We start from the raw sequence: 57,671 nt of genomic DNA, 5'->3' as shown, positions 1-57,671 counted from the left end.
CAAGCAGGTGGTACGTCCCCTGCCGGTGGTGGGCACGACCAACTCGTACTGGGACACGGTCTTGCTTTCCGGCATCACGCCCACGCTGAATGGCCCCACCGTGTGGTCGACCGAAATCACCTCGGTGGATGCGCAAACCGGCACCTACACGCGCAAGCGCGTGGAAGACAGCCGCCTGGACAGCTGGAAAGTGAACAGCCCGGCCATCGGGCTACGCTACCGCGCCGCCACCAGCGGCGCGGCCGAGATGATCTCGCTGGTGCCGGGCAATACCGGCCTGGGCCTGGGTATCGCTGCCAACGGATCGTTCTACGATATCTCGGTCAACCGCCCGCAACCGTAACAGAGGCGCCAAGTCAGGCGCCTTGCATGCGGTTCATACCAAGCCGGCCACCGCCCTGCGGTGCCGGCTTTTTTCATTCACGCCAGCCCGCAACAGCTTGCCAGCAAAAAAAATACCCACAGCCGGGTGGTAGTGGGTAGCAAAAGTGGTGCGGGCACGTCGCGGAACTGCCCACGACTCGCATCTTTGCATCGGCTTTCCCGTGCGCCAATAATCTTTCCGGACTAGTGCCCCCCACAGCGGTTGCATGGACAAGCGTGCGCGAATCTTGTTCAATGGATCGGCCCTCGCGCCCCTCCTTACAATGCCCCACGCCTGCCTGCTGCTGATCGACGACCATACCTTGTTCCGCACCGGGCTGCGCCTGGTGCTGGCCGACAGCCCGAGCGTGGTGCATATCATCGAGGCCGGTTCGGTCATGCAGGCGGTTCAGGACCACGGCGGCGCGGCGGTCGACATCGTCTTGCTCGATATCCAGATGCCTGGACTGAACGGCATCGAGGGCGTCAAGGTATTGCGGCGGCATTTCCCCGCGGCGCGCATCCTGATCGTGTCGGGCACCTCGGGGCTGGACACCATCCCTGCCGAAGTGCGGCGCGAGATTTCGGGCTTCTTGCCCAAATCCGCCGACGCAAACGAAATCGAGGAAGCGATCGCGTGCTGCCTCGCTGGCGGCACGCATTTCTCGGGCGAGCCCGACGCCGCGGCAACGCCCCAGACGTCCTACGCTGCGAGCAACCTCACACCGCGCCAGCTGGAGGTGCTGCATCAACTGACGCTGGGCCGCTCGAACAAGGTCATCGCCTACCATATGGGCCTGTCCGAGAACACCGTGCGCGTCCATGTCGCGGCCATCCTGGATCATCTCGGCGTGGTCAGCCGCGTCGAAGCCATCCTCGAAGCCCAGCGGCGCGGTCTGGTCCAGGCGGCGCGATGACGGCGCAGACCACAGCCCCGGCCGCTCCCGCGCACGGGCCGCTGCGCTGGCTGCCCCGCTACGACGCGCCACGCATTCTTGCGGCGCAGATGAGCCTGATCGACCAGAGCTTCGGCTGCGCGATGGCAGGCTGTTCGCTGGCGGCGATCATCCTGGCGGCTGGCCTGACCCTGAACTGGGACCACCCCGGCGCCCTGCCCTGGGCTGGCGCGATGGTGCTGGCTTGCGCCGTGGCGCACTTCGGGCGCCTGCGGCTGCCCGGGCGGCTGACTGAGGCCGGCGCGGCGCGCTATGCACGCGGCATGACCGCCATGCTGATCCTGATCGGGTCGCTGTGGGGACTGGTGGCGTGGCTATACCTGGACGTGCGCTTGCCGGCGGTGGTGATCTGCATCCTGTCGCTGATCGCCGGCATGAGCGCGGCGGCTCTTGCGGTATTCTCGGCTTGCCTGCCGGTGGCGATCGGCTTCTTCGTGCCGGCGATCGTGCCGGTCTGGATCGCGTTCCTGTCCACCGGCGATATCGAATACCTGCCGATGTTCCTCGGCACGCCGCTGTACCTCTGCGTGCTGCTGGTGTTCGCGCGCAACTATGCGCGCGTGGCGCGGCAATCGATAGCGCTGCGCTTCGAGAACGTCGAACTGATCTCGCAACTGCGCGAACAGACCGTGCGCGCCGAGGCCGCACAGCACGCGGCCGAAGACGCCAGCCGCGCCAAATCGGTATTCCTGGCCTCCGCCAGCCATGACCTGCGCCAGCCTCTGCACGCGATGGGGCTGTTCCTGGTATCGCTGGGCCGCACCTGCCTGGATGAACGCCAGCGCCAGTTGCTGGCGCATATCGAAGCCTCTTCCGGCGCCGCGCGCGAGATGCTGAACTCGCTGCTGGACTTCTCCAAGCTCGAGGCCGGCGTGATCACGCCGCGCGCGCGTGCGTTCCGCCTGCAGCCCCTGCTGTACAAGCTGGAGAACGAATTCGCGCCACAGGCAGAGGCGCGCGGGCTGGTGTACCGCACCCGCGATACCACTGTCACGCTGCATGGCGATCCTACGCTGGTCGAACTGGTGCTGCGCAACCTGATTGCCAATGCCATCCGCTATACGCAGCAAGGCGGCGTGCTGGTGGCTTGCCGCCAGCGTGGCGTGCGGGCCACCATCGAAGTCTGGGACACCGGCATCGGCATCCCCGCCGCACAGCACCGCGACATCTTTCGGGAATTCCATCAGCTGGGCAATCCCGAGCGTGACCAGCGCAAAGGGCTCGGGCTAGGGCTGGCCATCGTCGAGGGGCTGGCGCGGACGATGCGGACGCGCGTGACGCTGGCCTCCCGCCCCGGACGGGGATCCGTGTTCCGCTTTAGCATGCCGCAGACGTGGCACGCGCCGGAAGCACGCGCGCGCCCTGTCGCAGCGCGCCCGCTCGATGGACTGCATGTGCTGGTGATCGATGATGACGAGGCCATCCGCAGCGCGATGTCCGAATTGCTGTCGGCATGGCGCTGCGCATGCCGCACGGTCGAATCCGAGGAACAGGCACTGGCGGCGCTGGCATCGTTCACGCCAGGGCTGGTGCTGGCCGACTACCGCCTGCGCGGGCACCGTACCGGCCAGCAGGCACTGGACGCGATCCGGCAGCGGCTGGGGCGCCACGTGCCCGCCATCATCATCACCGGGGATACCGCGGCCGACCGCCTGCGTACCGCGCATGCAAGCGGCACCGCGTTGCTGCACAAACCCGTGGTGCCGCAGGAATTGCAGGCGGCCATCGACACCCTGCTGCGGGAATTCCCGGCACGGAGCCAAGAGGCGGCGGACCGCCAGACGGCGGTCACGAAGTGAACGACGGCCCGGTCAAGCCGGGGTCAGAGCCAATCAACCGCCCGCATGCAGCGGCGACAGCGAATAGGCCAGCACCAGTCCCGCCACGATCGCCGGCGAGCCGAGCCGGATCGCCGTGCTGCGGGACAGTACGCCCAGATACGCATACAAACACACCAGCACCATCGCAGTCACATACAGCAGGCTGTCATAGACTTGCATGGACGTCTCCCTTGCCATCGTTCTTATTGCTTTACTTCGGTGGGCTGCCAACGGGGCGGGTGCGTGGGGTATTGCGGAACTGCGTGGGGGGCGCTCCGTCGACAGCATGCTATGGCTGTCTGTTGCAAGGATAGTCCGCACTTCGGCGGCGCGTGGCAATTATGGAAATCCCTCTGCGGCGCTGCACCAGCAGCGGTGCAGGTTGATTCAATCGGCCGGCAGCATCTCGGGGTTCCAGGCGATTTCCCACAGATGCCCGTCCGGATCGTGGAAGTAGCCGGCGTATCCGCCCCAGAAGGTGTCCTGTGCCGGCTTGACCACACTGGCGCCGGCGCCCAGTGCCTGCGCCATCACCGCATCGACTTCGGCCTTGTCGGCAACGTTATGGGCCAGCGAGACATCGGTCAGCGCACGCGGCGTTACTTGCAATCCGGCATCATGCGCCAGGCTGGCACGTGGCCATAGCGCCAGCTTGAGGCCAGCCTGCAAGTCAAAAAACGCCACCGCGCCATGCTCGAACTGCTCGCCGACAATGCCCGCGGTAGGCAGGCCAAGTCCGTCGCGATAAAAGCGCACCGCACGCTGCAAGTCATCGACGCCAAGCGTGATCAGCGTAATCCTGGCTTTCATGGGGGTCCTCCACTATCATCGATCGCCTAGCGCTGTCCAAACGCCGCGCCTGCGAACAGGTCTTTCAGTTCGCGCGGCTGCGAGCGCCAATATTGCTTCGGCGCCTGCACGCTCGCACCCAGCCGCGCGGCGGCATGCCAGGGCCAGCGGGGGTCATACAGCATGGCACGCGCCAGCGATACCGCGTCGGCTTCCTGATTGACGATGATCGCTTCGGCCTGCTCTGGCTCGGTGATGAGGCCCACTGCAATCGTCGGCAGGCCCACTTCCGCCTTCACCCGCTGGGCGTAGGGCACCTGGTAGCCGGGCCCGAGTTTGATCGCCTGCTGCGGTGAAACTCCGCCCGTGGTCACGTGGATCGCCGCGCAACCGCGCGCCTTCAGCGCCTTCGACAACGCCACCGTGCCCTCGATATCCCATCCTCCCGGCACCCAGTCGGTCGCCGAGATGCGCATCCATACCGGCCGCTGCGCCGGAAACGCCTCGCGCACCGCGTCGAACACTTCAATTGGGAAGCGCATGCGGTTCTCCAGGCTGCCGCCGTATTCGTCCTCACGGTGGTTGGCCAGCGGCGACAGGAACTGATGCAGCAGATAGCCATGCGCGGCGTGGATCTCGATGCCATCCAGCCCCAGCCGCGCCGCACGCCTTGCCGCGGCGACAAAGTCATCGCGCACCTTGTCCATCCCCGCGCGGTCCAGCGCCACCGGCGCGACCTCCTCGGCGCCGTGCGGCACGGCAGAAGGTGCCACCGTGTGCCAGCCACCGGGCGCATCGGGGGCAATCTGCTGGCCGCCATCCCACGGCGCCTGGCTCGATGCCTTGCGGCCGGCGTGTCCCAGCTGGATCGCGATCGCAATCGGCGAATACGCGCGCATCGCGTGGATAACACGGCCCAGCGCCGCTTCGTTGTCGTCCGAATACAAGCCCAGATCATGCGGCGTGATGCGCCCTTCCGCCGAGACCGCCGTGGCCTCGACGATCAGCATGCCCGCGCCCGACAGCGCAAGTGAACCCAGGTGGATCATGTGCCAGTCGCCCGCATTGCCGGCGTGCGCGGAATACTGGCACATCGGCGCGATGGTGATGCGGTTGGCAAGGGTGAGGCCGCCGATGGCGAGCGGCTCGAACAGTTGGCTCATGCGTAGTGCTCCTTGCGGGAATCCTGATGTGGTCGCGGACAGGAATCCCGATTCTAGGCCTATGCCGGCGTTGCTGCAGACGGCTAATCATCGTCCTGCACCCTGCTCTCGCCGCCCCGCCTCCCACCGGCCCCAAATAAGCGCCACGCAATGAACCATGCGGGGGCCACCGGCGTCAGTGCATGGGGCTGGAAAAAATCGATGCGGTTCACCCATACACGGAACAGGCCGCGTGCATGGCGTTTACGGAAGGAAAGTCAGGAAAAGGCTGGCAGAGGTCAACCGTTGCTGGCGCCTAGCGGCGGCAGCCCCAGCAAGCCCAGCGTCGGCCGCGCCCTCCCCTCAAGCAGCGCGCGCTCCGGTGGGCGCGTACCAACATACGCATGCCGAGCAGGATGGGCAGCAATTGTGCAGAAAGCGTCCAGGGCGGCCGGGAGGGGAACCTGTTCGTCGAATATGGGGGGCTGGCATCGGCGTGTCTTGTATCGATCGGTATGAAATCTGCTTATAGAGCGGGGGGTACAAAACGCAAGCCTAGATCGAGAAGGCCCCTTTCTCTCGCGGTTATTGCGATGGCAAGGGGCGCATACCAGCCGCAATAGTCTTGCCCAGGTCAAGCACACCTTCACGGCTAACCGGCGCGACCCCTTTAGCACGGGCGTAGGCCGCGTCGCGAATCACATACATCATCAGATCTGGCCGGTCGTCCTTAGCGTTAGGCTCGCCACGTAAGGACAGTAGGTAACCATAGTCTTCGGTGCCGTCCTTGCGCTTCAACGCGACGAACGATTCGACCCCTCGGCCTGCTGGCACTGTTACGTCTTTGTACAACTCTCGCCAAAGGCTCCTGACGCTTTGGTAATTTCCGGCATAGTCTTGCATCCAGAAGAAGTCCGCCCGAGCTGCTGCAGAATAGGCCGACGGATTCTCATTCTTGTCCGCCACACGGGCATTTCGATCCTCCATCCATACCGTGATATCGGGGTGCTCGCGCAAGCGATACGCTACGCTGATAGAACGCGGATTCGTTCCATCGTCGCCAATGAACATATGGGGCAAGCAAACGCCTGGCGCAGTAGGAATAGTAAATAGTGGTCGGGGCTGCACGCCATTTATTAAGGTACGGTAGTACTTTTCCAACACCGCCATCTCTTCTGGGCGGCCTGATACGCCCCACCAAAGCGCGTTCCGCCCGACTTCGATATACGCAGAATAGTGAGATCCCATGCGCCACGCGACGCCAGCGTGTCGAGCCGTTGCAAGCGTCTCAAGATTTGCTCTCTGCCCACGCGGCGTTATGCCGTGATTGGCCTTCAATCTCCTCAAATCGGTTGCTTTTCTTCCCTCCGCGGCTTGCCTGAACTCCCGGAGGCGGGGTTCCCCCTCCGGCTGCGAAACCATCATCAATCCCATGAATGACTGCATCGGGCCAAATGCATACTGCCCGTCCGGAAATTTGCTTCTGGGATAGGCATCGCCGTTGCCAGCCGCGTACTCGCGAAAATCCGCCGCCGATAACGCCGCCACTTCTACTTCACCAGGCAATTGAAGCAGTGTGCGCCCAACACATTCAGTTCTCCAACTAGGCGGAACCTCTCCTGCTGAGGCGCCGAATCCTAACCCGGCACTACAAACGGCAAACAGAAAACGGCGGACTAGTTTGGCCTGAGCGTTCAATATGGTCATGCGTGTTCCTTGCGGGCGGTATCGTCTGTGGAGAACACGGTCAGTCCTTCGTCGTCGCCCGACTGCGTTTGCATCGCGTAGCGTTCTCCGCTGTCATGCGGCTCGTCGTTATGGGCCACCAACGCGGTCGGGTAAGGGAAACGGTTATTCTCGCCTCGTGTCCAATGGATCGGCAGCGAAGTTATAAATCCGGTAACTGATTCAAGCAGCTTTACGCCCGCCGGTTCATGGCGGGGCTTTTGCCAGAATGCGTCCTCGGCGGGTTGAGGATATGCTGGTGCACCGCTGGCACCTGCGCCTGCGGACTTCTGCGCGAGAGGATCCCAATTGGGCAAGATCGAGGCAGGCCGGTTCGGTTCAAAAGGCGACCAGTTTCTCGGCACATGCTTGAAGGCAGCCTCATAAGCCTTTGCATTTGCTTCCGCCCGCTTCTGTATCATGCGCCAACTATCTGGCTTGCCCGGTTGCAACACCGCATCTCTTAGCTCGTTAGCCGCCTTGCTGCCACCAGCCGTCAACCCGAACAATTTTCCCCAGATTTTCTTTCGTAGTTCATGCGCGAAAACCCGGACTGGCTGCTGGCTCCCCTTTCCATTGATATCCTCGCGGCGATGATCGTCGTCCATGACCAAGACCGCGATCTCTGAATCCCGCTCCCCTAACAGGCTTCGGTCATTGATATTCGCACTACCGAGCAAAGCGTACAGGTCATCGACGACCATCAACTTGCTATGCACATAAATCTGCTCAGTCACATAGCGCTCACCGAGCTTCTTCCAATTACGCAAATTAAGCAACGTTACGTAGTCGAAGCAGGCTGCAACCGGAATACTCTCGTATTCACGATTTCTATCATCCTCGATAACCCGCATGTAGCGAGGATCTTTCTTCTCGCGTAGCTCTCTCGCCTTCAAGGCCCGGCGAATGCCGTTGAGCAAACTCTTGCTTCCGAAAGCGATCGTCTGCATTGTCCAATAGACCTGCACCGCAATGCTGGCGTTTAGCAAACTTCCCTCAGGGTGCACTGGCAATGTAATATAAACATGAAAAGGCGGCCTGTCTTTATCGAGAATAGCTCGAGTAATTCTGGTAACGAGAGCGGAGCATACACGGTTGGTTGGTGGATTGAGGAGTTTGCTATCGTCCACCTTCAACCGGGGCTTGAAACCATCCAACGTTATTCCAACTGGCGCATCGTCATCGAGAACGCCGAGCCGCTTAGCCGTCTTGCTGGCGTCTTTACCTCCGAGATCATTGATGTACTTCGCTGCAGGAGACAAGGAACCGGTGACAAAATCGGCCTCTTCGCCGAAATCTGATACAAAAAACTGGCTCTCAATATAAATGAAACGCCTACTCTTGGCGATCAATTGCAACATCGCCCGGTGAATATCATCCTCTGTGCCGGTTGGTGCTGTGTCCGGCTTCTTCTGCATCGCGTCGTACTCGGCTTTCCGCATACCGGCTGGCGCGCTTCGCAAAACTTGTATATGAGCATTCCCGCGCTTTTCGTATGTGCTCGGTGGCTTAGGCATAGGCAGCTTCATTTTGCTTACCACGTTCCACCGAACAACGAAATTGCGAAGCAGATCCGAAACCGCTGGCCCCTCGATACGGCTGTGTACGTCTTGCCATGGCATTCGTGGTTGAACGGCTGCATTCAACGTCACGTATTGGACACGGTTTCGTTCTGCGCGACGGCCTAGCCCAATAGCATTGGCTCCGACGGCATCCATCGTCGGTTCACTATATGGTACTTGAACTCCACCGGAAGAGATTTGCTTAAGCACTCCGTCGGCCGTGCTGTTGGTCAGACCAGGTAACTTGAAACTATCTGCTGCGCCGGTAAGCAGATCAGGATCGACGATATCCCTAGCCCTCTTATCAAGTGAACCTAGCCAAGCAATGCAAGGATTGTAACGATTAAGGGCCTTGCGACCATCACCATCTGCACGCAAATCATAGCTAGCATCATCATAACGACCATACGCTAAATCAATGCCACCGACAAATGCAATCGCTCGGTCTATGACTACAAGTTTTTGATGATGACTGAAATATGTTGTGTTTCTAGTAGCATTGGATTTCGCGACCGCCACGTGCACACACTTTTCCTTGCTGGAGTAGCCAAGGTGAGTATTGATTGCTTCCAGTGCATTACATGTTTGATCATCATAAGTTTGCACCGGGCTGGTATCGTCCCAAGGCAACACATAAATCTTGACCTTGCGCTGGGCCGCTTCACACAACACATCCCAGAGGCGCTTACCAGGGGCCAGCATCGCGTCCCAGTTCACTTGCCATCCTATGATGCAGATCTCCTGCGAGGCCTTTTCACAGGCGGCGATAAAGTCGGCGAAATACTCTCGCCCGGTAGTGAAGGATACAACCTTGTTTCCCGCTGTCTCTTTGGAGAACACTGCGCCGTGCCCTACCCAGAGATTGCTGGTTGCTGCGCCTTGCGCGGCCCTTCCTTCCTTACCAATAATTTGCGTAAGGACGCGAGACGATTTTTCTTGCCCAGCCATGCTCACTTGACCTTAATATGGTTTAGCAGCGCTTCGCCTGTCGTATGTTTGATATCGCGAGCTGCAACGTCAGCGTAGTATTCTTCTACTGGATGTCCTTCTGCGACTCCGAAACTATCGGCGTATCCCATTGCGTTGAGCGCATGCGCCATTTTTTGCCGGTCATCCCATTCTTCAGATTCACGCAAAAGCGAAACCCGGTGCACCTGACTATCACAGACAAGCCAGATCTGATTGATGTGCTTATTACAAGCACCTTGCAATACATTTTGTTCAGCCGTTGACAAGGCCAGCTTTCCAGCGTCGTCACTCTTGCCCCGCAGAATCTCGTTATTGCTATATAGGGCTTCGAGTTCGCTCTCGGCCTTGACAATGCGCCAATCCGTCAGGGGGAACGCCGCCCCCAGCGGACCTGGTACATCCTGTAATGCAATATTGAACTGCACTGGAATGTCCTCTATGGCCGCATCCGGGAATGACGGCAGGACGTAAGCCGTATCCACCGCCCCCTCAAACTTCCTCTGCGCCGCCTTATAAGTAATCGCCCCCGGACACTCAACCGTAATATTCCCGCCCTCGATCAATATCGAAGCCCCACCCGCCGTGGCAATCCGAATCCGTTTCGCCGCCGCGAAATCCACGTTCATGTTGGCCGACACCACGGTCAAGTCATCCCGTGCCGCCAGCTTTAACAAATCGTGCTGCGCCTGGATATCGATATCATTCTGCCCCGCCGTCAGCTGCAGGCCGATGTTGTTGTCCCCCGCGCTTGAAAGTCCCGCCGCCACGCCGATCGCCTGCCCGGCATGGACGCGGGCCTGGCCGGCTACCGCGATGTTGCTGTCCTGGCCACTGGTCAATGCCACGCTTTCGCCATTGGCGACCTGCAAGTCCTGGCCCGCAACCACGCTTAGCCCGGCCCGGCCATTCAGGTGCACCATGGCCGCGGCCTGGTGCGGAACCTTGCCGGGAGTCGTTGTGTTGCCGCTGGACGCATCGTCCTTGGCCGCTTCTAGCGCTTGACCATCGACCATGCCGGAAGCAGCCTGGGTCTGCTTCTGCAAGGGGGCTTCGTCATCCTTGCCGGTCGACAGCGCCTGCGTCTGGTGCGTGGTCGCGCCCTGGCTCAGGGTCTTGACGAGGTCGCCCGTCTGGCGCAGCAACGCGATGCCGGCGGCGTTGTCGCCGGTGGGCAGCGCGCGGCCGGTGGCGGCGTCGCGGTAGGTGGTCAGCAACAGGCCGGCCTGGCCGCGCACGGCGGCATGGCCGTCGGTGCGCAGCTCGAATCCCTGGCCGCGGAAGCTGCCGCGGCGGTTGTCCTGCTGATGGATCACGTGGCCAAGATTGAGCTGGGTCGACTGCAGCGTGGTGGCCAGTTGCGTGCGCAGCTGGCTGTCGCTGTCGTCCAGCACCAACTGGTTGTAGCCCTTGCCGCCGTGTTCCTGGCTCTTGAAACCCGTGAGCGCCGCGGCATTGCGGTGGCCATCGGGCTGTGAACCCAGGCCGTGCCAGGCAGGGCTGTTACCAGCGGCGAGGTTGCCTTGCGCGCTGGGGGCGCTGTCCGTGCCCTGTGCGTACAGGGATTGGCTGTCGCTGCTCGCCGCGGCACTCTTGCCGCCTGGCGTTGGTGCGTGGCCGGCTTCGCCCTGGCCGTTGTACAGCGCGCCGATGACGAAAGGCTGGTCGATGTCGTCGTCGGCGAACTTGACCAGCACTTCCTGCCCGATGCGCGGCAGCCATTGCCAGCCCATCCCGGCGCCGGCCTGGCGCTGGGCGACGCGGATCCAGCGGCTGCTGCGGTCGTCGGGGCGGTCGCCGCGCTGCCAGTGGAAGCGCACGCGGATCTCGCCAGCGGGGCTGGCGTGGTGTTCGGCGTTGCCATCCGGCTGGGACTGGCCGTCAGGACCGACGACGATCGCGCTATGCACCCCCAGCGGACTGGACCGGCTGTAAAGACGCGGACAATCGACGTCGAGTACGCAGGCGCGCCAGGGACGTCGGGCGTCGATGGCGCGGAAGATAGCCGCGTAGCCCTGTTCGCGTGCTGCCGTCTGCAGCGCTTGCGTGGGCGCCAGGCGCACGGGCTCTTGATCCGGCAGCACGCCCAGCAGGCCGGGCGTTGCCTCTGCGGCGTCCGGTGCGGCCGGGGGTGTGTCGAAACACAAGGCTGCCTCGAGCGGCCCCATGCGATCGGCCAGTGCGGCGCGCGTGTCGGCGGCCAGGTTGTTGATGCCGCAATGCTCCACCGCATCGAGCAGCAGCGGGTACCCTGCCGCACCGTCTTCCAGCAGCGGCAGGTGCGGGCAGCCAGTGACGGTCAGGCGCATCCCACTGCGCAGCGTGCGCACGGACGCCCGGCCGGTGAACAGCAGTGCGCGGGCTTCAACGGCTTCGATCACCTGCTCGGCAACACGCTGCGCGCTCGCGGCGTCCGGCGCCAAGGACAGGCTGACGGACAGGTACGGATCCGGGCTGACCGCCCGGCCCGCATTGCCAACATAACGTGCCGGTGCGTGGCCGCGGATAGCACGCTTGGCCTCCGGGTCCCATGCCGTCACGGCCACGCCGGCCACAGTCGCGCGGGTCTCGCACGCCAGCTGCTGGATGGCATCGGCCGATTCCTGACTGTGCGCGCGATGGAAACGGATGCCGCCACCCGCCGCAGATTCTTCGTCTTCCGGCAATTGCGCGCTGTCGGCAAAGATCACCACGGCATGTCCGCTGGGCGCTTCCTCATCTTCCACGACGGTATAGCCCAGGCCGGCCTCGGCCAGCAGGCGCGACAGGAAGTGATAGTCGGTCTCGCGGAACTGCGCGACATGGGCACGCTCTCCGATGGCAGCGATGCGCGCCTCGGCGCCGGCCGCGTAGCGCCAGTGCGCGTGCGGCGCATAGGGCTGCAGCACGGTCTCGATGATGCTGTCGAGCTTGCGGTTCTGGAAGACCTGGCTGTTGCGCTGCTGCGTGGTCAGCCACAGCCACGGCACCACGGTCAGGCGATAACGCGCCAGGCTGCCGTCGGCGCCGAGCTTCTCGGCCTGCCGGATCAGGCCGGTGCGGCGCGACTGGCCGCCGCCGGCGAGCGTGGTCCGCAGCGTGACACGTTGGCCAAGCAGACTGTCCAGTGAGATATCGGCGTTGGCACTGACCGCGACGATGCGCGACTCGGCCAGCGCGGACACGCCTTCGCGGCCGATCCAGGCCTCGACGGCGAGTTCGCCCAGCGCGCCTTCACCTTCCAGCGCATACAGGCGGTGCGCCGCGCTGAAAAGATGTTGGTAAAGAGTGGTTACATCCATTCGCTGTCCGTTCGTGCAGCCGCAACTGCGTCAGGGGCCGACATGCCAGCGGATCTACCGTTGCCGGTGCCCGCCTTGATTGCAAGCACGGTGTGGCGCATGCCGGGCCGCCACACCGATTCTCTGTAATGCGATCGAACCGTCGCGGGGTTCAGTTGCGCGCCTTGGTGGTAGAGCGCGTGCTCGCCGTCGCCGTGCTGATCGGCTTGCCCTCGGGTTGGGACAGCAGCGCTGCCAGGACTTCGGCGTCGGGGTCAGCCGCCGTGCCTGAAGATTTGCGACGCGTTGTTTTCGACTTGGCCGAGGTGTTGGCCTTGGCGACGGTCTTCTTGTCCTTGCTGTTCGCAGCGGTACTGGCGCTGGCTTTTTCCACCGGCGGCGGCGTCTTCGACGTTGCTGTCTTTTTGGTATTTTTGCTGACTTCAGTAGTCTTTGGCCGTGCCCCGGCTGGCTGGGTACCGAGAGACGTCAGCGCGGCCAGCGTGGTCGCGCCCGCGACCGCACCTGCGGCAACCGCTGCGCCATCGACCTTGCCGAGCCGATCCAGCGCAGGGTCGCTGTTATCGGCATCGACGATGGTTGCGGCCTGCGGCTGAGAACTCTCGGCAACTGATTGGGCGGATTCCGCCGACGCGGCGGAAGTGACCGGGGCCGATGCTGGCGCATTGTCGGCCAGCGTCTGCCCGCCGGGCGCAGCTCCGCCGGCGGCAGGCTGTGCCGGGACCGCCGGATTGCCCGCCTGGATCGATACGGGCGTATCGTCGACCGGGTCCAGCCAAAGCCAGCCTGCCACAGCCGTTGCGGCAACAGCGACCAGGCCCGCTCCCAGGTAGCGCCCAGCAGGCTTCCTGGCCGGAGCCTTGGCCGCCATCGGCACGCGGCCTTCAAGGCTGGCCAGGATGCGGGTCTGCCCAGCGGCATCGGCGTCAGGCTCGCTGCCGAAGAGCGTTGGTGGCGCTGACGGCTTCACATCGTCGCTATTGCTCATCTGTCATCAAGAAATTTGAAATAAAATGCGCGGCGGACGCTACCGGCCGGATTTACAATTACCGGCCCGTTGTGTCATATATGTCAGATTCGATCATTTTGGCCTTAGACTCCCGGATTCTACGGCTGGCATCGTCGAAAGACAAACCCGATACGGGGGACATCACCCCGGATTGAGATCAAATCGAACACAGATGTAAAAAATACTGAATATGCTCGGCACCCTTGCGGAGGCTTCGCCGCAGCGGCACAGCCCAGCCCGGTCAAGCAGGTAAGCATGGTCTTTGTCGCACTGGTCCTCTATTTCGTGTTGATGGTTGCCGCTGCTGCCGTGCTGCTTCTGCCCGCAGTACGGCAGCGCTGCTTTGCGGTAGCGCGCTCGCAGTGGCGCCGCCTGAGCACCAGCGCGGCGTCGGCGGGCTCGCAATCGGCCAGTTCGATCCGCCACTCCGTGGGCAGCGCCACCACGACACTGGCTTCGGCCCGGGACTTCCTGGCCAAGCGCCGCGCACTGGTCCTGGCTGCCGCGGGGGTGGTGACTTTGCCGCCGGTGCTTGCGCTGGCGTTGCGTCACCGGCAGGTCTTCCAGTTCGAGGACGATGACGGTGTGCGCGAACCGGATCCGCAGATCGCCGCGCTGCTCAATGGCGAGCGCCTGGTGCCGCCGCCACCGCTGCCGCCAGAGGTATTCACCACGCGCGAAGTGGAGCTGATCCGCCCGGCGATCCGCGAGGCCAGCCGGGATTGGGAGCAGCTGGATGCCGAATTCAGGCAGCGTCTGTTGCTGGTCTACAAGATCATGCGCGACGAGCACGGCTATGAAATGGCGCTGCTGGAGGGCTACCGCAGCCCGGAACGGCAGGCCAAGCTGGCGGCGATGGGCAGCCACGTGACGCAGGCCGGCGCCTACCACAGCTACCACCAGTTCGGGCTGGCCGCGGACAGTGCCTTCTACCGCGACGGCAAGCTGGTGATCAGCGAGAAGGACCCGTGGGCCATGCGCGGCTACGAGTTGTATGGCCGCGCCGCCGAGTCAGCCGGCCTGGTCTGGGGCGGCCGCTGGAAGATGATGGATCTCGGGCACGTCGAGCTGCGGCGTCCGGGTGTGCTGGGCAAACGGCCGGCACAGCAATAACGGCACGGTCGCCGCGCATGGCGGGGCTGGCAGGAACATGGATACAGGACCGGCAGCGGTTGGCCGGCGCAATTTGGGGAGAGCGTAGTGGCACGTCCTTTCATTCTGCTGGGCGACAAGACCGACCACGGCGGCGTGGTGATCACCGCCTCGGGCAACACCAGCACCAACGGCAAGGGCATTGCGTGCGTGGGGGACCGTGTTACCTGCCCTCGCTCAGGCCATGGCGGCACCACCGTCATCGTCACCGGCGACCCCAACGTGATCATCGACGGCCGTGCCGCCGCGCGGCACGGCGACAAGACCGCTTGTGGCGCAACCTTGCTGTCCAGCCAGGGCGTGACCGGCAGCGCATGAAGTCCCGGCAACGAACGGCCGTTTCAAACGCCCTTGCGCCGCTACTCGACACGAAACCATGTTTCCAAGACTGATCAAGTCCACGCTGATCCTGTTCGCGGTGTTCGCCGTGGTGTGGGTCGCGACCATTGCCTGGTGGCAGTCGATCAACCGCATGCCGACCACTACGGATATCGTCACGCACCTGGCGCTGATGCCGGCGGGCATGGTGGCTGCCTACCTGGTCATCAAGCGGGCCCTGGACGGGATCCGCACCAATGTCGCGGCCGCCAGCCAAACACCCGCCACTGCGGCGCCCGGAGAAGCCGGCAATGCCGTGGAGGGGACGCAGGCGCAGCCCAACGATCCCACCCGTACCTGGCGCGCGGCGCTGCTTGCCACCGCCGTGCGCACGCCCGCCGGCAACGCACCCGATGCGCTGGCGGAGGCCGCCAAGGCCGGCAACCGGCCCGGCCTGGTTGCGATGGATGGCTTGCCCGCGCCTGTCTTTGCTGCCCAGGTCGAGTCGCTCGATATCGAAAGCCTGCGCACGGAATTCAACGCGCGCACGCCTGATCTGGTCTGGGACGACGAGGCCCTGCGCGCACTCGCGCTGGCGGCCGAGGTCACCGACGAGCTGGCCATGCAGGCGGCCGTCTACGCGCCAGCCGGCCACGACCAGGCCGTGCCGGACAGCACCGCGCCGCTGGTGGCCACCCTGCTGCTGCCACGCGGCTGGCCTGAACCGCGCCAGGCCGCGGCAGGCGACTGGTTGCGCGAGCGCTTGTCCCAATACTGGCCAGCCGCGCGACTGACGCTCGAAGCCACGGCCGCGCGCGGCGACGGCGATGCCCTGCTGCTGCTGGATCGTGCCACCCAGGCCGTGAACCGCCCGGTCGACGGCCAGCCGGCGCTACGCATGCTGGTGGCCGCGGATTCGCTGATCGGCGCCAATACCATCGAGGCCCTGGAACAGGAAGACCAGTTGTTCAGTGCGCGCTGCCCGCATGGCCGGACCCCGGGCGAGGCCGCCGCCGGCGTGTTGCTGGGCGCGCACCGGCCTGCCGCCGGCGCGGCCAAGACCGGCACGGACGAGGATGCCGACGCCCAAGCCGATAGCGCACCGATCCTCATTACGCGCGCTGCAATGGCCCGCCTGGAAGCGCCTACCGCAGACCGCGGCCAGCCCCAGCTCGAGGCCCTGGCCCAGGCTGTCACCCAGGCGCTCGAGACCATTGCCGGCAAGGCCGAAGCCGCGCCCCAGGATGCAGCAGACACCGCGCAGCAGTCCGAAGAAGCCCCGGCGGCCGTGGCAACCGTCGTCACAGACACCGGCGTCCACCCCGTGCGCACGGTCGAGATCGCCCAGGTCGTCAGCACGCGTTTCCCCACGCTGGACCCCGTTGCCGACCTGCTGGCGCTGGGCCTGCCGTGCGGCTATGCCGGCGCCGCCGGTGCGCTGCTGCCAGTGGTCGTGGCCCATCAGCTGGCGCTCGACGGCGGCCGGCCCGTGCTGGCACTGAGCGCCGGCGACGCGCAGCAGCGTGGCGCCGTCGCAATCCTGCCGGCGTGATCCATCGCCTGACCCGAACCGCGCCCCCGAATCCCGTATTGCTCCCGAGCCAAAGGCAACATGCATCGCATCCTTAACTTCCTGACCCACACACGCACGCTGTCGGTATTTGGCGTGGTCGTGCTGACCGTCTTCCTGTTGCTGATGGCGCAGACTTTAGAAATCGGGCTGGCCTGGGTCGCCATTGTCCTGGGCGTATTGCTGCTGGCGTGGCTGGCCACCTACCTGTGGAAGCGCTGGCGCGCGCGCCGGGCCAGCGGCAAGCTCGAGGGCATCCTCGAGCAGCAGGCCGACATGGCCGCCAAGGCCGCGCCGCCCGACAAGCGCGACGAGGTCGAGGCGCTGCGCACGCGCCTGGCCAGCGCCGTGAAGACCATCAAGACCTCGAAGCTGGGGCAGATGTCGGGGAGCGAGGCGCTCTACGAGCTGCCCTGGTATATCGTGATCGGCAACCCCGCGGCGGGCAAGAGCACGGCGGTGCTGAACTCGGGTCTGCAATTTCCGTTCGCCGACAAGAACAACGCCGTGATCCACGGCATTGGCGGCACGCGCAACTGCGACTGGTTCTTCACCACCGAAGGCATCCTGCTCGATACCGCTGGCCGCTATGCCGTGCATGAGGAAGACCGGCGCGAATGGCTGGGCTTCCTGGACCTGCTCAAGCGCTATCGGCCCAAGGCGCCGATCAACGGCATCGTGGTCACGGTCAGCATTCCGGAGCTGACGCAGAACCGGCCCGAGTTCGCCATCAACCTGGCCAAGAACCTGCGCCAGCGCGTGCAGGAACTGACCGAGCGGCTTGAAGTATTCGCGCCGGTCTACGTGATGTTCACCAAGGCCGACCTGATCACCGGCTTTACCGAATTCTTTGGCGACAACGAGAAGCAGGAGCGCGACCGCGTCTGGGGCGCCACCCTGCCCTTCGCTCCCGAAGAGCGCCGCGACGTCGCCTCTGTATTCGACCAGCGCTTCGACGAACTGTGCGACGGCCTGAAGGAGATCAGCGTGGCGCAGATCGCGCAGCACCGCAACGGCAAGCTGTCGCCGGGGCTGCTGAGCTTTCCGCTGGAGTTCGCCTCGGTCAAGCCCACGCTGCGCGCCTTCCTGGTCACGCTGTTCGACGAGAACCCGTTCCAGTACAAGCCCGTGTTCCGCGGCTTCTACTTCACCAGCGCTGTGCAGGAGGCCAGCACCACCAGCGTCTCGGCCGAGCGCATCGCGCGCCGTTTCGGGCTCAAGCTGGAAGGCGTGGCCGGCAACCGCGAGGTGTTCTCGAAGAACGGCTTCTTCCTGCGCGACCTGTTCTCGAAGGTGATCTTCGCCGACCGCCGCACCGTGCGCCAGTTCGCCAGCCCCGCCAAGACGCGGCTGCGCTTTGCCACGTTCTTCGGGCTGGTGCTGGTGCTGGGCCTGCTGCTGGGCGGCTGGACCTGGTCGTTTCTCGGCAACCGGCAGCTGACCGCAAACGTGCAGGCGGACCTGGACAAGATCGTCAAGATGCAGCAGAACCGCGTCGACCTGCAGGCGCGGCTGGAAGCGCTGGACATCCTGCAGGACCGCATCGAGCAGCTTGAGCGCTTCCGCGCCGACCATCCGCTGGCGCTGTCGCTCGGTCTGTACCAGGGCGACACGCTGCAGCACAAGCTGCTGGACGAGTACTACAACGGCCTGCGCCAGGTGATGCTGAAACCGGTCGGCGGGGCCATCGAGACCTTCCTGGCAGAAGTCAACGCCCATCCCGAGCAGCTTGCGCCGATGGTGCGCCCGCCGGAAACCGGAGCAGTGGCCGCGACGTCGCTGGCGTCGACAGCACCGGCTTCCGCGCCCGCTGCCACCGCCGCCACCGCTGCGACAACCGCCGCGCCCGCCGCTGGCAAGCGCTACACCGACGCCTCCCCCTCCAACGTGGAAGACGCGTACAACGCGCTCAAGACCTACCTGATGCTGGCCGACAAGCGCCATGTCGAGGTCGCGCACCTGACCGACCAGATGACCCGCTTCTGGCGCGGCTGGCTCGAAGACAATCGCGGCAATATGCCGCGCGAGCAGCTGATCCGTTCGGCGGAGCGCAACCTGTCGTTCTTCCTGGCCCGCGTCAATGACGACAACTGGCCGCTGCTCGAAGGCAACCTGTCGCTGATCGACCAGTCCCGCGAGAACCTGCGCCGCGTGGTGCGCGGCATGCCCGCGCGCGAGCGCGCCTACGCCGAGATCAAGGCCCGCGCCTCCACCCGCTTTGCCCCGATGACCGTGGCCCGAATCGTGGGCGACACCGGCGCCTCCGTGGTCGCCGGCAGCTACGCCGTGCCCGGCACCTTCACGCGCGAGGCCTGGCTTGGCTACGTGCAGCCTGCCATCCGCGAGGCCGCCAGCAAGGAACTGCAGAGCAAGGACTGGGTGCTCAACGTTGCCGCGCGCGATGACCTGACCCTGGAAGGCAGTCCCGAGCAGATCCAGAAGACGCTGGTCACGATGTACAAGACCGAATACGCGCGGGAATGGCAGCGCTTCATGCAGGGCGTGACCATCCAGGATTTCGGCAGCTTCGAGCAGGCGGTGGCCAGCATGAACCTGCTTGGTGATCCTGCAAACTCGCCGATCCGCAAGGTGCTGGACACTGCTTATGAGCAGACCTCGTGGGACAACCCGTCGCTGCTCAATGCCGGCCTGAAGCAAGCCAAGTCCGGCATGCTCGACTGGTTCAAGCGCCTGATCTCGCGCGGCACGCCCTCGCAGGTCAGTGTCAATGTCGATGTCAGCGGCGCCAATACCGCCGCGGGCGCCATCCCGATGGGCCCGGTCGGCAAGGAGTTCTCGGGCCTGGCGCGCATCGTCGTCATGCATGACAACAACTCGATGCTGCGCGGCTATATGGAGTCGCTGTCGAAGGTGCGCACGCGCTTCAACCAGCTCAAGAACCAGGGCGACCCCGGCCCTGGCGCACGCCAGCTGATGCAGCAGACGCTGGATGGCAATGGTTCGGAGCTGTCCGATGCTCTGAAGTATGTCGACGAGCAGATGATGACCGGCCTCACCGACAGCCAGCGCCAGGCACTGCGGCCGCTGCTGGTGCGCCCGCTGCTGCAGTCTTACGCCGTGGTGATCCGCCCGGCCAGCGTCGAGATCAACAAGGTCTGGAACGCACAGGTGTACCAGCCGTTCAGCCAGACCCTGGCGACCAAGTACCCGTTTGCCTCGGATGCCAAGATCGAAGCCAGCGCGGCGGAAATCGGCCAGATCTTCGGGCCGGAGGGGGCCATCGCCAAGTTTACCACCGCCACCATCGGTCCGCTGTCGGTGCGCCGCGGCGACATGCTGGCCGCGCGCACCTGGGGCGACCTGGGCCTGACGCTGGCGCCGGAGTTCACCACCAACTTCACGCGCTGGGTGGCGCCGCTGACCGGCGGCGCGGCGGGCGGCGGTGGCGGCGCCACGGCCGCGGCGGCCCAGCAGACCGTATTCCAGATCCTGCCGACGCCCGCGACCGGCACCACCGAGTACACCATCGAGATCGACGGGCAGCAGCTGCGCTATCGCAATACGCCGGCGCAGTGGGCCAACTTTGTCTGGCCTAACCCGCAGGGTTCGCCGGGCGCGAAGATCACGGCGACGACCTTCGATGGGCGCTCCGTCGAGCTGCTTAACGAGCCCGGCCGCTTTGGCCTCGAGCGCCTGATTGCGACCGCTGCGCGCAAGCGCCGCCCGGATGGCGCCTTCGACCTGACCTGGAGCCGCGACAACATCGCGGTCAGCGTGGCATTGCGCATCATCAGCAGCCCGCAGACCGCGGGCAACGCCAGCGCATCCGACTCGCCGCAGAGCCAGGGCCTGCGCGGCCTGCGCCTGCCGACCGCGATCGCCGACGCCAATGCGCCGCTCAATACCGCGACGCCGCCAGCCGCTTCACCGTCGACTTCGCCCGCGGCAGCGCCGTCCGCCCCGCCTGTCCCGAACCCGCAGGCCAGCACGCCGGGCAGCGCGCAGGCCTCGGCCCAAGTCAACCAAGGAGGTACGGCGCAATGAGCCAGCCGACCCAACTGCAGCTGTCCTATTTCGGCAAGCTCCCTTCCCGGGGCGACTTCGTCAAGAGTGCCAATAACACCCAGCTGCTCGATACGCTGGACCGCTGGCTTGCGCAAGGCATGGAACTGCTGGCCGAAGACCCGGCCTGGAAGGCTTGCTATGACGCGTGGAAGCCGATGCACTTCGCCTTCCTGGGCTCGCAAAGCAAGCTCGCCATTGCGGGTGTGCTGATGGCCAGCAGCGACCTGTCGTCGCGGCGCTTCCCGTTCCTGACGGCAGCGGCGATGGAGGTGGAGCGTCCCTTGCAATTCATCGCCCGCAGCCCGCTGGCGCTGGCCCGCCTGTGGACGCGCGCCGGGCAGCAGATGCATGCGCTCGCCCAGGCCTCCGATGCCACCGAAGGCCTGCAGCAGCTGGCCCAGTCCCAGCTGGGCGTGGAAACCGGTGCCGGCGCCCAGACCCACGACGCCAGCTTTGCCGACTTCATCGACTTCCAGACCGTGGCCGGCCTGGAACACATGCTGGCCGGCCAGGGCCAGCATGTACGCTTGCGCCGCACGCTGCTGGCGCTCGGCATCCTGCTGCAGCCGCTGATGTCGTCCGGATCGTCGCACCTGGAAAAAGGCCTGACCCTGCCGCTGCCCGCCGACCCGCTCTACCGCAGCCTGGTCGCGAGCTTCTGGCTGGAACTGGTATCGCGCTTCCTGCACCGGGCCGACTTTGAACTATCGATCTTCCTCGGGCAGATCGGCGGCAACGAGCGGCTGGTGATCGGCTTCAACGGCGCCTCGTCACGCACGCTGCACGGCGTGATCTCGCCGCTGGCCTATGCCGAGCAGAACATCAATATCGATGACCCGGAATGGGTCGAGCAACACGTCAACGGAGACTACGGCATGGCCAAGTTCGTCAGCTACATGGACCAGCCGCAGCTGTCGCTGCGCCTGGCGCTCGACACCTTCCGTGAAGTCTTTGCCGGGGAATGAGCATGGGTGTCAATGCAGTACGCAACCGGGCGGCCCACTTCAAGGCCGCCTCCGCCGCCGTTCGAACACGTACCCCTGCACTGGCCGCGGGCTTGCTGGCCGCGCTGGTCATGCTGCCCGGCCATGCCGCGCCCGGCGATCCCGGCACCACGGCCACGCCTGCCGCGCCGGCGGCCGCCCCTTCAGGCCGCGTCGTCGCAGGCGGCGCGGTCCCTGACGAAGCCACCAAGGCCAGTGTGCTGGCGCGCCTGCGCGAGCTGTATGGCAGCGCCAACGTGGTGGACCAGATCGAAGTCGGCAACGTGGTCTCGCCCCCGAACTGGTCGGCCAATGTGCAGAAGATCCTCTCGCCGCAAATCAAGCAGGTCAGTCGCGGCCAGCTGAGCATCGATGGCACGCAGGTATCCGTGCACGGCGACGTGCGCAACGAGGCCCAGCGCCAGCAGATCGCCAGCGACATGGCCACCGGCCTGGGCCAGAGCTATACGGTGAAGAACGGCCTGCGCGTGCCGGCCTCGGAACAGAACCTGCTGGACCAGACCCTGGCAAACCGGATCATCGAATTCGAGACGGGCGCCGCCACGCTGACGCCCAAGGGTCGCGCCATCCTCGATGAAATGGCCGCGGTGCTGCCGCGCCTGAGCGGCCGCAAGATCGAGATTGTCGGCCACACCGACAACTCCGGCAGCCGCGCGCTGAACCTGACGCTAAGCCAGGCACGCGCCGAGACGGTGAAGAACTACCTGATCGGCAAAGGCGGGGAGCCCGGCATGCTGACTGCGGTGGGCGTGGGGCCGGACCAGCCCGTGGCACCGAATGACAAGGAGGAAGGGCGGGCGAAGAACCGGAGGATTGAGTTCCGGGCGGGGCAGTAATCCAGCATTGCTGTGTCACGCCGGCGCATCGATACTGCCGGCGTGGCCTGCGACTACGCGTCGTTGTCGGTGGAAGGATCCGCGCTAACGCCCAGCAGTTCCTCGATCTGCGACAGCGTGGCATCGTCCTTGACCACCGTACGCAGCCACGCGTGCAGCGGCATGTCGCCCCACTTGGCAGCGCGCGCTGCAAGGTAGGCTACCGGGCTGTGCGGTTCCGTGCGGCGGAAGAAATCTGCAACCTCGCGCAATTGGGATAGAGCCTGTGCGCGTGTACGGATGGGGCCTGCATGCACAGTGTCGGCGGCGCCGACCGGCGCTGTGGCTTGCCCAGCCTGCACCACCGCCGACGATGCTGGCGTCACATCAGCGCCAGCGGCCTTTTCCGCTGGCTTGCCGACAAAACGCTCCACCAGCGCACGCACCGCCTCCAGCTCCTCCCGTGCTTGCCGGAAGCTTGGTGCATGCTCGCCAGCCTGCTCGTCGAGCACATCGCTCAGCTGCTTCAGCGCAGCCTCGCAAGCCACCAGGTCCGCGTGCAGGGTCGAATAGAATGCCGCAGGCGTCTTCTTGCGCGCTGCCTCGAACTGCTCTTGGCTGACCTTGCCCTGTGCCAGTTCATCCGCCTGCTCAGGGTCGCGGCGGATCGCTTCGGCCAGGTGCGTCGCGACCTCCCAGTCAACGTACGAGTAGCCGCCGGCCGATTCATCGACCAGCGGAATCTCGCGGATCAGCTGGCTCGATCGCCCTGCCAGCCACGTTACGCTGCCGGTGCGGTAGTCGACATCATCGGCTTCCATCACCGGGTGCAGGTGATCCCAGTACTGGCTGCAAAGTTCCGCCGTCAGGTGATAGCCGTCGCGCAGCCCGGCGAACCCGCGTACCTTGGAGAGCGCCTCGGTCAGCCAGACCGCAAGGCGAAGGTCCTTGGTTCGGTCCTGCAGCAGCGCGGTGGCGATGCCGATGACCTCGCGCCAGTCAGCCTCCTTGATATCCGTCACCCAGTCACCCTGGTCCAGTGACGGGTCATCGAAGCGGCGCGCCTCCTGAATGCGGTCGAATTCAGCAGAGAAGAGCAGGTCTTCACCACAGGGTTGGTCGCCAGGAAGGGGGGCAAGCAGGCGGTCGAACTGGAGGGAAGCCATGATGGTCAATCAGCTTTGGAAACAAGGGGTAAGTGTACCGCTGGAAGGGCAATCTAAGTCTCAAAGTGTTACCCATCGTATCCAAATTACAAACAACGAAGCTAACGCGCCATCGCCTCGTCGAGGCCCTCTGCAGTACCCCAGTGCCTCATGAACTCCACTTCATCTGCCTGGGCCAGCTTGCCTTCTGCGCGATACACCATCGCAGTCATCACAGCACCTGTCTGCACCGGCCTATCCTCTGGCTCTCCAATACCCGAATCGCTCTCCCAGGCCTTCGGAAAACGCGGCCACGCGCAAGTGGATTGCGCCAGGGCCATATACAGGGGTAGATAGAACGACGCATCCATCTCCAGCCTGCATTGCGCAGCGCTTGGCATTCCGCAGTAGGTGCTGTAGGCAGGTGGCAGGTAGCGGGGTACCTGTTTGAATGTCGTCGGCGCATTGGGTGGGATCACGTCGACCGAAGGACCTTCCTCCATATATTGGCGAATGTATTCCCACAGGCCTGCAACGCCGTCCGGGTAGTATGCGGTCGTCGCGGACTCGATAAAGATAACGTCCTCGCCGTCCGCGGCGGGATCCTCAGCATTGAATGGCGGGTGGTAAAGCGCCAGTGGCTGGGCCTGCTTGTAGCGGACCACTTTGGGCTCCATGCGTGCGGGAAAGGGCTTCAGCACGGCCTCCAGCCGGCCCCATGCAAACACCTTGTTGCCGCCACAATAGTCTGGGCGCAAGACATAGACCTGGCGCGTCTTGCGATTGAACCGAATACGCCCGCGCAGGGGGCCGAAGAATGCCGTACGCCCTCCCAGACCAACGAACATCATGATTACGAGGAACACGAAGCCGGCCAAGAGGAACAACAAAATCGTCCAGCCTCCGATCACCAACGGAAGCATCGCCGATTCATAGGGCTCGGACCAGCCCAGGAAAAATATCCTGCCAGACAGCAGCGGGTGGAGAGCCAGGCCATACCAGACCCAAACCGTGAACAGGCAGCCAAGCAGTACCAGCAACGCCCATGACGTCACCATGCTCTGCACACCGAAGCCCGGGTTGGCAAGTTCCAGGTAGGCATCGTTCTGCGCATAGACGCATCGGCCAGGGACAAACACCCCTTCAGCCGCGCCCGCCTCGTTGACACGCCAGCGGCGCTGTCCTTCAATGTTCAACAATTCACGGCCCTTGGCGACGGACCGACGCCTTGCGCGTGCGTATTCGTATTCGCGACCGAACATGAAATTCCTTGTAAATCTGCCCCGGCTTAACCGCCCTGCAATTCAGCCTGTGCGTTCGCCAACTGCTGCAGGGTATCCTTCAGATTATCGTGGATCGGCGACTTCCGGTCCTTGTTGCGTAGCTTGTTCAACGGATTGTCCTGCAACCAGTTGACCCATGGCTCGTCGCTCAATGCCCAGATGGCAACGATAGCGACCACGGCGACCACCGCGCCAATCAGGCCAAATACCGCGGCCGCAGCGGCCCAACCGGCCGATATACCCGCCGCAGCGCCTCCAGTCATCAGCGCCACAATGCTTGCCCCGGACCCCGCGATCGTGAACAGCGTCCCGACAGCACTGACGATCTGCGCCAGCATCAGTCCATATTCCTGCCGCTGCGCCGACTTGACCGCATCCATGGAGTCAAGGACCATGGAAATCACTGCTGCCGGCGCCAGGAACTTGAACGCGGTCACGCGTAGTGCTTTGAGGTGCCGAACCTGCAGACCTTCAAACGTACTACGCATCCCCGGAGCGGTGAACAAGTCATGCGCCTTGACGCTCTTGAAGATCGTCTCTTCGTAGGCTTTGGCACGCCAGTCCATGACACTGCCAATGCCTTGCAAGATGCCACCGACCATGTCGGTCCCGCTTCGGGCATCCATTTTCACACCGAACTGAACACCCTTGATAATTCCTTGAGCTACGTCCAACACACCTGCCAGCGCTGATGCTCGCGCGTTGGGAACGACCTTCGCAGCTGCAGCCGGAAGGCCTCGCCTCACGCGGACTGTTGCGGCATTCTTGGCGTTCCTGAGCCGGTCTCGTTCGGCCTGCGCCAACTGTGCGGCATGGCGGTCTGCCGTGCTGCCAACTGTTGCAACAGCAGTCAGGGAAAGAAGACGTGTCAGGGCCGCTTCGGCACGCGTCACCGGCATCCCCTGCACGGTCTGCACCATCTTGACACTCATCAAGCTGGCCACATGTGCCGGCCACGCAAGCTTCTGCAGCTTGTCGCTCTGACTGATGGCCGGAAACTCATCCAGGAAACCCAACGCCTTGTCGCCAAGCGCCACGCGTGCGCCAAATGGCTTGAGCCAGTTGGCTACTTTGTCGGCAATCGGTGTCGTAGGATCGACCGATGGAAGCGTCACGCTGCCCTCACCCATGATCTCACGCATGGCAGCCTTCAGTGTGCCATTCCCGCGCGTCAGCATCAAAGACAGCGGCTTTCCATCGACCAGCTTGGCCGCCTTGATCCATGCGTGTCCGGACCGGTTGCTCTCCGTGCCGGCAAGCGCATGTGCCAGTTGTTTGGACAATGCTGCTCCACCTCCCAGAGATCCGATCCGGTCATCGGCGGCACTGTAGCAATTTGCAACCGTAAGCAACGCCTGGCTGTTCAGCCACGCCACCTGGTCCTTGCCCAGATTGGCTCGAAGTTGCGCGTCCAGCTCAACCTGCTTCCGTTGTTCCTCCAGAATTTCCTTGCCCTTTGCCTCGTCATAGTACTTGCCGTACTCCGCCTCTCCGGCAGCTGCGGCGAGTGCCCGCTCACGGGCCAGTTGCTCTTCGCGCCGGCGCATCATCATTTCCTGCTGCTGCCGGCGCATAGCCTCGTCCGGATAGATCATCGGCGGCATGCGCTGAATAACTTCCATGCGCTGCTTGATATCCGCCTCGGTGCGAGCAACGGTGCCCTCCTTAATCAGCTTCCGGAGGCTTTGGGCGGCAACCGCCGTCTGGCACACCCACTCATTGCTGATGCTTTCGTGCAGGCCATTCGCGCTTCTGGCCTGCCAGGCGGTATAGGCCACTTGCGCTTCGGCCTGCAGATGCCCGAGTTCCTGGCAAATTCCAAGCGGATCCTCGCAGGCAACGACCGCTCCTTTTCCTGACATCAGCATTTCGCGCATGGCCAGTAGCCGAGTCGCATGTGCCTTGCCATAGGTTGGCTGCTTGACCGTCATCGGAATGGTTTCGGTCGCGCCGACGGGGCTGATGTAATCGTACGAATACACGGGCATTTCGACGTCTTCAAGGTAGTCGCCCCAGCCACGCTCCCTGGCACTGCTGCCCATCAGACCATACAGCAGCGGCTCGCACGCATCGCAAATCTTGAGCTTATTGGAGAACGCCCCGTAGTCCAGCATATCTGCAAATAGATTCTCTGGCTCCGCGGTGTCTTTTTGCGCGTGGTTGCCCGTGAACCATCCCTTCGCGTCAAAGCTCTGCATGTAAGTATCGAGCTTTGCCTCTACCTCGCGCTTGAGATGCCTGGGGTCCAGCAGGTCCGGATGGAACATGTACCAGACTTTCGTGACCTCAGTCGGCTTGTCGATCCAGACCAGACTGTTGTTTGCCTGGCGTGGCCCGCGGGCGCAGGCGATCTTCACCTTTGCCGTGGCGGGAAGCATTACATCAAACTTGTTCAGGAACCCTTGCGGATGCACGGCATAGCCTTCCCATGCCTTTCCGGTCAGACGCTCTATGCAAAGATACAGGTACCCTGCCCGCAGCATTCGCAGGTTATAGGCAGCCTTATCCAGCCCGATGCCTCCCGGCTCGGTCTGCAGATGGCCCTTCGGCGTATATCGCTTCAGCAATGCCATCGCGGAAGCCTGCGAATGGTAGGCGACACCATACCGTCCGAACAGGATCGGCAACCCGGTACGGGAGCAATTGGAGCACGGCGTCTTGCAAGGCTGGCTTGCGGTCATGGGATATTCCTCTCCAGTACGGATTCATGAAGCAGGCCGGCAAACGACGCCTCGGGGTCGGACTTCAGCCGCTGCAGTATCCCCGCAAGGCGTTCGCGCAGCCCGGGCTGATCCCAATTCAGGGGCACGGAGCCTGTGCGCGCCAGCCAACTTTCTCGCACAAAGGCTTCCAGGCAGGCACCTGCCAGACCTGCTCCAATACCTTGCGCCACCATGCTGCTCATCGTGATGCCATCAGGTTGCAAGGCCACGTCAACTTCGTCTGCTGCCAGCCGCTGCCATACCTTGCTGGCGACGGGGGAAGCATCAGCCCATGACCATTGTTCGTCATCGAGCAGGCGGCTGAACAGCATGCCAGCCGCCGCCCGCACCGCCTGTGGCTTGGAAACGTGCTGCCATGCCGGCGCGGCGGTGGCGGTCGGGATGCCCTCGATTAGTTCATCAGGATCCCACGGCTCCCACGGCTGCTCCAACGACCACCAGTTGTCGATCGGCCCCATCCAGGCGGACTGCTGGGCCGCAGACAGATGCTTCCACACGCGTTGCATGACACGGGGATCGTGATAGCGGAACAGCCGCGCTGGCTCCTCCTTGCCCCGCATTTGGAAGCCCAGCCGCAGCAGATGCGCTGCGACGGCATGTCCAGGTGCGCGGCTAACCAGCACACCGCACAGCGGCTGCCGCACCATGCGTTGCCTGGACGCGAGCCAGGCCATGGCCAGATGGCTGGCCAGCCACTGCTGCGCCTTGGCCTCGGCGAACGATCCGGGTATTGCACATTGCATGGCCGGCGGCAGGGGAACGAGGCACGGTGCACTACCCGCCCTGCCTTCAAAGAATGGATCCGGCACTGCGACCCTGGCCTCGGCATGTTCCGCAAAATCAAGGGCAAATGCCTCACCGACGGGATTGTCTTGCCAGCTGTCGAGCAGCAGCCACGCAACCGGCGCCTCATCGCTTTTGCGTTCGCCATCAAGGCCCGCCGAGGCCTGGCAATGCTCGGCAAACATGCGTGCTAGCGCCAGTGTTTGTAGATACAGCGGAGTTCCTGGCAACGCGAGGTCGGAAAGCATGGGTTTTGACGTGATAATCTGTAAGGTTAGTCAGCCTGCAAGCGATCAACGGGAAACCGACGCCAGACCCAGGTTAGCGGCCTCGCCCTCCTGGATGTCGCATCCCTTCATCGCCCCCTTCGGCAACCCCGCCTCCGCCCCACTTCCCCCCGGCCCCACAAACAAATGCCGCGCCCCCTTAAACGTAGTCATCCCCGGCGCATGCACCTCAATCGTGTTCCCCACCACCCGAACCTGCGCCCCCGCAGCATTCAGCAACACATGGTCCTTGGCTTGCACCTTCACCGCCCCCTGCGACGACGAAACCGTCACCAGCTTCTCCGCGGCGATGCGCCCCTGCCCCTGCAGGCTGGCAACTACCACTTTCCCACTCGCTGCGTGCATGGCAATACCCGCGCCGGAATCTCCACCAGCCTTGCCGTGTGTGAACAGGCTCAGCCCGTCCGCAACCGCCACTGACAGATTCCCGCCAGCCGCCACATTGGCATCCTTCTGCGCGGCAAGGGTCAGTTGCGTACCGGCGATCAGCACAGCATCGGCAGGCGTGGTCGCGGCAATGCCCTTGGGTGCGGAGACTTGCAGATGCGGTTCGTTGTAAGCCGTGGCGCTGGCCTTGCCGTCTGCGCCAGCTTCTGTATGGCGCAGGACTTCGGTGGTGTGCTTCAGCTGGACAATGGCCGGCAGTTCCGCTGCGGCGGGCTCTTCCGGGAGGTTCGCCTTCTGCTTGCGCGCGACGTCTGCCAGCGAAGTCAGCAGATCGGTGCTGGCCTCTACCTGCGCAGCGGCTGCTTCGCTGTCGAGCAACGGCACGCTGGTGCCCGCGTCGTGCGCTGTCAGCAGCATGCCCGCACCGCCACGCAGCGCGCCGCTGTCCGCAGTTTCCAGCGCGGCCCCGTGGCCGAGTGCAGCCTGCCGGGCGTTGTCGCGCTGTTCCAGGTGGTGACCGAGCGTCAGTGCGGAGGCAGCCTGTGTGGTCGACAGCAGCGTGCGGCTTTGCCCGGCGGTGTCGTCAAAGACCAGCTGGTTATAGCCACCGGTACCGTTCTGGCTGTTGCCGAGCGCCTGTGTCTTGATGCCGGATAGGACCGCGTTGTGGGCGTGTCCTTGCTGGCCATTTGCCTGGCCGGCGCTGTCCTGCTTGCCATCGGCCGCTTCGGTGCTGCCTGCAAACCAGGCCGGCGCATTGCCGGTGGCGTTGGTAGCGCCAGTCTGATTCTGGTTGTACTGGGCACTGGCCTGGCCGCGGCCGTTGTACGCGGCGCCGATCACCACCGGGCGGTCGATGTCGCCATGCTGGAACTCCACCACCACTTCCTGGCCGACGCGCGGCAATGCCACGCCGCCCCAGTTCGCGCCGGCAACCGGGGTCGCTACACGCACCCAGGTGCCCAAACCGGCTTCGGCGCGGGCGTTGTCGTCGCCCGCGGGATGCGCCAGCCGGCTGGCCGAGCGGGCGCCGCGTTGCCAGTGGAACTGGACCTTTACCCGATGGTCGCGGTCGGTATGCACGGGACCGTCGGTGCCGATGACGATGGCGGTCTGTGCGCCAGTGACGGTGGGTCGCGGGTGTAGTTGCCGGCCTTGTCCGTCAAGCTGCTGCGGGCGGTATGGAAGCCTTGCCGGCACAACCGTAAATTGGTTGCGGTAGAACGGCACGTCCGCGGCGGCCGACGTACTTTCAGCTGGCGCCGCAGCAGGCAGGCCTGTCCCGAGCAATTGATCGATGACGCCCCGGAAGCGCTCGTTCAGGTTGTTGCGGGCGGCATGCGTCACCGCCAGGACGACAAAGCGGCGCTCGTCGTCTCCTTGCACGCGCTCGTAGTCATAGTGGCCGGTCAGCACGAAGCGGCTGGCGGGCGCCAGCGTGCGCACGCTGCCCTCGCCAGAGAACGACAGGCGCCGGACTTCCAGCGCCTCCACCAGCTGCCGTGCATGGCGCTGCGCCTGGTCGCCGTCTTCGAACCAGTATTGGCCGGGATAGTCGGTGTTCTGCAGGGCCGGGGCAGCGGAATTGCCCTCGGCCGGCGCACCGGCCTCGGCGCTGCGCACCGCCTTGGCGCGGTAGTCCCAGCTGGCCACGGCGACGGCATTGGTCTGCAGCCTGCGCGCGCCTTGCCAGCGGTCGATCACGTCTTCGGCAGCGGTGGCATCGGCGCGGCCGAAGCGGATGCTGGCCTGTTCGTTGTCCTGGAAGACATCGTTGGCATCGGCGATCACCATGCGGTGCGTGCCGAGCGCCTCGCCGTCGCCGGCTTCATGTTCGAAGTAATAGAACAAGCCTTCTTCGGCGAGCAGGCGCGTCACAAAGTCGAAGTCGCTCTCTTCGTACTGCGTGACGATGCTGCGGCGCGGATAGGCCGAGGCGTCGCGCAGCGCCCAGCGCCACGCCGGCACCAGCTTGCCCTGGCCGTTGTAGTCGCCGAACACGCTGTCCACCACGTCGACCACCGACATGTCCTGGAACAGGAAGCTGTCGCGGCGGTGGCGCAGGAATGCCAGCCAGGGTTCCACCACCATCCGGTAGCGCGCCAGCCCACCATTGGCGCCCACGCGCTCGAAGCGCGTGACGTGGCCATGGAAGGGCCGCAGCGTGGTGCGGCTGCGCTGGGTCAGCAGGTCGACGCGCACGGCCTGGCCCAGCAGGCTTTGCGCCTCGATGCCGGCGTTATCCGATACCGCCGTCAGTTCGATGCGAAACCCGCCGCCGTCCAGCTGCTCTGCCGCCTGCAGCTGCTCCGGCATCAGCGCGTCTTGCCCAAGGGGCGTCTGCAGGCGCAGCAAGCGGTTGGCCTGCGTGAAAGCGGCGCCAAGCAGTTTGGCCAGGTCGGTCGCTGAAACCATGAATTACTCCCGCGATGTCACCAGTCTGCGCATGCCGATATCAGCTGATGCGATACTTGAACTCACCGTTCTTGCCCGTGGTGACCTTGATCTTGTCGACGCCGCCGCCTTCAGCCATGCACACCAGCACGGTCTGCGCGATTTCCGGAAGCAGCGTCCCGTTCAGGATTTGGTCGACCGCACGCGCACCGGCATCGACTTCGGTGCAGCGCGCCAGCACCGCCTCGACCAGCGCGTTATCCCACTGGAATTCCGCCTTGTGGTTGGCGGCCACACGGTCGCGGATGCGGCCCAGCTTGAGCGTGATGATTTCCACCAGCACGTCGTCCGGAATCGGGTAGTACGGCACTACCTTGGTACGTCCCAGGAAGGCCGGCTTGAAGGCCTTGTACAGTGTCGGTCGCAGCATCTCGGCCAGGGCGTCGGCGTCAGGCAGTTCCTCCGCGGGCTTGTTCAGGCAGGCCTGCATGATGGCCGACGAGCCGACATTCGACGTCAGGATGATGATGGTGTTGCGGAAGTCGATGGGCCGCCCTTCGGCATCGTCCATCTCGCCCTTGTCGAACACCTGGAAGAACATCTCCAGCACATCCGGGTGGGCCTTCTCGATCTCGTCCAGCAACACCACGCTGTAGGGGTTGCGGCGCACGGCCTCGGTCAGCACGCCGCCCTCGCCATAACCGACATAGCCCGGCGGCGATCCCTTCAGCCCCGACACGCTGTGCGCTTCCTGGTACTCGCTCATGTTGATGGTGATGAGCTTGCGTTCGCCACCGTAGAGGATGTCTGCCAGCGCCAGCGCGGTTTCGGTCTTGCCCACGCCGGACGGGCCGGCGAACAGGAACACGCCCCGCGGCTTGTTTGGATCTTCCAGGTTCGCGGTGGCGGTGCGCACGCGCTGGGCGATTGCATCCAGCGCATGGTCCTGGCCGATCACGCGCGCGGCCAGCAAGGGCTTCAGGTTCAGCACCGTGCGCAGCTCATCCTTGACCATGCGGCCAAGGGGAATCCCGGTCCATGCCGATACAATCTCCGAAACCACGTGCCCGTCGACCTGCAACGGCACCATCGGCGCTTCACCCTGGAGCGCACGAAGCTCCGCCAGCAGCCGGTCGAGTTCGTCGGGTTCCGCAGCCGCAGCAGCTGCCTTGCGGCTGCCCTTGCGCGGCATTGCCACCACATCGCTGTTGGCGGCCATGGCCGGCTCGGCTGCTTCCGTCTCCGCATCGTTGCCCTGCTCTCGTGCCGTACGCAGTGCCTGGATGCGCGCCACCAGCTCGCGCTCCTGCGCCAGGCGCGCATCGGCGGCGGTCACGCGTTGCTCCAGTTCGGCACGCTGTGCTTCCAGCGTTGCCAGACGCTCCGCGTGCGCGGCGCCGACGCGCTGCTCGCGCTGCAGCGCAGCCAGTTCCACGGCCAGGCGCTCAAGCGCCTTGCGATCGTCCTCGATCGGCCCTGGCGTGGCGTTCTGCCCCAGCGCCACCTTGGCGCAAGCAGTATCGAGCACGCTGACCGCCTTGTCCGGCAGCTGGCGGCCGCTGATGTAGCGATGCGAAAGGCGCACCGCCTCGGTGATGGCTTCGTCCAGCACGCGCACGCCGAAATGGCGCTCCATCAGCGGAACCATGCCGCGCAGCATCGCTGCAGCCAGCGTCTCGCTGGGCTCGTCGACCTTGACCACCTGGAAGCGACGCGCCAGGGCGGCGTCCTTCTCGAAGTACTTCTTGTACTCGCTCCAGGTCGTCGCGGCGATGGTTCGCAGCTCGCCGCGCGCCAGCGCAGGCTTGAGCAGGTTGGCGGCATCGTTCTGCCCGGCCTGCCCGCCCGCGCCGATGATGGTATGGGCTTCGTCGATAAACAGGATGATGGGCTGCGGGCTCTTGCGGACTTCCTCGATGACGTTCTTCAGGCGATTCTCGAATTCGCCTTTCACGCTGGCACCGGCCTGCAGCAGCCCCATGTCGAGCGTACGCACGGTCACGCCCTGCAGCGGCGGCGGCACGTCGCCCACCGCAATACGCTGCGCAAGGCCTTCGACCACCGCGGTCTTGCCGACGCCGGCCTCGCCGGTCAGGATTGGGTTGTTCTGCCGGCGCCGCATCAGGATGTCGATGACCTGGCGGATTTCGGCATCGCGCCCGATCACCGGGTCGATACGGCCATCGCGGGCGGACTGGGTCAGGTCGACGGTGAACTGGTCGAGCGCCGGCGTCGCGGTCAACGCGGGCGCCGCCGTGGCACCGCTGGCGCTTGCCGTGGTCCCGCTGCCATCGGCCATGTCCACCGCCTGCTCCCGCTCTTCGGAACCGGCGGTCAGCTTGTCAAAATCATGCTTGAGGCGGTCCGCATCGAACTCCGCAAAGCGATGCGAGCCGCGTACTGCCAGCGGCGCCAGCGCCGGCTCTGTCAGCAAGGCCAGCAGCAGGTGGCCGGATCGGATGCGGGTCGTCTGGGAGTCGAGCGACGCGATCAGCCACGCATGTTCGAACAGCTTCGGCAGATACGGCGAAAAAGCCGGCGTGCGCGTGTTGCCGTCCTTGAAGCGCGCGATTTCCGCTTCCAGGTCGCGCTGCAGCGCCGAGGGATCGATGCCGCTGGCACGCACGGCCACCGAGAAATCGCTGCGCGCGTTTTCCAGCAACGCCAGGAACAGGTGCTCCAGGTCGACCTCATAGTTGCCGCGCGCCATGCACAGCGACGCGGCGCGCTCTGCGGCCTGCCGGCAGCTTGCATTCAGTTTGGCGATCAACGTCTTGAGGGGAATGGCCATGGCGGCTTGGGCTCCGGTAGGTGTGAATCGCGTTGGTGGCGCGCGTTAGTGGCGAAATCGTGACGAAAGCAAAGCTGTACTCAATGCACGGGCGCAAGCGTGTAGCGCGCATCGCTGCGGTCCTGGCGCGCGGGCCTGGTGCTGAGGAAGGTATCCCAGCCAAGCCTGCCGCTGCCTTCGGCGCCAAGCGCGCAGCCGGATACGTCGCTGGCGCGCAAGATCAGGCCGACTTCGTACTCCAGCGTCGCACCGCACAGCACCGTCACCATCTTGCGCAAGGCCAGGGCGCCTTCGGCACCCGGCAGGAAGTTGCGATACTGTTCTCGGCCCACCGGCCCCATCCAGATCCGAACGCGCAGGTCCCGCTGCCAGACGCGGGCCCCGGCAAGTGCGGTGGCGCCCAGCAGATTGTTGGTGCCGCCAAGCCGCGAATACTGCGACGGCGGCACCTGGTACCAGCCGCCGACGAACTGCTCCACGCGTACTTCAGCCCGGAAGTAATCGGACAGCACCTGCTGCAAATAGGCGGCCGATACCGGCCGGTGGCGCGCGGCGGTGGCATACCCGGCCAGCGCTTCGTCATGCACGACCCCCGCCGTGGCTGACAGGCTGCGCCGCATGGACTTGTCCGACATGCCGGCCAGCGACAGCAGCAGTGGCAGGTAATGCCGGTTGCGGTCGACTTCGTGCTGGAACGGCAGCCGGTACTTTTTCCACGCCTGGTAGAACAGCGCCGTCGCGCGGTTGGAGAAGATATCGAAGAAGGCGCGTGCGGCACGGTCGCGGCGCAGGGTTTCGCGCTCCGCCACGATCTCGGTGTAGTGCAGCGGCAGCGCGCCCTGCGCGCCCAGCATCCCGAAGAAGGTGGGAGTGATCGACACCTGGTCCAGCGCACCATCGGCCAGGGCCTGCGCAAAGGCCGCATCGCTATCCAGTTCCCCATTCAGCGCCGTGGCGGCCTCGATGGACTGCAGCTCGCTCGGCGGGAACGACAGCGACAGGGTATTGCGGAAAGCGACGCGCGTGGCCAGCACCTGCTCCGGTGTGCCGGCACCTTCGCGCGCATAGTGGAGCTCGAGCAACCGCACCGCCTGGAAGAACTCGTAGCGGTAGGGTTGCCGCAGCAGCGTGCGGATTACACCAGGATCGATTCGCCGCTGCGGGGTGCGCATCTTGCCAGTTCCTTGCCGCCGCGGCGCGATACCGCGACCAGCTGCACAAAGCTGTTCAGGTGGACATACAGGCCAAAGAAATGATCCATGACCCGGATAAAGCGATGCAGGCCGGTGCCGACGAAGGCATCCTCGTCCAGCGTCAGCTGGATCTCGAGCCCGCGCACAAAGGTGGCGAACGGCTTGCCGGCCAGCCACTGCGTCGTCGGCTTGTAGTCCAGGCCGACGATGCCTTCGATCTGCCGCGCCGAGATCGCGCTGCGCGGCAGGTCATGCAGGCGCAGCATCTCCTTGAGCGTGGCCAGGCCGTTCTGCACCAGGGACAGGTGATTCAGCGCCAGCAGCGAAACCAGCCGCCACTGCGACGAGCGCCCGCTGCTCAGCCGCATCGACGGCGTCGGCTTGCGCAGGAAGCTGATGCGGCGCGCGATCGAGCTGCCCTCCATGGTCAGGTCGCCATCGGGCTGCCCGAACGCCAGCAGCGCGGGCAGGTCGCGGTTGGTGCAGGTCACGCTCAGGCTCAGCGTTTCCGTGCGTGGGCTGGCGGGATCGAAGTCCGAATCGACGATGGAGATTTCGGTCTCGAAGCCCGGGCTGCGTTCCGCTACCAGGGCATTGCGGCGGGCAATCCAGTAGTGTCCGGCGCTGCCCGGATCTTCGCCGTGGTGCAGAGAGTAGAACGGCCGGAACTCCACCACGTCATGACTGGCTGCGGTTTCGCGCACAAGTTGCACCTGGTCGATCGAATAGATCTCGAAACCGTGTGCGCGGCGGCTGTCGGCCACCACCGGATAAGCAGTGGCGGTATGCTCGATGCGGATCGGGTCGGCTTTTTGCCGGAACAGGTTGACCACCGGCGTGCAGTGCAGGCGCAGGTGAGCCGCGCCAAGCCCTTCAAGCAGACGCGCGGTGTTGCTGTCGCTGCGCACCTCGGTCAGTACCAGGTGCAGGGTCACGCGGCGCACAGCGCCGCCGGGCACCAGCGCCCGCTGCACCGGGTCCAGGTCGAGATCGAAGAAGTTGAATTTCTCGGCAAAGCCGAAATGCTCGCTCAGCAGGCGGTATGCCGGATGCGAGCGCGCGGGGGTGTCGATCAGCGCCTCGTCCGCGCCGAAACCCACTTCGCGCAGCGGCGCCCGCTGCAGGCGCTTCCACACACCGGGGCGCTCTTCCACATACGCCGCAGCCACGTGCAGGAACAGTGCGTCGCCCAGCGCCGCCACGAATGACGGTTCGCCGTCCAGGTACACGCGCACTGCCTGGCGGCCCAGCGCATCGAAGCCGCCCTGCTCGCCCAGGTACTCCAGCTCGATCGAGATAGCGCCCGTCGCCCCCTTCGGCAAGTTCACCGTCGATGGCGCGGACACCGCCCGCTCAAAGCCCGCGGCAGCGACGCGCAACGGCAGGAAGGTCACGTCATAGGCCGTGCGGAAACGGCACTCCACCTTGCGCACCGGGCGCGTGATCAGCAACGTGCCGCGCGGCACCGTGACCGGCGCGCTCAACTGCGCCGCCATGCCGGCCACGTCGAAATGCGCAATGGAACAGGACGGAAACGGGCTCAGGTAGTGCGGATACAGCACCTCCAGCAGCGCTTCGGTGAATTCGGGGTACTCGTCGTCGAGCTTCTTGCTGATGCGGGCGGACAGGAAGGCGAACGATTCGATCATCCGCTCGACGTGGGGATCGTCGCAGCCATCGGCCGACATTGCCAGGCGCGCCGCAATCTTGGGATAGCGCTCGGCAAAGTCGCGCGAATACCGGCGCAGGAAGGCCAGTTCGCGTTCGTAATATGGCAGCAAGTCTTCCATTCTGTGTGGCCGGTGGTGACACTAGTAAGGCGGATACGCAGCGATGAGGTCTGTGGCTCCGACGGCCAACCTGACCCGCCGCCGCGCTTCAGCCCCGCCCTCGCGTGACCGAATACTGCAGCGTCGATGGCTGCAGCATGGCATCGAAGCTGACCGGCTCGCGCGCGGGCCCCACCAGCAGCACCGCGCTGATGCCAAAGCACAGCACGCTGGTAGCCCGCTCGTTGACCGACAGCGCGACGTTGACGTTCTGCAAGCGCGGCTCATGGCGCTCGATTGCATTGCGCAACGACTGGCAGATGTACTGGCGGTCATCGAAGCTGGCCAGGCTCAGCCCCGCGAAATCATTCAGCCCATAGGTCAGCAGCGACCGCCGGCATTCGGGCAAGCCGTTGAAATCGGCATCCTCATGGACGATGCGCGTATTCAGCAGCGACTCGATGTCGCGGGCAACCGTTGCCTTCAGCTCCTCCAGCGACAATTGCCGCAGCGCGCTGGGCAGCGGCGCGTGCGGCTCGTCGTCGAAGAGCTTGTCGAGCAGGCTGGGCTCAAAGCCTTTCATGGGAGCGAACAAGCAAATGCCGCGGCAACGCTGCCGCGGCAAGGCTTGACTGCAGGAACGTCAGACCGAGTAGGTCTTGTCGTTCTTGGTCAGGCTCCAGGCGCCCTGCGAGTTGCCGCCCTGGTTGCCGCCGATCTTCTGCTGCGTGTACTTCCACTGCACGGCAGCGTACTTCAGCGTGAAGCTGTCGCTGGGGATGCCCTCGGCAACCACGTTGGCCGACACCGCGCCCAGGATGGCGTTCTTCAGCTTGATTTCCAGGTACTTGACGCGCTTGCCTTCACCGTCGGCCCGCAGGAAGTCGATGGTGACTTCGTCGAACGTGGTGCCGCCCGATACGTGCTGGTACAGCAGCGGGCTGACCACGTCCAGATCCTTGGTGAACACCATCTCGCCGTGCTCGCAGCGCTCGGCGGTATGGCCGCCCGCGGTGGACGCGGTGGCCGAACGCGGCTGCGTGATGCTGTGCTTCCAGGTGTTGACCTCGATCCAGTCCTTGTGGTCCTTGTCTTGCGATTCGCCCTTGATTGCCGGGCTGCCGAACTTGACGTAGATATCCTTCATGGAAAGACCCTCGATGAAAATCGCTATTTAGGCTTCTTGCCAGTTTCCTGGCATTGCTAGGTACTGCGCCCGCATTCCCCCGCAGGGATCACGGTCAGGAGTTTGCCGCTTTCGGCAAATCCGCAACCAGCCGCAGCGAGATCGAAAGTTCGTCAAGCTGGAAGTGCGGGCGCAGGAAGGCGACGGAGCGGTAGGTGCCCGGCTTGCCGGGTACCTCCGACACCTGGATCGAGGCTTCCCGCAGGGGGAACTGAGCCTTCTGCTCCTGGCTGGCGTTATCGTCCAGCAGAACGTATTGGGAGATCCAGCGGTTCAGGAAGCTCTCTACGTTCTGCGCTGAGGCAAAGCTGCCGATCTTGTCCCGCATCATGGCCTTGAGGTAATGCGCCACGCGCGACACGGAGAAGATGTACTGCAGCTGAGCCGACAGCACGGCATTGGCATTGGCGCTGTCGGTGTTGTACTTCTTGGGCTTTTGCACCGACTGGGCGGCGAAGAACGCGGCATAGTCCGAGTTCTTGCAGTGCACCAGCGGGATGAAGCCGAGGTCGCTCAACTCTTTCTCACGGCGATCGGTGATGGCGATCTCGGTCGGGCACTTCAGTGCGATCTCGCCATCGTCGGTCTTGAAGGTATGCGTCGGCAGGTCCTCGACCAGGCCGCCGCCTTCGACGCCGCGGATGGCTGCGCACCAGCCAAAATCCTCAAAGGCTGCGGTCAGACGCGCGCCGAAGGCCCAGGCGGCGTTGCACCACAGATATTTGCCATGGTCGGTGCCGTCCACGTCTTCGACGAAATTGAAGCCCTCGACCGTGGTGCCGTCCTTGGGGTTGTACGGCAGGCGCCCCAGGAAGCGCGGCATGGTCAGGCCGACGTAGCGCGAATCCTCGGATTCGCGGAACGACTTCCACTTGGCATATTCGACGGTATCGAAAACCTTGGCCAGATCGCGCGGCTTGCCTAGATCGGCGAAGGTTTCCAGGCCCAGCAGCTCGGGCGACGCCGATGCGATGAACGGTGCGTGCGAGGCCGAGGCCACGTGCGACATCTGCTCGATGAAATACACGTCCTCGGGCTGGCGCGTGATTTCGTAGTCGCCGATCAGCGCGCCGAACGGTGCGCCGCCAAAGGTACCGAACTCTTCTTCGTAGACCTTCTTGAACAGCGCGCTCTGGTCGAAGTCGATGGCGGTCTTGAAGTCACGCACCAGGTCGCGCTTGGTCGCGTTCAAGGCCTTAATCTTGATCATCGTTCCGGTCTGCGTTTCCTTGACCAGGTATGACAGACCGCGCCACGTGCTCTCCAGCTTCTGGAACTCTGGCGCATGCATTACGGCGCTAAGCTGGGCCGAGATCAGGCGATCCAGCTCGGCCACGCGCGCATCCAGCGTCGCCGACAGGTTGTCGGACACCACCACGGTGCCGTCCAGCACCTGGCTGACCAGCTCGCCGATGATGTCCTTGGCGCGCGCATGCTCGGAATCCGACTTCGCCACCTTGCTTTGCTCGACGATCTCGTCGAGCAGGTTCAACGTGCCGACAGCCGCGCCGGGCTGGGCAATTGCAGCGGACTGGTTATCAAGCATCGTCGCCACCGTTCCTGGCATTGGCACCGAGCTTTTGCAGCGACTCGGTATTGGTCAGCACTTCCGAGAGCAGGTCTTCCAGCTTGTCGTTGCCGGCCAGCTTGTTGCGCAGGTCGGCCAGCTTGGAGCGGGCTTCGAGCAGCTTGCGCAGCGGCTCGATCTGCTCGACCACGGCTTCCGGATTGAAGTCTTCGAGGGAATGGAACTTCAGGTCCACGCCGAACTTGCCGCCTTCCTCGGAAAGCGTGTTGGGCACCTGGAATGCCGCGCGCGGCTCGATGCCCGCCATCACGTCGTCGAAGTTGTCGCGATCGATATTGACGAACTTGCGGTCGCGCAGCTTGGGCTGGGCCACTTCCGACTGGCCCGACAGGTCTGCCACCACGCCAACGACAAAGGGCAGTTCCTTCTGCTCGATGGCATCGCCCTTCTCGACGTCGTACGTCAGTTGCACACGCGGGGGACGCACCTTCTGCAGGCGCTTCTGGACACTTTCTTTCTTGGCCATCACTACTCTCCGATCTGGCGGAATCCGGTCTGAGAATCAGCGCAGGGCGCCGAACGGGTCTGCGCTGCCGCCGCCCGCAGCCGCGGGCTGTGCCGGCTGCGCCGCGGCGGCGGTCGGCTTGGCAGGCGCAGCACGGCGGCGCGGCACCGGCTTGGCCACGGGCGCGGCATTCTTGTCGCGGGGGAACAGCACTTGCTCGCCCAGCGTGTCGCGCAGCATCTGGGCCAGCAACTGGGCGTCGGAGCGGACGTCGCCAGCCAGGGCGCTGTCGGCACGCAGTTCCTGCAGCGAGCGGCGCGCCACGCGCAGGCCGCTGACCGCCAGCACGCTCTTGGCCTTGCGATCGGTGGCGTCGCGCTGCAGCGCTTCTTCGGCCGCGACGATGGCCTGCGGATAGTGCTCGGCGCCGAACTCGATCTGCGCCATGCGCGACCACGGTTCTTCGCGCGTCGGATTGTTCTTGGCGATCTGCTCGAACAGGCTGATGGCCTGCTCGCGCTGTCCGTTGGCCAGGGCCGCTTCGGCCTCGGACATGCTCTGCTTGAACGACTCATCGCTCTGCGGCCCAGGGTTGGAGGTTGCACAGCCGGCGAGCAGCACGGCGGTGCTGGCCAGCATCACCAGGGTGCGATGGATTCCTGACTTGGGCTTGTAGTCGTTCACGGCGAGTCTCTGTGAAAGTTCAAGATTGCGGCGGGGCGATTCGGGCCTGGCCCTGGCAAGATCCGTCTGGGGAAAAGTGCCAAATGCCAATAATGTCAGAACTGTGTTGAACCCGAATTGGCCGGAATAGTACACTCTGCCGCTTACGGCTGACAACAGATCGGTGGATATTGTCAGCATTAGTACTTTTTGGTAGTTCTCTACCATTTTGTTGGATAGGTCTCCAACTGCTGAATTAGATATTCCTAACTTCTGTCATGCGACAAATTGAACTCAGTCGGGCGCCGGACAGCAAGCCAACCGGGCACGCCCCGCGCCGCGCCGCCGCAGGGCAGCGGGCGAGCTTGGCGGCGGGGCTGGCTGCGGCTGCCTGCGTTGCGGCGCTGACAGGCTGCGCGGTTGGCGGCACGCTGCTGGCGGGGGCGGCCAGCGGCGCGCTGGAAGCAGTTGGCCTCAAACCGTCCAACCTGCCGGAATCACAGAAGCCGCCGCGCGAAGTCCCGCTGAAGCTGTACGCCGGCAACAACCTCAATGCAGCAGCCGATAACCGGCCGGCCGCCATCGTGGTGCGGCTCTACAAGCTGAAGGACCCCACCAGCTTCCTGCAGGCGCCGTTCGATACCTTCATCGACCCGCAACGAGAACAGAAGACACTCGGCGCTGACCTGGTACAGGTTAGAGAGATGACTCTAATTCCCGGCCAGCGCTATGAAATCGTGGAAAAGATCACGCGCGAGGCAGGCACCTTCGGCGTGGTGGCACTGTTTCGCAGCCCTGCCCCGCAGCGCTGGAAATTCGCCTTCGACAGCGCCAGGAGCGAAAAGTCCGGCGTGACCATCGGCCTGCACGCCTGCGCCATGACACTGACCGTTGGCGATGCCATCACGCCAGCGGGCGCCGCGGCCAGCAGCAATCTGAACCTCGTCTCGGCAGCCGGCTGCCGCACCTGACGCAGCCGACCAGGCACCAACAAGGACAACAAAGGCAAACGTGAGTTATTCCGCCAAGATTCTGTGGGGCGAAGGCCTGTTCCTGCGGCCCCAGCATTTCCAGCGGCAGGACGCATACCATGAGTCGCGCCTGCACGCCACCGCGCAAGTAATCCAGCCCTACGGCTGGGGCGTGCGCAATGCCAGTTTTGACACCGATGCGCTCGCCAGCGGGGTGCTGCGCGTGACCGAGCTGTCGCTGTTCTTTCCCGACGGCGAACTGTATTCCGCGCCCCAGGCCGATGAGCTGCCACCGCCCGTGGTGCTTGACGCGATCCCCGCCGGCACTTCGGAACTGACCTTCTACCTGGCGCTGCAGCCGCTGCACGACGCCGGCGGCAACTACCGCGACGACGCGGAAGGATCGCTGTCGTCCCGCTATGTCGGCCTGCAGACCGAAACGTCGGACCTGTTCACCGAAGCCGAGCCGGCCGCCATCACTTACCTGAAAAAGGCGGTCCGGCTGGTGGCCGAGACCGAGCCGCGCGACCAGTTCATCTCGCTGCCGGTCGTGCGCATCCGGCGCACCGCGACCGGCGGCTTCGAACTGGACGAGACCTTTGTCGCTCCCAGCCTGTCGATCAATGCGTCGGCCGTGCTGTACCTGCGCCTGCGGCGGCTGATCGACGCGCTACAGGCCAAGGTCAATGCACTGTACGGCTTCCATCGCGAACCCACCAAGAACATCATCGAGTTCCGCTCGGGCGATATCGCGTCGTTCTGGCTGCTGCACACTGCCAACGCCTCTTTCGCTGCGCTGGCGCACCTGTTCCACCATCCCGAACTGCATCCCGAGCGGTTGTTCCAGGAAATGCTGCGCCTGGCCGGCGCGCTGATGACCTTTTCGAAGAGCCACACGCTGGCCGATCTTCCGGTCTACGACCACGACAGTCCGGGCCCGGTCTTTGCGCGGCTGGACAGCATCATCCGCGACCTGCTCGATACCGTTATCTCCACGCGCTACTTCTCGATCGCGCTGGACGAGACCCGTCCCTCGTTCCATCTGGGGCGCCTGGATTCCGGCAAGATCGACGACAAGACCAGCTTCTACCTTTCAGTGAGCGCGGACATGCCCGTGGCCGAACTGGTCGAGGCCATCCCCAGCCGCTTCAAGGTTGGCGCCCCGGACGATGTGGACAAGCTGGTGCTGTCGTCGATGCCGGGCGTGCCGTTGACCTACACGCCACAAGTGCCGCCCGCGATCCCGGTGCGTCCGGGCGCGTGCTATTTCGCGATCGAGGCGCGCGGCGCGCTGTACGACCGCATGCTGCAGGCCCAGACCATCACCATCTACACCCCGGCCGGCATCCGGGAACTCAAACTTGAACTGATTGCGGTGACCTCATGAGCGCTACCTCCACGCCTTCGCTGTTCGGCGCCTCGCCGGCCGGCCAGCCCTCTCCCGCCGCCGCAGGCTCGGCAGACGGCGCCATGCACGCCCGCACGCTGCTGGACCTGCTCTACGATGGCTTTTTCATGCTGTTCCTGCTGCGCAATGGCCAGCAGCCGGGCAGCGCCGAAGAATTCCTGCAGAAGGTGCGCGACTTCCTCGATGATTTCGAGCGCGGCGCCAAGCGGCTCAACGTGGCGGCCGAAGACATCTTCGACGCCAAGTACGCTTTCTGCGCCGCCATCGACGAAACCATCCTGGCGTCGAACTTCAGCATCCGCAGCACGTGGGAGCGGCGGCCGCTGCAACTGGTGCTGTTCGGCGAGCAACTGGCCGGCGAAGGCTTCTTCACCAAGCTGGAAGAACTGCGCGCACACGGCGCGCCGCGCCTGCAGGCGCTGGAAGTCTTCCACATGTGCCTGCTGCTGGGGTTCCGCGGCAAGTACATCCTGGAAGGGCCCGAGAAACTGGCCTACCTGACCGCGCGGCTGGGCGACGAGATCTCGGCGATCAAGGGCAAACGCGCCGCCTTTGCACCGCAATGGCCGATCCCGGACAAGATCTCGCACGCGCTCAAGCGCGAAACCCCGCTGTGGATCTTCGGCGCGGTCTTTGCACTGATCGCACTGCTGGCCTTCCTGGGGCTGTCGACCACGCTGCGCTCGCAGACCAGCGACACGCTGCAGGGCTACTCGCAGGTGATCAAGCTGGGGCCGCGTTATTCGCACCTGACCATCTCGCTGCCCTGATGCCGCGTTGATGCCATCGAAGGCGGTCCTGCCGTATCCAGGGCCGCATGCCGAACCCTCTAGCGCGACCCTGCTCCGATGAAGCCCTTGTCCTCTTACCCGTCATCCGCGATGGCCGCCCTGTCCGGGCTGCTGGGCCAGCGCACGCGCCAGATCACGCTGGAGACGGCGCTTACCGCCGACGACCTGGTAGTGGAGCGCTTTGTCGCGCAGGAGGGTGTCTGCACACCGTTCCAGCTGCAGATCGATTGCCTGAGCCCGTCGGCACACCTGGACACCGCGCGCCTGGCCACCGAGGAAATCACGCTGCGGCTGATGCTTGCCGACGGCACCCGCCGCGCCTGGCACGGCTATGTGCAAAACTGCGCGGCCATCGGCGGCGACGGTGGCCTGGCGCGCTACCGGCTGACGGTGGGCACCTGGTTCGATCACCTGCGCGCGCGCACCGATTGCTATGTCTACCAGGACAAGACCGCGCTGGAGATCATCGAAGACGTGCTGGCTGACTATCCGCTGGCCCAATACCGCATGGCGGTGAGCCAGCCGCTGCGCAAGCGCTCGGTCTGCTGCCAGTATCGCGAGACGGATCTCGCCTTTGTCACGCGGCTGCTGGCGGAGGAAGGCCTGTCCTATCGCTTCGAGCATCAACAGGACGGCGCCGAACAATCCAGCCAGGAGGACAAAGCTCAGTCCCGTCATTGCCTGGTGATCTTCGACAACCAGGCCGAACGCCCCGCCTGCGCGCAGCCCAGCATCCGCTTCCACCGCAGCGACGCCACCGAGCGCGAAGATGCCATCGATCATTGGTCGCTGCAGGCAGCCGCTGGCACCAACGCCGTCACCGTGGCCTCATGGGACTACAAGTCCCTGGCCGCCACCGCCGCCGACGCCGGCAGCGAAAGTCTGGGCGAATGGCCCACGCTGGAGTCCTTCGAAACGCGCGGCACGTACCGCTTCCCCGACGCCGACGCCGCCCGCCGCGCCGCGCAGCTGCGCGCGCAAGCACATGAAAGCCGCTACCTGCGCTACGCGGGCGAAGGCAGCGTCCGCGCCCTGGGCGCCGGCGAACGCTTCACGCTGACCGGGCACTTCGACACCGCCGCGAACGAGTTCGTCACGCTGGCCGTGCGCCATGAAGCGGCCAACAACCTGGGAGCCGAGGTAGCGTTGCTGCTGGGCCTGTCCGACATCGAGGCCGGCAGCTACCGCAACCGCTTCGAAGCGGTGCGCGCCGATGCCCCGATCGTGCCGGTGTACTCGCCCAAGCCCACCGCACCGGAAGGACAGCCTGCAGTCGTCATCGCCGAAGGCGGCGCCCCGCTGACCACCGAGCGCGATCACCGCGTGCGCGTGCGCCTCCCCTGGCTGCGCGCGCCGATGGCCGATCCAAGGGCCGACACCGCCGCCGATCCGGCCCAGGACGACCTGGCCCAGGTCACCGCCTGGGTGCGCGTGGCCACTGCCGCAGCCGGACCCAACTGGGGCGTGCATCACCTGCCCCGCGCCGGCACCGAAGTCATGCTGACCTACCTCGATGGCGACATCGATCGCCCGATGGTGGTGGCGCAACTGCACAACGAACAGGACGCCCTGCCCTGGCCTGCCACCGAGGCGCCGCTGAACACAGCGCTGTCCGGCTGGCATTCGCACAACCTCGGCGACGGCGGCTACAACCAGTGGATCGTCGACGACAACACCGGCCAGCTGCGCATGCGCCTGGCCAGCTCGGCCGCCGACACCCAGCTCAACCTTGGCTACGTGATCGCGCAGGCCCCCGCCAGCGGTGAACGCGGCGTCTGGCGCGGCACCGGCGCCGAACTGCGCACCGACGCCTGGGCCATCGTGCGCGCCGGCAACGGCTTGCTGCTGTCGACCACGATCCAGGCCAGGGCAGCAGGCACCATGCTCGACATCCGCGAAGCCCGCGGACAAATCACCGCCGCCGAGCGTACCGCACAGCGCCTGTCCGATGCCGCCACCTCGCAGCAGGCGCTGCCGCTGGGAGCCATCGCCGCTTTCGAACCGCTGACCAAGGCCATCGACCCGCAGCAGGACGGCAGCTATCCGGACCGCGTCAACGAACAGGACGCCAAGCGCCCGGATACCGGCACCGCTGCCGAGCACTTCGGGCAACCATGGCTCGTCGCGGAATCGCCCAGCTCGATTGCGCTGGCCACGCAGGCCACCACCAGCATCTTTGCCGGACGCCACCTGCTGGGCCTGGCACAGGCCGACTGGCATGTCGGCGCCGGCAACACAGTCGCCGCGGCCGCGGCCAAGGGCGTGAGCCTGTTCAGCCAGAACAACGGGATTCGCGCCATTGCGGCTGGTGGACCGGTTTCCATCCAGGCCCACACCGATGCGCTGGCGGTGATGGCGGACAAGGCGGTGACGGTGACTTCATCGACCGACGGCATCGAGGTGCTGGCGCAGAAGAAAGTGGTGCTGCACGGCGGCTCGTCGCGGATCGTGCTGGACGGGAATGCGATTACGTTTGAGACGCCGGGGTTGTTGTCGGTGAAGGGGGCTGGGCATCCGTTGGTGGGGGGTGGGGGGAGTCCGGCGGAGTTGGTGGCGCTGCCGGTGGGGGCGATGTCGCCCTCGACGCTAATGCTCGATCACCGATATCACGACGACGAAGGCCTTGCAGGCGCCCAATACTTTGCGAAGTTGGCTGACGGCTCTCAACGTCAGGGAACACTCGATGCGCAGGGACGCGCCGTCATTGAAGGCATTCCTCCGGGGCCCGTGCAGGTCAGCTTCGGCCCGATGCCAGGCGCCTTCGAACGCAAAGACAAGACACCGACGCCCGGCCACGACCCTAATCCGACGGAAGCCAAGTTAGCCAGCCTGGTGGACAAATACCTGTCCACTGAGACGGATCCGGAAGCAAAGTCCGCTTAGCCTACTCCAGAAGCAAGAAAACATGCCTTCAGTTGCAAACACAACGCCACCGGGTGGCCTCACCTGGAGTCGCTTCCGTGCCATCTGCGCCGACGTCGGCAGTTGGACCTGGGGTACGGTCCAGGGCGCCTTCAATGAGAAGGCAAGTTTTTCCCAAATCATCGTAGATGCCGTAATCGGCATGATCCCGCTTGTTGGCGATGTGACCGCCGTTCGCGATATTATCGCCGTCGTTATTGGCATGGTTGACAAGCCGGAAAAGCGGGAAAGTGTCTGGGAGTGGGTGCTGCTCGTTGTTCTTGTCGTTGCCTTGATCCCTGTATTCGGTGGTGTCATCAAGGGCGTCGGCCGCATTCTCATCAAAGTCTGCAAGGAAGCCGCTGCGCTGAAGGGCGCTGCGCGAGCCGCTAAGCTGCTTGAAGGCGCTAATGAAATCATTGCTTTCCTGAACCGGATAGGTGTCAAGAATGCTGAACGGTGGCTGCTAAAGCTGCGTTTTGCGGATCATCAGGCAGCGATCATGGAACGATTCGCGGCATTGATGAACAACTTGTATAAGGTACTCGGTCAGATTAAGAACAAGGCCGGCACAGCGATTCCGGCGGTCTTGTTACGACGAATCGATGGTTTGCGCAGTGGACTGCTACAACTCAAAGCCAAGGGAAACGAAATGATTCCTAAGGCTATCAAGGAATTGGATCAATATCTAAGGGAGGTCCAAGCCTATATTCGATCGGGTGGCGAGTCGACTAGTCGAAAAACGATGCATCAGGTGGCCACAGGGCAGCGGGTCATTACTCGGGCCGATGAGGCGAGATTGGTTGAAAATGGATCGCTGCCTGTGCGCTCCGCCAGGGGAGGCTGGAAGCAAAACGAAGCTCTCGTTCGCGATCCGGGAACTTGGAGAAGCAAGTATCGGCCAGCGCCTGGATATCCGGACCTTACCGCCCGAACCTCACCTGACGGTAAATTCTATCCCGCCATTCGAGCTTATAGCGGAAGGTTGGTCAATCGTGAACTGAAGCAGGGCGAGAGAATATTCCGATTCTTTGGTCCAGAGGGCACAACTCACGGCAAGAAAATTAATGAGACCTTCCCCGGGGGCGCCTGGTGGGGGCTTGGCTCACCACCGAAGTCGGCAAAAGAATGGCGCGAACGAGCAGCCGTCTTGGATGAATTCAACCGCGATGGGTTCTTCGTTACTGGAAGTGTCAACGGGAAGACCGGGCCCAAGGCAGTAGTCGGGACCGTTGCGGAGCAAGCTGGCGAGATGCTACCAGGTCAATACCTTCCCGGAGGGGCAACACAGGCGTTCTTCTTCCTCGACAAGAAGGTGTCCGACGCGCTGGAAGCACTTGGAAAAAAAGTTATTGGGACCGGAAAAGCAGCGACGTGGACAGACGAGGTCAGTGGCCTGACCTTTCGCATAGCTCCCACCGGATGGACGGACGCAAACGGTGTCTGGGGATACAAGTCACCTTTGGGACAAGGTACAGTTCAGACCTTGCGGCTTGGTGCACGCGAGAAAGCAACGAAAGAAAACCGGCAAGTATTGGTGAAACCATGAAACCGAGCTCCGTCAATAACATCCATCTACCAAACGACGATGAGCGTCGAAAAATCTTTCATTGGCTCAAGCGAATCAGTTCATACACAGCATGGAAGCGCATTCTTGGATACTACGAGGCCTGGACTTTCGCCATCGAAAAATGTAGAAAACTGGCTAGTGAATCGGGTAAGGAGCATTCTTCACAAATTACCGAATCTCACTATATCGACGCTCTGGAAGGGCTTGCCCACTTTGAGGATGCGGTACTTCGACTTAAAGCTGGAGACAAGCTAGTATTTAAATATGACGTTAACGGCCTCTTTGCACTGGCAGATCGGCCTCGATCGTATTGGGGAAATTACCTGGTTCGTGTTGATTGGCGAGAACAACCAGCGATCGAGGAGCCTAGCAGTCCTGGGGCGACTAGTTTCCTCAATACCTTTAAAGATCTCTCGGAGGCCTGGGGAGAGTGTTCCGACATACTTGAAAGCAAATGGCTTGATGACGCCGCGCCATATAGTTTTGGCAGCTGGCTGCGAGATCAACTCGCCAGCATGCATTTCCCCAATTTCCTAGTCGATGTACCTGACCCAAAGGTACCATTGCTCATTTCAACCGGAAACACCATTCCTTATTCCGGCATATGGGAACCTGTTGAGGTTCCGAAATCAGTTGGATTTTCGCTATTCAAGAAAAAGGAAGAGCCCAAAGGACCATTCCCGATCAGCGGATGTATGAACTACTTGCACGCAGGATCGCCAGCCCCAGCATCGAGGTACGAACATCAGGATGAAAGTTTTTCAGAACCTGTAACCTGGCGTCTGCTATGGAAGGATACGCGCTACGAAGATGGTTCAATCCCTGCGGAGGAAGACGAGTATGTCTTCCAGAAGCCAAATGGAGCTACAGATGATTCGTCCGCGACAAGCGAAACGGATAGCACCATGATTTGGTTCGAAACAGGCCAGCCCGCCCCAAAAGCGGGACGTTGGCTTCCAGAAGATGACCTCTCCGTGAGCATCGTCGTGCAAGCCGGCGAAAAACTTCCTATGCATCGAGGCCGCTCGACCCGGTGGGTTTTTGCCTCCGATTAGACGCTTCATTGATTCAGGAATACGAGGCAAGTCACCCGAAACTGCGTGCGGTCTGGGGTACAAGGGCGAACGCCCCGCCCGCGCACAAGCCAGCGTTCCTGACGATATTTAATGAGTTCCACCAACCTGAAACACTATCCAGTCGCGCAGCGAAATCTCGACCAGGATGCTTGGTTCCTGTATCAAACCAGTTCGCTCGCCTACTATGAGTGTTGCGCGCGCCTGTGCGAGGACTTCGCCCACCTCTATGACTCCCTGATCACCGATAACGACGTACACGGTGCAGCAGCGCTAGACTACTGGGTAGCACGTTATCGCTCCCATGCGAGTAGCATCAGACGAGGCATCCGGTTCGTTGAACTTGGCGGCGATTACATGTCGCTCCTTGATCTGATCGAGGCACCGTCGACCGATTTTCGCGGCATGATTGAACAGCCGCTTGGCTGGATGTCGGATGAGGAGCGATCACGCTGGGACCTTGCCATCCAAAAGGTAAATCTATGCCTGCGGCACCGCAGCTACCACACTTGACAATAACCGCGGCAAGGGCAGCCTTTGGCTGCAGCGAATGAATATCGGTGCCGACCAGGTTTACTTGAACCGCGACGACAGCCATGCCGGTGACAGCACAGAGGCAATCGAGCTTCTAAACAGGCAAGGTCTCCTTCCTAAACCCTCCGTTTATCCTCGCCACACCATCGACCAAATTTTGACCACCGCCCCAGGACATGCATGCCCTCGAAGCGGAGTTTGTCGACTCAAGGTGCCGAGGACCAAACCTATCACATGCGTTGTGAAGCCGGACAACGGAAAAGCTCTGGCTAGTCCCGCTCACTGCAACGCCCCTTCGATCAGGATAGCCTGCATGCGCTGCTCACGCGCTTTCCACTAGGGAAGGATGATTTTTCAGCTGTGCTCGGCTCGGGCCAATTGACCAAGGAAGAGATACGCGACCTGCTCCGCGCGTACAGCGAATAGTCCGCCTGCACCTATCGCGCGCAGCTATTCCTCGAGCATTTCACCTCCCCCTCTCCCGCTCCATCTTCTCAATCACCCCCACCCTCTGCCCACAATCCCCCTCCACCGCCTTGCACAGCGTCTTGTCATCCACCCCCAGCTTGCGCTGCAAGGCCCGAAACTCCCGCAAATAAACCCGCGCCGCCGCCTTGGCCCCCGGCAACGACAAACGCGCCGAACTATTGGCCCCGACCCACGCATAGTAGTAATGCCCGAGCAACCGCGCCGTCGTATCCTTGCGGCCGCGCGGAATCTCGCGGGCGACGGCGTCGATGCAGGAACGGTATTCGTCGGCGTCGTCATGCATGTATTCCTGGCAGGCCGCCATGGCATGCCGGCTTGCCTGCGCCACGGCTGGCGGCAGTTCGGTGCAGAGTGGCTGCCTGCAGCCGCTTCCCAAAGGATTGGCCACATGACACGCAAACGGTATCTCGTCGCGAGCCTGGGTGCGCTCGCTCTTGCAGGCATCGTTGCCGCCTGCGGTTCCGGGAATGATGAGGGCGGTTCGGCGCCGTCAAGCCCCGCTCCGGTCGCAGATGCTCCGGTATCGGTCAAGATCATCGGTCTTAATGATTTCCACGGCAACCTGGAAGCGCCGGGCGGTAGCGTGGTGGTGCAGGATGCCGCCAACCCGGCTGGTACCCGGGTATCGGCGGGCGGTGCCGCGTACCTGGCCGCGCTGATCCAGACCCTGAAGGCGAAGAATCCGAACAACGTGGTGGTGGCTGCCGGCGACATGGTCGGCGCTTCGCCGCTGGTTTCCGGGGCGTTCCATGAGGAGCCGGCCATCGATGTGCTGGGCCAGATGGGGCTGGAGATCTCGTCGGTGGGCAATCACGAGTTCGACAAGGGCCGCGATGAGCTGCTGCGGCTGCAGAACGGGGGCTGCTTTCCGCGGTCAGCAGACGGCCGGCGCGGCATTGTCGGCGTGGATACGTGCATGACCAACGGCGCCTACGCCGGGGCGAAGTTCAAATACCTGGCCGCCAATGTCATCGACCAGGCGACCGGCAAGCCGCTGCTGCCGGCATACCAGATGAAGACCTTCGACTGGGCCAGGGTGGCGTTTATCGGCATGACGCTGAAGGACACGCCGTCTGTGGTGACGCCCGCGGGCACGGCGGGCCTGACGTTCGAGTCCGAGGCGGATACGGTCAACAGGCTGATTCCGGAACTGCGCCAGCAGAACGTCAATGCGATCGTGGTGTTGCTGCATGAAGGCGGATCGACCACGGCGGGCACGGTGAATGACAAGAGCTGCCCGGGACTGAACGGCGCCATCGTGTCGATCGTCGACAAGCTCGATCCCGCCGTGGATATCGTGGTCAGCGGCCACACCCATCAGGAATATGTCTGCACCCGACCGGATGGCAAGCTGCTGACGCAGACGGGCTTCTATGGCCGGCTGGCCACGGAAATCGATATCACCATCGATCCGGCCACGCGCCGGGTCTCCTCCAAGCTGGCGAACAACCGCGTGGCGGTCAACGATCTGGTGATCAAGGACAGCCAGGGCAAGCCGATCCCGCTGCCTGCCGGCTATACGGCGCTGCCGAAGGACAGCGCGGTCGACGCGATGGTCAGCCGCTACGTGGAACTGACCGCGCCGATCAAGAACGCGGTGGTGGGCGCCATCACCGCGAGCATCGATCGCACCCAGACTGCTGCGGGCGAATCGGCACTGGGCGACCTGGTGGCGGACGCCTACCTGGCCGGCACGTCGGATGCGTCGTTCGGGCCGGCGGTGATCGCCTTCACCAATCCGGGCGGGCTGCGCCAGAACCTGACGTACGACGCCGCCACCAATGGCCAGACCACGTTCGGGCAGCTCTATGCCGTCATGCCTTTCGGCAACAGCATGGTGACGATGGACCTGACCGGCGCGCAGATCCTGCGCCTGCTGGAACAGCAATGGGAAGCGCCGCAACCCGCGGGCGGTCGCGTGCTGCAGGTTTCCAGCGGCTTTAGCTATACCTGGTACGCGAGCAAGCCGGCAGGCGCGGCCGCGGGACAGGGCAATCGCGTCGACCCGGCATCGCTGCGGCTCAACGGCATCGCCATCGACCCGGCCAAGATCTACCGAGTCACGGTGAACAACTTCATGGCCTCCGGCGGCGACAATTTCACGGTACTGAAGCAGGGCACGAACCAGCAGGCTGGCCCCGTGGATATCGATGTCTTCGAAGCTTATTTCAGGGCGAAATCCCCTGTCAGTCCCGGCACACCGAACCGGATCACGCGCCTGAACTGAAGGAGCGAACGGCGGCCTCCGCCGCTATGATCGTGGCGTGTCAGCGGCCAGCCGCATCCAACTGGCCACGGCACCGGCGCCGGCAAACGCCGCGCCCAACGCCAGCGCCAGACCCGGCCCGTGGTCGCCGCCGATGCCGAAGCACAATGCCACCAGTGCCGCCCCCGTGGCCTGCCCCAGCAGCCGGGCCGTCGCCACGACGCCGCTGGCGCCGCCACTGCGCTCGCGCGGGGCGCTCGTCATCAAGGCCTTGAGATTGGGCGACTGGAAGAAGCCAAACCCGGCGCCGCACAGGCACATGCGGATGCCGATATCAAGCGTGCTGGGGTTGGCCGGCAGCAGCGCCAGCGACAGCATGCCGGCACTGAGCACGGCCAGGCCCACGCCGCCGAGCACGGCCGGCGGATAGCGGTCGGACAGGCGCCCGGCCAGCGGCCCGATCAGCGCCACCACCACGGACCATGGCGTCAGCAGGAAGCCGGTTTCCACCTGCCCTCGCCCCAGCACGTGCTGGAAATAGAACGGCAGCGACACAAAGGCCAGGCCCTGCGCCGCGAACGAACACACCGCGGTCAGCGTCGACAGCGCGAACATCGGCCGCCGGAACAGGTCCACCGGCAGCATCGGCGCCGGATGGCCGCGCTCGCGCCACAGCAGCAGCCCGAACGCCACCACGAAGACGCCGGCCGCGGCCAGCGACAAGTGCAGCGGCGCGCGCTGCCCGCCCTCGCCGAGCGCGAGGACCAGCGCGGCAAAGGCGATCACGCTGAGCACCGCTGCCACGCGATCGAAACCATGCGTGCTGCGTGCGGTCTGCGGCAGCGAACCGCGCCCGATCGCCAGCGCCAGCAGGCCGATCGGCAGGTTGACGGCGAACAGCCACGGCCATGTGCCGAACGACAGGATCACCGACGCGACCGTCGGCCCCACCGCGAACGAAACCCCGACCACCAGCGCATTCAGCCCCAGCCCGCGGCCCAGCCGGTGCGTGGGAAAGATCGCGCTGATCAGCGCCGTGTTAACGCTCATGATGGCCGCCGCGCCGATGCCCTGCAGTACCCGCGCCGCCGCCAGCGTCGGCAGCGACCACGCCAGCGCGCACACCACCGATGCGGCCGTGAACAGCAGCACGCCGCCCAGGTAGATGCGCCGGTGGCCAACCACGCCGCCCAGCGCCGCGAACGGCAGCAGCGTTGCCACCATCGCCAGCTGGTAGGCGTTGATCACCCACACCGATGCCGCCGGGGTGGCGCGCAGGTCCGCTGCGATCGATGGCAACGCCGTATTGGCGATGGCGGTGTCGAGGGTGGCAAGCGCGACGGCCATCAGGATGGCGGCCATGCCGCGCCGCTCGCGCGAGGTCATGGCGTCCGCCGCGGAGGCGGTCTGGAGAGGGGCTGTGCTGGACACTGTCTTTACCGGTTGCCGCCAGGCCGGTTTCGGCGGTGCGAAGGTGCACTGCAGGCCGGGCGATCATCAGGCAAGACGATACGGGAAAACCCTTCACCTTGCTGAAGACGCATTCATATGTATGCACATTACCTTCGAACAAGACAGATTAGATGATGCTCAACATCTATTGAATAAATGATGCGCATCATCTAAGCTTGGCGAAAGTCCACTTCCCAGCGAGGTCTGCAAATGGCACGCGCATCACGCGAGCAAACCGACAAGAATCGCGAGGCGATCGAACAAGCGTCGTCGCGGCTGTTCCGCGAGCGCGGCCTGAACGGGGTCAGCGTGGCGGAACTGATGGCCGGCGCCGGCCTGACCCATGGCGGCTTCTACGGCCACTTTGCCTCGAAGGATGCGCTCGCGGCGCAGGCCTGCAAGCGCGCCTTCGAGGAATCGACCGCGCGCTGGGAGCGCCGCCTCGCGCGCGCCGGCGGCGACCGCAAGGCCATGCTCGCCAACCTGGTCGAGCCCTACCTGACCGCCGCGCATTGCGCCAACCCAGGCGTCGGCTGCGCGGCCGCCGCGCTGGCGGTCGATGTCGCCCGCGAGCCCGCCGGCAAACCGGTGCGCCAGGCCTATGCGGAAGGGCTGCGAACCATGATCGATGACATGGCGCAGACCGTGGCGTCCGACGATCCGCAGCAACGCCACGACCAGGCGCTGGTGCGCATGGCGTTGCTGGTCGGCGCCCTCACGCTCGCACGCGCCACCGAAGGCGATCCGCTTTCCGACGAGATGCTGAACGCGGTGCGAAGCCACCTCCTGGACGGCCCCGCGTAGTACCAAGCTTTTTTCCTGAAGATTGACCGACAACCCGCGGCCGAACGCAGCGGGATGCCCTGCCTTTGTCCTTTCCGACCCACATCGAATCCGAGACCACGAGAGCCCCATGTTCGCGCAAGCCCTTTCCCGCCGGCTCGACCGGCGCGGCATCCACTACGCGTGGCTGATCGCCGCCCTGACCTTCCTGGTCATGCTCACCACCTCGGCCGCGCTTGGCCTGCCCGGGGCCTTCCTGCAGCCACTGAGCCGGGAGATGGGCTGGAACACCGACCAGATCTCGTCGATCCTGGCGTTCCGCTTTGCGCTGTTCGGGCTGATGGCGCCGTTTTCGGCGCTGCTGATGGATCGCTTCGGCGTGCGCAACGTGGTCTGCGCCGCGCTGGCGCTGATTGCCGGCGGCATGGCGCTGGCCACGGTGTCGACCGAGCTGTGGCAGCTCTTTGTGGCATGGGGTCTGATGCTGGGCGTCGGCTCGGGGCTGACGGCGCTGGTGCTGGCGGCGATTGTTGCCAATCGCTGGTTCAGCGCACGGCGCGGCCTGGTGATGGGCATCCTGACGGCCAGCGCCGCCACCGGGCAGCTGGCATTCCTGCCGGTGGCGGCCTGGCTGATCGAGCATATGGGCTGGCGCGTAGCCGTGCTGCCGGTGCTGGTTGCGTGCGCGGCGCTGGCGCTGCTGGTATTCGGGCTGATGCGCAGCCGGCCCGCCGATGTGGGCCTGGCGGCGTTCGGCGAAGTGCCGGCCAGCGCGGCCGTGCCGCCCGCACCCCAGGCTGCTACGCCGTTCACGCTGAGCGGTCCGTTCAGCGTGCTGCGCGACGCGGCGCGTAACCAGGCATTCTGGGTGCTGGCTGGCACCTTCTTCATCTGCGGCCTGAGTACCAACGGTTTGATCCAGACGCACTTCATCGCACTGTGCGGCGACTTCGGCATGGGCCCGGTGCCGGCGGCGTCGGCGCTGGCCATGATGGGCGCATTCGATTTTGTCGGCACCATCCTGTCGGGCTGGCTCTCCGACCGCTACGACAGCCGCAAGCTGCTGTTCTGGTACTACGCGCTGCGCGGCCTGTCGCTGTTCTGGCTGCCGCATTCCACCTTCACGCTGTACGGGCTGTCGATCTTTGCGATGTTCTACGGCCTCGACTGGATCGCGACCGTGCCGCCGACGGTCAAGCTGGCGGCCACGGCGTTCGGGCGCGAGCGCGCGCCGATGGTGTTCGGCTGGATTTTCGCTGCGCACCAGATCGGCGCGGCGGTGGCGGCGTTCGGCGCGGGCCTGAGCCGCACGCTGCTGCTGACTTATACGCCGGCGCTGTACGCGGCGGGGGCGGCCTGCCTGGTCGCGGCGCTGATGGCGCTGATGGTCAGCCGCCAGCGTGCGGGGGTGGCCCCGGAGGCGGCGCGCGCCTGACCAGGGCGCAAGGCGCTGTTCGCCTCAGAGCTGGCAGAGAGGGAACGAAAACGAGAGATCGCCGGCGCCATGCGCGCCGGCCACTCAGAATTTCGGGATACGCAAGGTCTTGCTGACCATCAGCGTGCCCGACAGCGCGAACAGCAGCACCAGCGGATGCAGCACGGCGGGACCAAGCACCCACGCACCGCCAGGCAGTTCGGCACCCAGCAGTCCCTGCGAGGCGCACCACGCCAGCACGGCGGTCAGCAGCACGCTGGTGGGGATGGGCGTGCCTTCGAAGTACGCCACCTTGCCGCTGTCGCTGCCGGCCGCCAGCGATTCGGCGGTGACGTTGAAGCGCGCCAGCCGGCTGACGCCGCAGCAGACAAAGTAAATCAGCACCGCCAGGTCCCAGCCGCCGCGCATGCCGGCGGCAAAGGCCAGCGTGGCGGGGCCGACGCCGAACGAGATCACGTCGGCCAAAGAATCCAGCTCGCGCCCCAGTGCCGAATGCGCATGGCGCCAGCGCGCGATGCGACCGTCCAGCACGTCGAAGATAAAGGCCAGCGGCGCCAGCGCCGCGGCCGTATAGAAATGCGCCATTCGCTGGTCCGCGACGAAGAACATCGCGAAGAACACCGACCCCATGCCGCAGGCCGCGTTGCCCAGCGTAAAGACATCGGCCAGCTGCAATTCGCGCAGCATCGAGAAATGGCGGGGGCGTTCGGGCCGGGTGTTCATGGCGCGGCTTACAGGACCTTGGACACGTGGTGCACGTTGGGCGGCGCGGCAAAGGTTTCCGCCACCAGGCCGCGCCATTGCTGGAACTCGGGTGATTCGCGGAACAGGACCATGTGGTCGTCGACGGTTTCCCAGTCAACCACCAGCGTGTACTGTTCCGGCTGCTCGATCGAACGGAACAACTGCACCCCGTGGCAGCC

At 64.3% G+C, this 57,671-nt stretch carries 42 protein-coding genes (2 of these 42 running past the window's edge); 19 read left to right on the top strand and 23 right to left on the bottom strand.

Going from position 1 to position 57,671, the window contains the following annotated elements:
- From A3AG_RS0122270 to A3AG_RS0122260, 3 genes are all read left to right on the top strand, one after another.
- Positions 1–343, top strand: partial view of a hypothetical protein gene (locus A3AG_RS0122270; protein ID WP_240619927.1) — the 3' end only. It extends 1,124 nt beyond the left edge of the window; only the last 343 of its 1,467 coding nucleotides appear in the window; its start codon lies beyond the left edge, outside the window; the stop codon is at positions 341–343.
- A gap of 304 nt (positions 344–647) precedes the next feature.
- Positions 648–1,280 (top strand): response regulator, encoded by a 633-nt coding sequence (locus tag A3AG_RS0122265; protein ID WP_018007559.1) that lies wholly within the window; start codon positions 648–650, stop codon positions 1,278–1,280.
- Entirely contained in the window at positions 1,277–3,118 is a 1,842-nt protein-coding gene (locus A3AG_RS0122260) for an ATP-binding response regulator (protein ID WP_018007558.1), read from the top strand. Before A3AG_RS0122265 ends, A3AG_RS0122260 begins: the two co-directional genes overlap by 4 nt.
- A gap of 33 nt (positions 3,119–3,151) precedes the next feature.
- Here the strand turns inward: A3AG_RS0122260 and A3AG_RS34250 are convergent, their stop codons facing one another.
- From A3AG_RS34250 to A3AG_RS0122220, 7 genes are all read right to left on the bottom strand, one after another.
- Positions 3,152–3,319 (bottom strand): hypothetical protein, encoded by a 168-nt coding sequence (locus tag A3AG_RS34250; RefSeq protein ID WP_018007557.1) that lies wholly within the window; start codon positions 3,317–3,319, stop codon positions 3,152–3,154.
- A 207-nt stretch (positions 3,320–3,526) separates the two neighbouring features.
- Positions 3,527–3,949, bottom strand: coding sequence for a VOC family protein (locus A3AG_RS0122250; protein ID WP_018007556.1), 423 nt, complete (start codon positions 3,947–3,949; stop codon positions 3,527–3,529).
- Between the two features lie 26 nt (positions 3,950–3,975).
- Entirely contained in the window at positions 3,976–5,091 is a 1,116-nt protein-coding gene (locus tag A3AG_RS0122245; protein WP_018007555.1) for an NADH:flavin oxidoreductase/NADH oxidase, read from the bottom strand.
- 564 nt (positions 5,092–5,655) lie between these two features.
- Positions 5,656–6,777, bottom strand: a complete 1,122-nt coding sequence (locus A3AG_RS34085) for a T6SS immunity protein Tli4 family protein (protein WP_035849419.1) — start codon at positions 6,775–6,777, stop codon at positions 5,656–5,658.
- Positions 6,774–9,305, bottom strand: a complete 2,532-nt coding sequence (locus tag A3AG_RS34720) for a phospholipase D-like domain-containing protein (RefSeq protein ID WP_085958685.1) — start codon at positions 9,303–9,305, stop codon at positions 6,774–6,776. Before A3AG_RS34720 ends, A3AG_RS34085 begins: the two co-directional genes overlap by 4 nt.
- Positions 9,306–9,307: 2 nt before the next feature.
- Positions 9,308–12,604, bottom strand: a complete 3,297-nt coding sequence (locus A3AG_RS0122225) for a type VI secretion system Vgr family protein (RefSeq protein ID WP_018007551.1) — start codon at positions 12,602–12,604, stop codon at positions 9,308–9,310.
- A 151-nt stretch (positions 12,605–12,755) separates the two neighbouring features.
- Positions 12,756–13,592 (bottom strand): hypothetical protein, encoded by an 837-nt coding sequence (locus A3AG_RS0122220; RefSeq protein WP_018007550.1) that lies wholly within the window; start codon positions 13,590–13,592, stop codon positions 12,756–12,758.
- 276 nt (positions 13,593–13,868) lie between these two features.
- On the opposite strand from A3AG_RS0122220, the gene A3AG_RS0122215 reads away from it, so the two are divergent.
- The 6 genes from A3AG_RS0122215 (at position 13,869) to A3AG_RS0122190 (ending at position 22,519) form a co-directional block, all read left to right on the top strand.
- On the top strand, positions 13,869–14,726 hold the full coding sequence (locus A3AG_RS0122215) for a M15 family metallopeptidase (protein ID WP_018007549.1): 858 nt from the start codon (positions 13,869–13,871) through the stop codon (positions 14,724–14,726).
- Between the two features lie 87 nt (positions 14,727–14,813).
- On the top strand, positions 14,814–15,083 hold the full coding sequence (locus A3AG_RS0122210) for a PAAR domain-containing protein (RefSeq protein ID WP_018007548.1): 270 nt from the start codon (positions 14,814–14,816) through the stop codon (positions 15,081–15,083).
- A 58-nt stretch (positions 15,084–15,141) separates the two neighbouring features.
- The gene (locus A3AG_RS0122205) at positions 15,142–16,635 is read left to right on the top strand and encodes a hypothetical protein (protein ID WP_018007547.1); all 1,494 of its coding nucleotides are present in this window, start codon (positions 15,142–15,144) and stop codon (positions 16,633–16,635) included.
- 60 nt (positions 16,636–16,695) lie between these two features.
- Complete coding sequence (gene tssM / locus A3AG_RS0122200; protein ID WP_018007546.1) at positions 16,696–20,658, top strand: type VI secretion system membrane subunit TssM; 3,963 nt, start codon at positions 16,696–16,698, stop codon at positions 20,656–20,658.
- The gene (gene tagF, locus A3AG_RS0122195) at positions 20,655–21,644 is read left to right on the top strand and encodes a type VI secretion system-associated protein TagF (RefSeq protein WP_018007545.1); all 990 of its coding nucleotides are present in this window, start codon (positions 20,655–20,657) and stop codon (positions 21,642–21,644) included. The genes tssM and tagF overlap by 4 nt, the downstream gene beginning before the upstream one ends.
- A 2-nt stretch (positions 21,645–21,646) precedes the next feature.
- Positions 21,647–22,519 (top strand): OmpA family protein, encoded by an 873-nt coding sequence (locus A3AG_RS0122190; RefSeq protein ID WP_035849417.1) that lies wholly within the window; start codon positions 21,647–21,649, stop codon positions 22,517–22,519.
- A 53-nt stretch (positions 22,520–22,572) separates the two neighbouring features.
- Here the strand turns inward: A3AG_RS0122190 and tssA are convergent, their stop codons facing one another.
- The 13 genes from tssA to A3AG_RS0122125 form a co-directional block, all read right to left on the bottom strand.
- Positions 22,573–23,664: a type VI secretion system protein TssA gene (gene tssA / locus A3AG_RS0122185; RefSeq protein ID WP_026164395.1), complete on the bottom strand. Its 1,092-nt coding sequence runs from the start codon at positions 23,662–23,664 to the stop codon at positions 22,573–22,575.
- 101 nt (positions 23,665–23,765) lie between these two features.
- Positions 23,766–24,905: a DUF6708 domain-containing protein gene (locus A3AG_RS0122180; protein ID WP_018007542.1), complete on the bottom strand. Its 1,140-nt coding sequence runs from the start codon at positions 24,903–24,905 to the stop codon at positions 23,766–23,768.
- A gap of 26 nt (positions 24,906–24,931) precedes the next feature.
- A complete protein-coding gene (locus A3AG_RS0122175; protein WP_018007541.1) occupies positions 24,932–27,607 on the bottom strand; it encodes a T6SS effector BTH_I2691 family protein in 2,676 nt (891 codons plus the stop codon).
- Positions 27,604–28,680: a DUF4123 domain-containing protein gene (locus A3AG_RS31890; RefSeq protein WP_081610766.1), complete on the bottom strand. Its 1,077-nt coding sequence runs from the start codon at positions 28,678–28,680 to the stop codon at positions 27,604–27,606. The genes A3AG_RS0122175 and A3AG_RS31890 overlap by 4 nt, the downstream gene beginning before the upstream one ends.
- 45 nt (positions 28,681–28,725) lie before the next feature.
- Positions 28,726–31,521, bottom strand: a complete 2,796-nt coding sequence (locus A3AG_RS0122165) for a type VI secretion system Vgr family protein (protein ID WP_018007539.1) — start codon at positions 31,519–31,521, stop codon at positions 28,726–28,728.
- A 40-nt stretch (positions 31,522–31,561) separates the two neighbouring features.
- Positions 31,562–34,291: a type VI secretion system ATPase TssH gene (gene tssH / locus A3AG_RS0122160; RefSeq protein ID WP_018007538.1), complete on the bottom strand. Its 2,730-nt coding sequence runs from the start codon at positions 34,289–34,291 to the stop codon at positions 31,562–31,564.
- 80 nt (positions 34,292–34,371) lie between these two features.
- Positions 34,372–35,463, bottom strand: coding sequence for a type VI secretion system baseplate subunit TssG (gene tssG, locus A3AG_RS0122155; RefSeq protein WP_018007537.1), 1,092 nt, complete (start codon positions 35,461–35,463; stop codon positions 34,372–34,374).
- A complete protein-coding gene (tssF, locus tag A3AG_RS0122150) occupies positions 35,427–37,274 on the bottom strand; it encodes a type VI secretion system baseplate subunit TssF (RefSeq protein WP_018007536.1) in 1,848 nt (615 codons plus the stop codon). The genes tssG and tssF overlap by 37 nt, the downstream gene beginning before the upstream one ends.
- Before the next feature lie 88 nt (positions 37,275–37,362).
- The gene (gene tssE, locus A3AG_RS0122145) at positions 37,363–37,836 is read right to left on the bottom strand and encodes a type VI secretion system baseplate subunit TssE (RefSeq protein ID WP_012355845.1); all 474 of its coding nucleotides are present in this window, start codon (positions 37,834–37,836) and stop codon (positions 37,363–37,365) included.
- Between the two features lie 60 nt (positions 37,837–37,896).
- Entirely contained in the window at positions 37,897–38,400 is a 504-nt protein-coding gene (locus tag A3AG_RS0122140; protein WP_012355844.1) for an Hcp family type VI secretion system effector, read from the bottom strand.
- Positions 38,401–38,494: 94 nt separating this feature from the next.
- A complete protein-coding gene (gene tssC / locus A3AG_RS0122135) occupies positions 38,495–39,985 on the bottom strand; it encodes a type VI secretion system contractile sheath large subunit (protein WP_020384475.1) in 1,491 nt (496 codons plus the stop codon).
- A complete protein-coding gene (gene tssB / locus A3AG_RS0122130) occupies positions 39,978–40,493 on the bottom strand; it encodes a type VI secretion system contractile sheath small subunit (protein ID WP_012355842.1) in 516 nt (171 codons plus the stop codon). Before tssB ends, tssC begins: the two co-directional genes overlap by 8 nt.
- A 36-nt stretch (positions 40,494–40,529) precedes the next feature.
- Positions 40,530–41,111: a tetratricopeptide repeat protein gene (locus tag A3AG_RS0122125; protein ID WP_051073559.1), complete on the bottom strand. Its 582-nt coding sequence runs from the start codon at positions 41,109–41,111 to the stop codon at positions 40,530–40,532.
- Between the two features lie 302 nt (positions 41,112–41,413).
- Between A3AG_RS0122125 and tssJ the strand changes: the two genes are divergently transcribed.
- The 8 genes from tssJ to A3AG_RS0122090 all read left to right on the top strand — a co-directional run bounded on the left by tssJ (position 41,414) and on the right by A3AG_RS0122090 (position 53,099).
- Positions 41,414–42,106 (top strand): type VI secretion system lipoprotein TssJ, encoded by a 693-nt coding sequence (gene tssJ / locus A3AG_RS0122120; protein WP_081610765.1) that lies wholly within the window; start codon positions 41,414–41,416, stop codon positions 42,104–42,106.
- Between the two features lie 40 nt (positions 42,107–42,146).
- The gene (gene tssK, locus A3AG_RS0122115; protein WP_018007532.1) at positions 42,147–43,493 is read left to right on the top strand and encodes a type VI secretion system baseplate subunit TssK; all 1,347 of its coding nucleotides are present in this window, start codon (positions 42,147–42,149) and stop codon (positions 43,491–43,493) included.
- Positions 43,490–44,284 carry a type IVB secretion system protein IcmH/DotU gene (gene icmH, locus A3AG_RS0122110; protein WP_018007531.1) on the top strand — a complete coding sequence of 265 codons (795 nt, stop codon included), beginning with the start codon at positions 43,490–43,492 and terminating at the stop codon, positions 44,282–44,284. Before tssK ends, icmH begins: the two co-directional genes overlap by 4 nt.
- A 78-nt stretch (positions 44,285–44,362) precedes the next feature.
- Positions 44,363–47,188, top strand: a complete 2,826-nt coding sequence (locus A3AG_RS0122105) for a type VI secretion system Vgr family protein (protein ID WP_026164394.1) — start codon at positions 44,363–44,365, stop codon at positions 47,186–47,188.
- Positions 47,189–47,210: 22 nt separating this feature from the next.
- Entirely contained in the window at positions 47,211–48,755 is a 1,545-nt protein-coding gene (locus A3AG_RS33570) for a hypothetical protein (protein WP_081610764.1), read from the top strand.
- Positions 48,752–49,831, top strand: a complete 1,080-nt coding sequence (locus tag A3AG_RS33565) for an Imm71 family immunity protein (RefSeq protein WP_081610763.1) — start codon at positions 48,752–48,754, stop codon at positions 49,829–49,831. The genes A3AG_RS33570 and A3AG_RS33565 overlap by 4 nt, the downstream gene beginning before the upstream one ends.
- A 111-nt stretch (positions 49,832–49,942) precedes the next feature.
- Complete coding sequence (locus tag A3AG_RS32245) at positions 49,943–50,362, top strand: hypothetical protein (RefSeq protein WP_051073555.1); 420 nt, start codon at positions 49,943–49,945, stop codon at positions 50,360–50,362.
- A gap of 694 nt (positions 50,363–51,056) precedes the next feature.
- Positions 51,057–53,099, top strand: coding sequence for a bifunctional metallophosphatase/5'-nucleotidase (locus tag A3AG_RS0122090; protein ID WP_240619925.1), 2,043 nt, complete (start codon positions 51,057–51,059; stop codon positions 53,097–53,099).
- Between the two features lie 24 nt (positions 53,100–53,123).
- On the opposite strand, the gene A3AG_RS0122085 is transcribed toward A3AG_RS0122090, so the two are convergent.
- A complete protein-coding gene (locus A3AG_RS0122085; protein WP_018007527.1) occupies positions 53,124–54,464 on the bottom strand; it encodes an MFS transporter in 1,341 nt (446 codons plus the stop codon).
- 276 nt (positions 54,465–54,740) lie between these two features.
- On the opposite strand from A3AG_RS0122085, the gene A3AG_RS0122080 reads away from it, so the two are divergent.
- Together A3AG_RS0122080 and A3AG_RS0122075 are read left to right on the top strand one after the other, a co-directional pair.
- Complete coding sequence (locus A3AG_RS0122080) at positions 54,741–55,334, top strand: TetR/AcrR family transcriptional regulator (protein WP_018007526.1); 594 nt, start codon at positions 54,741–54,743, stop codon at positions 55,332–55,334.
- Positions 55,335–55,443: 109 nt separating this feature from the next.
- Positions 55,444–56,748 carry an MFS transporter gene (locus A3AG_RS0122075; RefSeq protein ID WP_018007525.1) on the top strand — a complete coding sequence of 435 codons (1,305 nt, stop codon included), beginning with the start codon at positions 55,444–55,446 and terminating at the stop codon, positions 56,746–56,748.
- An 84-nt stretch (positions 56,749–56,832) separates the two neighbouring features.
- On the opposite strand, the gene A3AG_RS0122070 is transcribed toward A3AG_RS0122075, so the two are convergent.
- Both A3AG_RS0122070 and A3AG_RS0122065 read right to left on the bottom strand, forming a co-directional pair.
- Positions 56,833–57,471, bottom strand: coding sequence for a CDP-alcohol phosphatidyltransferase family protein (locus tag A3AG_RS0122070; RefSeq protein WP_018007524.1), 639 nt, complete (start codon positions 57,469–57,471; stop codon positions 56,833–56,835).
- An 8-nt stretch (positions 57,472–57,479) separates the two neighbouring features.
- A protein-coding gene (locus A3AG_RS0122065; protein WP_026164392.1) for an antibiotic biosynthesis monooxygenase family protein crosses the window boundary here: on the bottom strand, positions 57,480–57,671 show its 3' portion. Its footprint extends 99 nt past the window's final position; the window shows 192 of its 291 coding nt (coding positions 100–291); the start codon falls outside the window, past its right edge — the gene reads right to left on this strand; its stop codon occupies positions 57,480–57,482.

Source organism: Cupriavidus neocaledonicus, from assembly GCF_000372525.1.
GTDB lineage: Bacteria > Pseudomonadota > Gammaproteobacteria > Burkholderiales > Burkholderiaceae > Cupriavidus > Cupriavidus neocaledonicus.
Note: the sequence above shows the minus strand (reverse complement) of the source record. Positions and strands in the feature narration are given on the sequence as shown.

What these genes read in the sequence shown, in the direction of transcription:
- icmH (WP_018007531.1), top strand. Translation starts at nt 43,490, where the DNA reads ATGAGCGCTACCTCCACGCCTTCGCTGTTCGGCGCCTCGCCGGCCGGC.
- A3AG_RS0122070 (WP_018007524.1), bottom strand. Translation starts at nt 57,471, where the DNA reads ATGAACACCCGGCCCGAACGCCCCCGCCATTTCTCGATGCTGCGCGAA.
- tssJ (WP_081610765.1), top strand. Translation starts at nt 41,414, where the DNA reads ATGCGACAAATTGAACTCAGTCGGGCGCCGGACAGCAAGCCAACCGGG.
- A3AG_RS0122090 (WP_240619925.1), top strand. Translation starts at nt 51,057, where the DNA reads ATGCCCGAGCAACCGCGCCGTCGTATCCTTGCGGCCGCGCGGAATCTC.
- A3AG_RS0122245 (WP_018007555.1), bottom strand. Translation starts at nt 5,091, where the DNA reads ATGAGCCAACTGTTCGAGCCGCTCGCCATCGGCGGCCTCACCCTTGCC.
- tssG (WP_018007537.1), bottom strand. Translation starts at nt 35,463, where the DNA reads ATGCGCACCCCGCAGCGGCGAATCGATCCTGGTGTAATCCGCACGCTG.
- A3AG_RS0122140 (WP_012355844.1), bottom strand. Translation starts at nt 38,400, where the DNA reads ATGAAGGATATCTACGTCAAGTTCGGCAGCCCGGCAATCAAGGGCGAA.
- A3AG_RS0122180 (WP_018007542.1), bottom strand. Translation starts at nt 24,905, where the DNA reads ATGTTCGGTCGCGAATACGAATACGCACGCGCAAGGCGTCGGTCCGTC.
- A3AG_RS0122265 (WP_018007559.1), top strand. Translation starts at nt 648, where the DNA reads ATGCCCCACGCCTGCCTGCTGCTGATCGACGACCATACCTTGTTCCGC.
- A3AG_RS0122190 (WP_035849417.1), top strand. Translation starts at nt 21,647, where the DNA reads ATGGGTGTCAATGCAGTACGCAACCGGGCGGCCCACTTCAAGGCCGCC.
- tssC (WP_020384475.1), bottom strand. Translation starts at nt 39,985, where the DNA reads ATGCTTGATAACCAGTCCGCTGCAATTGCCCAGCCCGGCGCGGCTGTC.
- A3AG_RS0122220 (WP_018007550.1), bottom strand. Translation starts at nt 13,592, where the DNA reads ATGAGCAATAGCGACGATGTGAAGCCGTCAGCGCCACCAACGCTCTTC.
- A3AG_RS0122250 (WP_018007556.1), bottom strand. Translation starts at nt 3,949, where the DNA reads ATGAAAGCCAGGATTACGCTGATCACGCTTGGCGTCGATGACTTGCAG.
- A3AG_RS34085 (WP_035849419.1), bottom strand. Translation starts at nt 6,777, where the DNA reads ATGACCATATTGAACGCTCAGGCCAAACTAGTCCGCCGTTTTCTGTTT.
- A3AG_RS31890 (WP_081610766.1), bottom strand. Translation starts at nt 28,680, where the DNA reads ATGCTTTCCGACCTCGCGTTGCCAGGAACTCCGCTGTATCTACAAACA.
- A3AG_RS0122085 (WP_018007527.1), bottom strand. Translation starts at nt 54,464, where the DNA reads ATGACCTCGCGCGAGCGGCGCGGCATGGCCGCCATCCTGATGGCCGTC.
- tssB (WP_012355842.1), bottom strand. Translation starts at nt 40,493, where the DNA reads ATGGCCAAGAAAGAAAGTGTCCAGAAGCGCCTGCAGAAGGTGCGTCCC.
- tssE (WP_012355845.1), bottom strand. Translation starts at nt 37,836, where the DNA reads ATGAAAGGCTTTGAGCCCAGCCTGCTCGACAAGCTCTTCGACGACGAG.
- A3AG_RS0122260 (WP_018007558.1), top strand. Translation starts at nt 1,277, where the DNA reads ATGACGGCGCAGACCACAGCCCCGGCCGCTCCCGCGCACGGGCCGCTG.
- A3AG_RS0122125 (WP_051073559.1), bottom strand. Translation starts at nt 41,111, where the DNA reads ATGCTGGCCAGCACCGCCGTGCTGCTCGCCGGCTGTGCAACCTCCAAC.
- A3AG_RS0122165 (WP_018007539.1), bottom strand. Translation starts at nt 31,521, where the DNA reads ATGGTTTCAGCGACCGACCTGGCCAAACTGCTTGGCGCCGCTTTCACG.
- tssF (WP_018007536.1), bottom strand. Translation starts at nt 37,274, where the DNA reads ATGGAAGACTTGCTGCCATATTACGAACGCGAACTGGCCTTCCTGCGC.
- tssH (WP_018007538.1), bottom strand. Translation starts at nt 34,291, where the DNA reads ATGGCCATTCCCCTCAAGACGTTGATCGCCAAACTGAATGCAAGCTGC.
- A3AG_RS33565 (WP_081610763.1), top strand. Translation starts at nt 48,752, where the DNA reads ATGAAACCGAGCTCCGTCAATAACATCCATCTACCAAACGACGATGAG.
- A3AG_RS0122175 (WP_018007541.1), bottom strand. Translation starts at nt 27,607, where the DNA reads ATGACCGCAAGCCAGCCTTGCAAGACGCCGTGCTCCAATTGCTCCCGT.
- A3AG_RS0122215 (WP_018007549.1), top strand. Translation starts at nt 13,869, where the DNA reads ATGGTCTTTGTCGCACTGGTCCTCTATTTCGTGTTGATGGTTGCCGCT.
- A3AG_RS0122105 (WP_026164394.1), top strand. Translation starts at nt 44,363, where the DNA reads ATGAAGCCCTTGTCCTCTTACCCGTCATCCGCGATGGCCGCCCTGTCC.
- A3AG_RS0122225 (WP_018007551.1), bottom strand. Translation starts at nt 12,604, where the DNA reads ATGGATGTAACCACTCTTTACCAACATCTTTTCAGCGCGGCGCACCGC.
- A3AG_RS0122205 (WP_018007547.1), top strand. Translation starts at nt 15,142, where the DNA reads ATGTTTCCAAGACTGATCAAGTCCACGCTGATCCTGTTCGCGGTGTTC.
- tagF (WP_018007545.1), top strand. Translation starts at nt 20,655, where the DNA reads ATGAGCCAGCCGACCCAACTGCAGCTGTCCTATTTCGGCAAGCTCCCT.
- tssA (WP_026164395.1), bottom strand. Translation starts at nt 23,664, where the DNA reads ATGGCTTCCCTCCAGTTCGACCGCCTGCTTGCCCCCCTTCCTGGCGAC.
- A3AG_RS32245 (WP_051073555.1), top strand. Translation starts at nt 49,943, where the DNA reads ATGAGTTCCACCAACCTGAAACACTATCCAGTCGCGCAGCGAAATCTC.
- A3AG_RS0122075 (WP_018007525.1), top strand. Translation starts at nt 55,444, where the DNA reads ATGTTCGCGCAAGCCCTTTCCCGCCGGCTCGACCGGCGCGGCATCCAC.
- A3AG_RS34250 (WP_018007557.1), bottom strand. Translation starts at nt 3,319, where the DNA reads ATGCAAGTCTATGACAGCCTGCTGTATGTGACTGCGATGGTGCTGGTG.
- A3AG_RS33570 (WP_081610764.1), top strand. Translation starts at nt 47,211, where the DNA reads ATGCCTTCAGTTGCAAACACAACGCCACCGGGTGGCCTCACCTGGAGT.
- A3AG_RS34720 (WP_085958685.1), bottom strand. Translation starts at nt 9,305, where the DNA reads ATGGCTGGGCAAGAAAAATCGTCTCGCGTCCTTACGCAAATTATTGGT.
- tssM (WP_018007546.1), top strand. Translation starts at nt 16,696, where the DNA reads ATGCATCGCATCCTTAACTTCCTGACCCACACACGCACGCTGTCGGTA.
- A3AG_RS0122080 (WP_018007526.1), top strand. Translation starts at nt 54,741, where the DNA reads ATGGCACGCGCATCACGCGAGCAAACCGACAAGAATCGCGAGGCGATC.